Source organism: Pseudomonas sp. WS 5532 (assembly GCF_012985445.1).
Classification (GTDB): Bacteria; Pseudomonadota; Gammaproteobacteria; order Pseudomonadales; family Pseudomonadaceae; genus Aquipseudomonas; species Aquipseudomonas edaphica.
Genome location: NZ_JAAQWK010000013.1, coordinates 115,343 through 173,013 on the forward strand (window position 1 = coordinate 115,343; position 57,671 = coordinate 173,013).

At 61.9% G+C, this 57,671-nt stretch carries 42 protein-coding genes (2 of these 42 running past the window's edge); 18 read left to right on the forward strand and 24 right to left on the reverse strand.

Annotation, left to right across the window (positions count from 1 at the left end):
- Positions 1-3,897, reverse strand: the 5' portion of a protein-coding gene (locus tag HBO23_RS21595) for a non-ribosomal peptide synthetase (protein WP_170039682.1). The gene continues 3,885 nt to the left of window position 1, outside the view; 3,897 of the gene's 7,782 nt are visible here — the first part of the coding sequence; its start codon is at positions 3,895-3,897; its stop codon lies beyond the left edge, outside the window.
- A gap of 3 nt (positions 3,898-3,900) precedes the next feature.
- Positions 3,901-14,916: a non-ribosomal peptide synthetase gene (locus tag HBO23_RS21600; protein ID WP_170039684.1), complete on the reverse strand. Its 11,016-nt coding sequence runs from the start codon at positions 14,914-14,916 to the stop codon at positions 3,901-3,903.
- Between the two features lie 209 nt (positions 14,917-15,125).
- Here HBO23_RS21600 and HBO23_RS21605 point away from each other — a divergent pair, with 209 nt between their 5' ends.
- Together HBO23_RS21605 and HBO23_RS21610 are read left to right on the forward strand one after the other, a co-directional pair.
- Positions 15,126-15,389: a type II toxin-antitoxin system HicA family toxin gene (locus tag HBO23_RS21605; protein ID WP_017139593.1), complete on the forward strand. Its 264-nt coding sequence runs from the start codon at positions 15,126-15,128 to the stop codon at positions 15,387-15,389.
- Positions 15,374-15,739 carry a type II toxin-antitoxin system HicB family antitoxin gene (locus HBO23_RS21610; RefSeq protein ID WP_170039686.1) on the forward strand — a complete coding sequence of 122 codons (366 nt, stop codon included), beginning with the start codon at positions 15,374-15,376 and terminating at the stop codon, positions 15,737-15,739. The genes HBO23_RS21605 and HBO23_RS21610 overlap by 16 nt, the downstream gene beginning before the upstream one ends.
- On the opposite strand, the gene HBO23_RS21615 is transcribed toward HBO23_RS21610, so the two are convergent.
- Positions 15,706-16,911 (reverse strand): MFS transporter, encoded by a 1,206-nt coding sequence (locus HBO23_RS21615; protein WP_170039688.1) that lies wholly within the window; start codon positions 16,909-16,911, stop codon positions 15,706-15,708. The genes HBO23_RS21610 and HBO23_RS21615 overlap by 34 nt on opposite strands.
- A gap of 141 nt (positions 16,912-17,052) precedes the next feature.
- Between HBO23_RS21615 and HBO23_RS21620 the strand changes: the two genes are divergently transcribed.
- Complete coding sequence (locus HBO23_RS21620; protein ID WP_138451557.1) at positions 17,053-17,646, forward strand: TetR/AcrR family transcriptional regulator; 594 nt, start codon at positions 17,053-17,055, stop codon at positions 17,644-17,646.
- Here the strand turns inward: HBO23_RS21620 and HBO23_RS21625 are convergent.
- The 3 genes from HBO23_RS21625 to HBO23_RS21635 form a co-directional block, all read right to left on the reverse strand.
- The gene (locus HBO23_RS21625; protein ID WP_170039690.1) at positions 17,630-18,985 is read right to left on the reverse strand and encodes an MATE family efflux transporter; all 1,356 of its coding nucleotides are present in this window, start codon (positions 18,983-18,985) and stop codon (positions 17,630-17,632) included. The two genes, HBO23_RS21620 and HBO23_RS21625, sit on opposite strands and share 17 nt — an antisense overlap.
- 25 nt (positions 18,986-19,010) lie before the next feature.
- Positions 19,011-19,583, reverse strand: coding sequence for a DUF2239 family protein (locus tag HBO23_RS21630; RefSeq protein ID WP_170039692.1), 573 nt, complete (start codon positions 19,581-19,583; stop codon positions 19,011-19,013).
- Positions 19,584-19,831: 248 nt separating this feature from the next.
- Positions 19,832-20,662: an IclR family transcriptional regulator gene (locus HBO23_RS21635; RefSeq protein WP_170039694.1), complete on the reverse strand. Its 831-nt coding sequence runs from the start codon at positions 20,660-20,662 to the stop codon at positions 19,832-19,834.
- Between the two features lie 242 nt (positions 20,663-20,904).
- On the opposite strand from HBO23_RS21635, the gene HBO23_RS21640 reads away from it, so the two are divergent.
- Genes HBO23_RS21640 through HBO23_RS21670 form a run of 7 tightly spaced genes read left to right on the forward strand, consistent with a single transcriptional unit; the run spans position 20,905 to position 27,342 of the window.
- On the forward strand, positions 20,905-21,933 hold the full coding sequence (locus tag HBO23_RS21640) for an ABC transporter ATP-binding protein (protein WP_017139600.1): 1,029 nt from the start codon (positions 20,905-20,907) through the stop codon (positions 21,931-21,933).
- Positions 21,930-22,775 carry an ABC transporter permease gene (locus HBO23_RS21645; protein ID WP_017139601.1) on the forward strand — a complete coding sequence of 282 codons (846 nt, stop codon included), beginning with the start codon at positions 21,930-21,932 and terminating at the stop codon, positions 22,773-22,775. Before HBO23_RS21640 ends, HBO23_RS21645 begins: the two co-directional genes overlap by 4 nt.
- A gap of 4 nt (positions 22,776-22,779) precedes the next feature.
- Positions 22,780-23,574, forward strand: coding sequence for an ABC transporter permease (locus HBO23_RS21650; protein WP_017139602.1), 795 nt, complete (start codon positions 22,780-22,782; stop codon positions 23,572-23,574).
- A complete protein-coding gene (locus HBO23_RS21655) occupies positions 23,574-23,864 on the forward strand; it encodes a (2Fe-2S)-binding protein (RefSeq protein ID WP_017139603.1) in 291 nt (96 codons plus the stop codon). The genes HBO23_RS21650 and HBO23_RS21655 overlap by 1 nt, the downstream gene beginning before the upstream one ends.
- The gene (locus HBO23_RS21660) at positions 23,861-25,204 is read left to right on the forward strand and encodes an FAD/NAD(P)-binding oxidoreductase (RefSeq protein WP_170039696.1); all 1,344 of its coding nucleotides are present in this window, start codon (positions 23,861-23,863) and stop codon (positions 25,202-25,204) included. The genes HBO23_RS21655 and HBO23_RS21660 overlap by 4 nt, the downstream gene beginning before the upstream one ends.
- Positions 25,201-26,298 carry an FAD-dependent oxidoreductase gene (locus HBO23_RS21665; protein WP_170039698.1) on the forward strand — a complete coding sequence of 366 codons (1,098 nt, stop codon included), beginning with the start codon at positions 25,201-25,203 and terminating at the stop codon, positions 26,296-26,298. The genes HBO23_RS21660 and HBO23_RS21665 overlap by 4 nt, the downstream gene beginning before the upstream one ends.
- 12 nt (positions 26,299-26,310) lie before the next feature.
- Complete coding sequence (locus tag HBO23_RS21670; RefSeq protein WP_017139606.1) at positions 26,311-27,342, forward strand: ABC transporter substrate-binding protein; 1,032 nt, start codon at positions 26,311-26,313, stop codon at positions 27,340-27,342.
- A 39-nt stretch (positions 27,343-27,381) separates the two neighbouring features.
- On the opposite strand, the gene HBO23_RS21675 is transcribed toward HBO23_RS21670, so the two are convergent.
- From HBO23_RS21675 to HBO23_RS21690, 4 genes are all read right to left on the reverse strand, one after another.
- Positions 27,382-27,738 carry a hypothetical protein gene (locus tag HBO23_RS21675; RefSeq protein ID WP_169986377.1) on the reverse strand — a complete coding sequence of 119 codons (357 nt, stop codon included), beginning with the start codon at positions 27,736-27,738 and terminating at the stop codon, positions 27,382-27,384.
- A 212-nt stretch (positions 27,739-27,950) separates the two neighbouring features.
- Positions 27,951-28,598, reverse strand: coding sequence for a nicotinamidase (locus HBO23_RS21680; protein WP_170039700.1), 648 nt, complete (start codon positions 28,596-28,598; stop codon positions 27,951-27,953).
- Positions 28,599-28,808: 210 nt separating this feature from the next.
- On the reverse strand, positions 28,809-29,582 hold the full coding sequence (locus HBO23_RS21685; RefSeq protein WP_017139609.1) for an L-iditol 2-dehydrogenase: 774 nt from the start codon (positions 29,580-29,582) through the stop codon (positions 28,809-28,811).
- Positions 29,583-29,595: 13 nt separating this feature from the next.
- Positions 29,596-30,906, reverse strand: coding sequence for a sugar ABC transporter substrate-binding protein (locus HBO23_RS21690; protein ID WP_017139610.1), 1,311 nt, complete (start codon positions 30,904-30,906; stop codon positions 29,596-29,598).
- Between the two features lie 208 nt (positions 30,907-31,114).
- Between HBO23_RS21690 and HBO23_RS21695 the strand changes: the two genes are divergently transcribed.
- The 3 genes from HBO23_RS21695 (at position 31,115) to HBO23_RS21705 (ending at position 34,214) form a co-directional block, all read left to right on the forward strand.
- A complete protein-coding gene (locus tag HBO23_RS21695; RefSeq protein ID WP_170039702.1) occupies positions 31,115-32,053 on the forward strand; it encodes an AraC family transcriptional regulator in 939 nt (312 codons plus the stop codon).
- Positions 32,054-32,208: 155 nt separating this feature from the next.
- The gene (locus HBO23_RS21700; RefSeq protein ID WP_170039704.1) at positions 32,209-33,171 is read left to right on the forward strand and encodes a nucleoside-specific channel-forming protein Tsx; all 963 of its coding nucleotides are present in this window, start codon (positions 32,209-32,211) and stop codon (positions 33,169-33,171) included.
- A gap of 14 nt (positions 33,172-33,185) precedes the next feature.
- A complete protein-coding gene (locus HBO23_RS21705; RefSeq protein WP_017139613.1) occupies positions 33,186-34,214 on the forward strand; it encodes a purine nucleoside permease in 1,029 nt (342 codons plus the stop codon).
- Positions 34,215-34,543: 329 nt separating this feature from the next.
- On the opposite strand, the gene HBO23_RS21710 is transcribed toward HBO23_RS21705, so the two are convergent.
- The 7 genes from HBO23_RS21710 to HBO23_RS21740 form a co-directional block, all read right to left on the reverse strand.
- Complete coding sequence (locus tag HBO23_RS21710) at positions 34,544-34,879, reverse strand: DUF6124 family protein (protein ID WP_017139614.1); 336 nt, start codon at positions 34,877-34,879, stop codon at positions 34,544-34,546.
- Between the two features lie 434 nt (positions 34,880-35,313).
- Positions 35,314-36,273, reverse strand: a complete 960-nt coding sequence (locus tag HBO23_RS21715) for a zinc-binding alcohol dehydrogenase family protein (protein ID WP_099549270.1) — start codon at positions 36,271-36,273, stop codon at positions 35,314-35,316.
- 30 nt (positions 36,274-36,303) lie between these two features.
- A complete protein-coding gene (locus HBO23_RS21720; protein ID WP_017139616.1) occupies positions 36,304-36,477 on the reverse strand; it encodes a DUF1427 family protein in 174 nt (57 codons plus the stop codon).
- A 103-nt stretch (positions 36,478-36,580) separates the two neighbouring features.
- Positions 36,581-37,345, reverse strand: a complete 765-nt coding sequence (locus HBO23_RS21725; RefSeq protein WP_170039749.1) for a helix-turn-helix transcriptional regulator — start codon at positions 37,343-37,345, stop codon at positions 36,581-36,583.
- A 67-nt stretch (positions 37,346-37,412) separates the two neighbouring features.
- On the reverse strand, positions 37,413-37,583 hold the full coding sequence (locus HBO23_RS21730) for a metallothionein (RefSeq protein WP_017139618.1): 171 nt from the start codon (positions 37,581-37,583) through the stop codon (positions 37,413-37,415).
- A gap of 89 nt (positions 37,584-37,672) precedes the next feature.
- Positions 37,673-38,128, reverse strand: a complete 456-nt coding sequence (locus HBO23_RS21735) for a DMT family transporter (RefSeq protein WP_017139619.1) — start codon at positions 38,126-38,128, stop codon at positions 37,673-37,675.
- A 4-nt stretch (positions 38,129-38,132) separates the two neighbouring features.
- Positions 38,133-38,621, reverse strand: a complete 489-nt coding sequence (locus HBO23_RS21740; protein WP_017139620.1) for a DMT family transporter — start codon at positions 38,619-38,621, stop codon at positions 38,133-38,135.
- A 117-nt stretch (positions 38,622-38,738) separates the two neighbouring features.
- Here HBO23_RS21740 and HBO23_RS21745 point away from each other — a divergent pair, with 117 nt between their 5' ends.
- The 3 genes from HBO23_RS21745 to HBO23_RS21755 all read left to right on the forward strand — a co-directional run bounded on the left by HBO23_RS21745 (position 38,739) and on the right by HBO23_RS21755 (position 40,547).
- Positions 38,739-39,671 carry a LysR family transcriptional regulator gene (locus tag HBO23_RS21745; RefSeq protein ID WP_017139621.1) on the forward strand — a complete coding sequence of 311 codons (933 nt, stop codon included), beginning with the start codon at positions 38,739-38,741 and terminating at the stop codon, positions 39,669-39,671.
- 100 nt (positions 39,672-39,771) lie between these two features.
- Positions 39,772-40,173, forward strand: a complete 402-nt coding sequence (locus tag HBO23_RS33955; protein WP_236462374.1) for a type II toxin-antitoxin system Phd/YefM family antitoxin — start codon at positions 39,772-39,774, stop codon at positions 40,171-40,173.
- A complete protein-coding gene (locus HBO23_RS21755; RefSeq protein WP_099549266.1) occupies positions 40,170-40,547 on the forward strand; it encodes a type II toxin-antitoxin system VapC family toxin in 378 nt (125 codons plus the stop codon). Before HBO23_RS33955 ends, HBO23_RS21755 begins: the two co-directional genes overlap by 4 nt.
- Before the next feature lie 28 nt (positions 40,548-40,575).
- On the opposite strand, the gene HBO23_RS21760 is transcribed toward HBO23_RS21755, so the two are convergent.
- From HBO23_RS21760 to HBO23_RS21770, 3 genes are all read right to left on the reverse strand, one after another.
- Positions 40,576-41,895: an Nramp family divalent metal transporter gene (locus HBO23_RS21760; RefSeq protein WP_017139624.1), complete on the reverse strand. Its 1,320-nt coding sequence runs from the start codon at positions 41,893-41,895 to the stop codon at positions 40,576-40,578.
- A gap of 41 nt (positions 41,896-41,936) precedes the next feature.
- Positions 41,937-43,490 carry a DUF726 domain-containing protein gene (locus tag HBO23_RS21765; RefSeq protein WP_017139625.1) on the reverse strand — a complete coding sequence of 518 codons (1,554 nt, stop codon included), beginning with the start codon at positions 43,488-43,490 and terminating at the stop codon, positions 41,937-41,939.
- 87 nt (positions 43,491-43,577) lie between these two features.
- Positions 43,578-44,360: a helix-turn-helix transcriptional regulator gene (locus HBO23_RS21770; RefSeq protein ID WP_169986385.1), complete on the reverse strand. Its 783-nt coding sequence runs from the start codon at positions 44,358-44,360 to the stop codon at positions 43,578-43,580.
- A 99-nt stretch (positions 44,361-44,459) separates the two neighbouring features.
- Between HBO23_RS21770 and HBO23_RS21775 the strand changes: the two genes are divergently transcribed.
- Both HBO23_RS21775 and HBO23_RS21780 read left to right on the forward strand, forming a co-directional pair.
- Positions 44,460-45,332 (forward strand): amino acid metabolite efflux pump, encoded by an 873-nt coding sequence (locus tag HBO23_RS21775; RefSeq protein ID WP_017139627.1) that lies wholly within the window; start codon positions 44,460-44,462, stop codon positions 45,330-45,332.
- Positions 45,333-45,413: 81 nt separating this feature from the next.
- Positions 45,414-45,815 carry a RidA family protein gene (locus tag HBO23_RS21780; protein WP_170039707.1) on the forward strand — a complete coding sequence of 134 codons (402 nt, stop codon included), beginning with the start codon at positions 45,414-45,416 and terminating at the stop codon, positions 45,813-45,815.
- Here HBO23_RS21780 and HBO23_RS21785 read toward each other — a convergent pair.
- The 4 genes from HBO23_RS21785 to HBO23_RS21800 all read right to left on the reverse strand — a co-directional run.
- The gene (locus tag HBO23_RS21785; protein WP_170039709.1) at positions 45,805-46,701 is read right to left on the reverse strand and encodes a LysR family transcriptional regulator; all 897 of its coding nucleotides are present in this window, start codon (positions 46,699-46,701) and stop codon (positions 45,805-45,807) included. The two genes, HBO23_RS21780 and HBO23_RS21785, sit on opposite strands and share 11 nt — an antisense overlap.
- 19 nt (positions 46,702-46,720) lie before the next feature.
- Positions 46,721-47,026, reverse strand: a complete 306-nt coding sequence (locus HBO23_RS21790; RefSeq protein WP_017139630.1) for an XRE family transcriptional regulator — start codon at positions 47,024-47,026, stop codon at positions 46,721-46,723.
- Positions 47,019-47,384, reverse strand: coding sequence for a type II toxin-antitoxin system RelE/ParE family toxin (locus HBO23_RS21795; protein WP_080593813.1), 366 nt, complete (start codon positions 47,382-47,384; stop codon positions 47,019-47,021). The genes HBO23_RS21790 and HBO23_RS21795 overlap by 8 nt, the downstream gene beginning before the upstream one ends.
- Before the next feature lie 215 nt (positions 47,385-47,599).
- Positions 47,600-57,671, reverse strand: the 3' portion of a protein-coding gene (locus HBO23_RS21800; RefSeq protein ID WP_170039711.1) for an autotransporter-associated beta strand repeat-containing protein. The gene runs 1,307 nt beyond the window's last position; the window shows 10,072 of its 11,379 coding nt (coding positions 1,308-11,379); its start codon lies beyond the right edge, outside the window; its stop codon occupies positions 47,600-47,602.

Sequence of the window (57,671 nt, forward strand, 5' to 3'; positions counted from 1 at the left end):
GGCATCCAGTTGGCTGACCACAGTCTCAGCCAGTCGCCCGGGACGCGCGCCTTGCGGGTCACGGCACGGCAAGTCGGTGGCCGCACCTTGCAGCTGTTGCAGCCAAAAGGCTTGCTCGGACGCCATCGCAGCGCTACGGGCGTGGGCTTGCAAGCGCCCGGCCCAGGCTTTGAATGAAGAGGTCTTGGCCGGCAATTTTTGGTCGCGATACAGCGCTTGCAGGTCTTCAAGGAACACCCGCCAGGACACGCCGTCCACCACCAAGTGGTGCATCACCAGCAACAGGCGCTGGGAACCGTCTGCCAGCTCGACCAGTACCGCACGCAGCAATGGCCCCTGTTGCAGGTCGAGGCTGCGCTGGGCTTTTTCGCAGAGCGCGGTCAACTCGCTGGCATCTGCCACCTTGGCTTGCCACAGTACCTGTGTGCCAGCCGCAGCATGCTCGGCTTGCCAACCCTCAAGGTGCTGGCTGAAGCGCAAACGCAGCACATCGTGGTGAGCAATCTGGCCCTGCAACGCGGCTTCCAGACGATCGCCCTGAAGCGCTTGGCGTGGCGTCAGCAAGAAGGACTGGTTCCAGTGATGCGGGTCCGGCAGCTGCATCTCGAAGAACAACTGCTGGAACGGCAGCAACGGCGTCTCACCCTGCACCGAACCTTGGTCGATCACCCGCGCGGTTTGCAACTGCGCCACCCGCGCGAGGCTGCGCACGGTTTGATGCTGGAACAACGCCTTGGCGGTGAAATGAATACCGGCGGCACGTGCGCGACTGACCACCTGAATCGAGATGATCGAGTCACCGCCGCGCTCAAAGAAATTGTCATTCAACCCCACCTGCTCGATGCCCAGCACGTCGGCCCAGATGGCGGCGATCTGCTGCTCCAGCGCGCTTTGCGGGGCTTCATATTGCTGCGTGGCTTCGGGCTTTGGCAGCGCCTTGCGGTCAAGCTTGCCGTTGGGGCTCAGCGGCATCTGCTCCAGCAGCATCCATTGTGCGGGCACCATGTAATCCGGCAGTGTTTCGGCAAGATGAGCGCCGAGCACATCGCGCCAATCATCCGCTGCGTTTTGCAGCACCAGGTAGCCCACCAGGTATTGACTGTCCGGTGCCAACACGGCCGCTTCGCGGACGTAATCGTGTTCCAGTAAACGCGCTTCGATTTCGCCCAATTCGATACGTAGGCCACGCAACTTGACCTGATGATCGGCACGCCCGGCATATTCAATCACGCCGTCTGCGCGATACCGCGCCAGGTCGCCGCTGCGGTACAGACGCTCACCGCTGACAAAGGGATGGGCGATAAAACGCTCGGCGGTCAATGCCGGACGTCGGTGATAACCACGGGCCAGGCCGAGACCGCCCAGGTAAAGCTCGCCCAGCACGCCAATCGGTACCGGTTCGAAATGGCTGTCGAGGATGTAGCAGCCCAGATTGGCAATCGGGCGACCAATCGGCACGGCGTCACGCCCTTCATCGACACAGGTCCAGTGGGTCACGTCGATGGCGGCTTCGGTTGGACCGTAGAGGTTATAGAGCCCGGCTTGCGGCAGTTTGGCCATGACTTGCTGTTGCGCATCCACCGGCAGCGCCTCGCCGCTGCACACGATGCGCTGCACGCTGTGGCAGGTCGAAACCGCCGGGTCTTGCAGGAACGCCTGCAACATCGAGGGTACAAAGTGCAGCGTGGTGATCTGTTCGGCAGTGATCAGGCTGACCAACCGGGCCGGATCACGGTGATCGCCCGGTGCTGCAACGACCAGGCGCGCGCCGGTTATCAGTGGCCAGAAGAACTCCCACACCGACACGTCGAAGCTGAACGGGGTCTTTTGCAGCACGCTGTCGCTGGCGCCCAGGCCATAGGCCTCCTGCATCCATTGCAGGCGATTGAGCAGCGCTGAATGGCGGTTGCCGGCGCCTTTGGGTTGGCCGGTGGAGCCGGAGGTGTAGATCACGTAGGCGAGGTTTTCGCCGTCCAGCGCGATATCCGGGTTTGCGTCGCTGTAGCTGTCGAAGCCGGACTCACCCAGCACCAGGGTTTCCAATCCTTGTGGGATCGGCAACTGTTCGAGCAAATGCGCCTGAGTCAGCAGCAGCTTCACGCCGCTGTCTTCAAGCATGTAGGCCAGGCGCTCACGCGGGTATTCCGGGTCCAGCGGCACATACGCGCCACCGGCCTTGAGCACCGCCAATAGCCCCACCACCATCTCGATGGAGCGCTCCACCGCCAGCCCCACCAGCGCATCCGGGCCAACGCCGGCCTCGATCAAACGATGGGCCAGGCGATTGGCGCGGCGGTTCAGTTCGGCGTAACTCAGCGAAACGTCACCAAAACGCAATGCCGGTGCATCCTGTTGCGCCAGCACCTGCGCTTCAATCAACTGATGCACCCACTGGCCTTGCGGGTAGGCGCGCTCGGTGGCATTCCACTGGTAGAGGAGTTGTTGGCGCTCCGTGGCGTCCAGCGTCGCCAGGTCCTGCAAGGCCATTGCAGGGTTGGCCACGGCGGCGCGTAACAGGTTCAGCCAATGGCCCAGCATGCGCGAGGCGGTCGCCGTGTTGAACAAGTCGGTGGCATAGGTCAGGGAGGCCCAGAGGCCGTCGCCGGTTTCCTGGGTATCCAGGCTCAGGTCAAACTGGGCGCTTTGGGTTTCCAGTTCGAGGCTGGCCACACGCAGGCCCGGCAGTTGCTGCTCTGCGGATGGGGTCTTGGCCTGGTGATTGAACATCACCTGAAACAGCGGGTTATGGCTAAGGCTGCGTTCGGGTTGCAGCGCTTCGACCAGTTGCTCGAAGGGCAAATCCTGATGGGCCTGGGCTTCCAACGCGCGGCGCTTGGTGTGTTGCAGCAGCTGGGCGAAGGTCATCTGGCCGTCGAGATCGGCCTTGAGCACCTGCGTGTTGACGAAAAAGCCGATCAGCGATTCGGTCTCGACGCGGTTGCGATTGGCGATCGGCACGCCGACGCGAATGTCCGACTGCCCGCTGTAGCGATACAGAAATACCTGAAACGACGCCAACAGCAGCATGAATAGCGTCACCCCTTCGCGCTGCGCCAAAGCCTTGAGACCGGCGACCAGGGCGGGTTCCAGGGCAATGTCCTGGCGTGCGCCAAGGAAACTCTGCTGTGCCGGGCGCGGGTGATCGAGCGGCAGCTCCAGCACCGGCTGCGTGCCACTGAGCAGCTCACGCCAGTAATCCAGTTGACGGGCCTTCTCCCCCGCCTCCATCCAGCGGCGTTGCCACAACGCGTAATCGGCATACTGGATCGGCAGCGGTACCAACGTGCACTCCTGGCCCTGGCTGTAGGCGGCATAAAGCTGCATCAGCTCTTGCACCATCACGCCCATCGACCAACCGTCAGAGACGATATGGTGCTGCACCAGCACCAGCACATGCTCTTCTTCGCTTAGGCCGAACAAGCTGACCCGCAATAACGGACCTTGCTGCAAATCGAAAGGTCGGGCGATTTCAGCTTCGACGTTTGCTTTTAGCCCGGCCTCGTCGGCTGAGTGTTCAGCGATCTCGATCACAGCCTGGGCCAATACTTGCTGGGCACGCTGCTCGCCCTCCAGGTGCAAACGGGTGCGCAGGCTTTCATGGCGCGCCACCAGCGTGTCGAAGCTGCGCTGCAGCGCGGCCTTGTCCAGGCGCCCGCTCAGGCGCAAGGCGCCGGGGACGTGATAGGCCGCGCTGTCCGGGTCCAGTTGCCAGAGAAACCACTGGCGCTCCTGGGCATAAGACAGCGGTGCGTGTTGGCCCTCCTCGCGAATCGAGGCGATCGGCAGTTGCGCGAAACTCATGCCGCGGCTTTGCAGGCGTTGGTAAAACTGCTGACGCTGTTCCAGAGGCAGGCGAAGAAAGCGCGAAACCAGATCGATATTAGGGTTGGAAAGCATGGTTCAAATCGCCTCTAGTTCGCTCAAAAAGTCACGAAGGTCATCAAAATCTTCCGCGCTGCCGGCGCGGAAGGTGGCAGCGGCCTGGACATAGGCACGCAACGTTTCGGTCTGGAACACTTCCACCAGCGGCACTTCCAGCCCCAGTTCGGCCTGCACCCGCGAAGTGATCTGGATTGCCAGCAAGGAGTGGCCGCCCACTTCGAAGAAGTTGTCGTCCAGGCCCACGCGGGGCAGGTGCAGAATCTCGGCCCAGATTGCGGCGATCTGCTGCTCAAGCTCGGTTTGCGGGGCGACGTAGTGCTGCTGCATCAGGCTCGCATCCGGCTCGGGCAGGCCCTTGCGGTCGAGTTTGCCGTTGGGGGTCAATGGCATTTGGTCCAGGAACATGAAGTGCGTCGGCACCATGTAATCCGGTAGCCGGGTTTTCAGGGCCCGGCGCAGGCTGTCGCGGAACGCGGTGTGGTCGAGCTGCACGGTGGCAGGCACTACATAGGCGACCAATTGCTTACCGGCCTGGCCTTCCTGGGCCACGACGACGGTTTCGCCGACGCTGTCCTGCTCGCGCAGGCGTGCTTCGATCTCGCCCAACTCAATACGGAAACCACGAATTTTCACCTGATGGTCGACACGCCCGAGGTAATCCACCACGCCGTCCGCACGGCCACGGGTCAGGTCGCCGCTGCGGTAAACGCGGTTGCCGGGCTTGCCGAACGGGTCCGGCACAAAGCGTTCGGCGGTAAGCGCCGGGCGCTCCAGATAACCACGGGCCACGCCTTCGCCGCCGAGGTACAGCTCACCAGCCACGCCGATGGGTTGCAAGTTGAGTTGTGAGTCCAGCACGTAGCCGCTGCGGTTGCCCAACAGTGTGCCGATCGGCGCGTAGACGGCGCCGCAGGGATCGCCTCGGCGGGCTTTCCACAGCAATGGCGTGACCACGGTTTCGGTCGGGCCGTAGCCGTTGAACAGGTATGTTGGTTTCAGTGCGCGCCAAGCCAGGTCGTAACTGGCCTGCGCCACCGCATCACCGCCGAAGCAGTACACGCGCACATTGGGCGGGTTGCCATCGCGCTCGGCATGCTCGGCCAATTGTTGCAGGTACACCGGCGGGAACACGGCCATGGTCACGTTGTGACGGTGCATTTGCGCGTAGGTGTATTCCGGCAGCCACAGGCTGTCGTCGCGGATCAGTACGCTGGCGCCGTTGATCAGCGGGTGCATCCAGCCTTCGTGGGAGCCGTCGAAGGCAAAGGACATGAAATGCAATTCGCAGTCGGCGGGGCCGGTTTCGTAGCGTTCGCCCGTGGCGATGATGTGCGCCACCAGCGGGCCGTGGGAAACCGCCACGCCCTTGGGCATGCCGGTGGAGCCGGAGGTGTAGATCACGTAGGCGAGGTTGTCGCCGTCCAGATCGACCTGCGGCGCGGTATCGCTATAACCGGCCCAGTCTTCGGTGCGGTCAATGGCCAGGGTGTCCAGACCCTCGGCAAGCGGCAATTGCGGCAAGGCGCTGGTGTGGCTCAGCAGCAATTTCGCACGGCTGTCTTGCATCATGTACAGCAAGCGATCACGCGGGTATTCGATGTCCAGCGGCACATACACGCCACCGGCTTTCATCACCGCGAGGAACGCCACCATGATTTCCGCGCTGCGCGGCATGGCAATCGCCACACGCACTTCCGGGCCGACGCCACGGGCGATCAGCGCATGGGCCAGGCGGTTGGCCTGGCGGTTCAGCTCGCCATAAGTCAGGGTTTGCGTATCGAATTTGACCGCCACCGCATCCGGGTTTTCCCGGGCGCGATTGGCAAACATTTCATGCACCAGATGCTCGGCCGAGAAGCCGGCGTCGGCCTGGTTCCACAGCTGCAGGATGTGCTGTTGCTCATCCTGGCTGAGCAGGTTCAACTGGCTGATGGGCTGCTGCTGGTCGGCAACCATCGCCTGCAACAGGTTGTGCCAGTGACGGGCCATGCGTTCAATGGTCGAGGCTTCGAACAGGTCGGTCGCATAGCTCAAGGACGCACTCAACTGGTCACGGGACTCCTCGATGTCCAGGGTAAGGTCGAAATGCGCAGCCGTTTCATCCCAGCTCACCGGGCTCATGTCCAACTGCGCCAGGCGCTGTAAATGCTCGCTGGCCTGACTGATGTGATGGTTGAACGCCACTTGGAACAACGGGCTCAAACTCAGGCTGCGCTCAGGTTGCAGGGCCTCGACCAGTTGCTCGAACGGCAGGTCCTGATGGGCCTGGGCTTCCAGCGCGCGCTGCTTGACCTGCTGCAGCAACTGGGCAACGGTGGTTTGCGCGTCGATCTCGGCCTTGAGCACCTGGGTGTTGACGAAGAAGCCGATCAGCCGTTCGGTTTCTACGCGGTTGCGGTTGGCGATTGGCACGCCGACACGGATGTCCCGCTGGCCGCTGTAGCGATGCAACAGCGCGTGGTAGGAGGCCAGCAACAGCATGAACAGCGTCACACCTTCGCGCTGGGCCAACGATTTGAGGCCATCGAGCAACGGGGCCGGCAGCGCAATATACAGACGTGCGCCGCGATGGGACGGTACCGCAGGGCGCTGGTGATCAAAAGGCAACTCCAGCACCGGTTGCTCGCCGCCGAGCAGTTCACGCCAGTAGTCGAGCTGGCGCGCCTTTTCACCGGCTTCCATCCAGTCGCGCTGCCATTTTGCGTAGTCGGCGTACTGGATCGGCATTGCCGGCAATTGCAGGGCCTGGCCTTGGCTGTAGGCCGTATACAACTGCACCAGTTCGTCGACCATCACTTGCATCGACCAGCCGTCGGAGATGATGTGATGTTGCACCAGGACCAGCACATGCTCGTCTTCAGCCAGGCGCAAGAGGCTCACACGCATCAGCGGCCCCTGGCGCAGATCGAACGGTTGCGCCACCAGCGCTTGCACCCTGGATTTGAGCTGCGCTTGGTCGGTGAGCGCGAATGCGAGTTCGATCCGCGCCTGTGGGCTGACCACTTGCACCGTGCGGTCGGTTTCTTGCTGAAAATGCGTGCGCAGGCTGTCGTGACGCGCTACCAGGGTATCGAAGGCACGTTGCAGGGCGCAGCGGTCGAGCGAACCTTTCAGGCGCAGCGCACTCGGCACGTGATAGGCCGAACTGTGTGGGTCCAGTTGCCAGAGGAACCACTGCCGTTCCTGGGCGTAGGACAGCAACAATTGCTGATCGCTGTCCGCCGCCACCATCGCCGGCGCCGAAGCGCTGACCGCGGCCAGAGTGTTGACCCCAGCCAGAGTGTTAACAAAGTCGCCCAGCACGGGCTGCTCAAACAGCGTGCGCAGTGCAACTTCGAGCCCCAGGCCATGGCGCAAGCGGGACACCACTTGCGTGGCGAGCAACGAATGCCCGCCCATCTCGAAGAAGTGATCGTTGAGCCCTACCCGTACGGCGCCCAGCACCTGGGCCCAGATGGCCGCGACACGTTGCTGGGTCTCGGTGACCGGTGCAACCCAATCGACCAGAGCTTGGCTGGTATCCGGCTTGGGCAGCGCGGCACGGTCGAGCTTGCCGTTGGGGCTCAGCGGCAGGCGCTCCAGCACCAGCAGATGCGCCGGCACCATGTAGTCCGGCAGCTCTTGGCGCAACGCGGCCTTGAGCTGCGTGCGCAACTGGGCCTGCTCGGTGTCGGACAATGACTGGCTGGCCACGATATAGCCGACCAACTGGTTGTCCGCCGCGATCACCAGCGCCTCGCGCACACTGGCCTGGGCCAGCAGGCGCGCTTCGATTTCACCCAACTCGATACGGAAACCTCGCACCTTGACCTGATGGTCGATTCGCCCCACGTACTCGATCATCCCATCGGCGCGATAGCGCGCCAGGTCACCGGTGCGGTACAAACGGCCGACGCCGTCAGCACAGAAAGGATCGGGAATGAAGCGGTGGGCCGTCAGGTCCGCACGCTTGAAATAACCCCGCGCCAGCAGCGGCCCGCCGATCACCAACTCGCCGGCGACACCTACCGGCACCGGGTTGAGGTTGGCATCCAGCAGGTAAATGGCACGGCCATCCAGCACGCGGCCAATCGGCATCATCGACGGCAAGGCTTCACGGCCCTCGACATACGCGGCGCAGTCCAGGGCAGTGGCGGTCACGGTGGCTTCGGTAGGCCCGTAGGTATTGAGCAGCCGCACATGCTGCAAGCCTGCTGCGCGCCAGGCATTCAGCCCTTCAGGCGGCATGGCTTCGCCGCCAATGTGCAGTTGGCGCAGGCGCCCGTAATCACGTGGGCCTAGGTCTGCAAAGTCGCGCACCAGAGACAGCCAATAGGCCGTGGTCAGGTCGACCACGGAAATATCGTGTTCAATCAGTTGCTGGTAGAAGGTGTCGCTGTCCCACAGTTCGCCACCGCGTACCACCACCGCCGCACCGCAGCACAGCGCCGGGTAGAGCTGCTCGACAAAACCGTCGAAGTTGAAGGTGCCAAATTGCAGCACGCGGTCATGGGCCTGCAGCGCAAACAGTTCGGTGAATACTTCCACATGCCGGGCCAGGGACGCCAGGTCGATGCCCACGCCTTTTGGCCTGCCGGTCGAGCCGGAAGTGAACATCACGTAGGCCAGGTTGGCCGGCTGCGCCCTCGACACGGGGTTTTCAGCACTGTAATCGGCCAACCAGTCTGCGCCGGACTCCAGGCACACAAGCGTCAGGTTCGCGCTGATCGGCAGATGCGCCACCAACGGCTGCTGAGTCAGCAGTAATTGCAGACCGCTGTCCTCGATCATGCATTGCAGGCGTTCGGCCGGGTATTTCGGGTCCAGCGGCACATAAGCGCCACCGGACTTGAGCACCGCCAGCAAGCCAACGATCATTTCCAGGGAACGGTCCACCGCCACGCCCACCAGGGTGTCGGCGCTGACGCCCAACGCGATCAGACGATGGGCCAGGCGATTGGCGCGCAGGTTGAGGTCGGCGTAGGTCATACGCTGCTGGTCCAGGATCAGCGCGATGTTTTGCGGGTGCCGCGCGGCTTGTTGTTCGAAGCGCTGCAATACGCTTGCCTTGGCCGTTTGAGCAACACTGCGCGGGTTCCAGTCTTGCAGTACGCGGGTGTATTCAGGGTCCAACAGCAAGGGGATGGCGCCCACGGCTTGCTCCGGCGCCTGGATAAATTGCTGCAGCAAGCCCTGCAAGTAGGTGCCGATGTGCTGCACAGTGTCGGTGTCGAACTGCGCACGCAGGTATTCCAGGTGCAGGCTCAGGCGCTCGCCGCCGTGCACGGTCAGTGTCAACGGGTAGTTGGTGCGCTCCTGATGACTGACGCCACTGAAACGCAAACCGCCCTCGCCCGACTGTTCCAGCGTCTTGGCCACCGGGAAGTTTTCGAACACCACCAGCGTGTCGAATAATGCCTCACCGGCCGAACCGGCCCAGCGCTGGATATCAAACAGCGGCGTGTGTTCATGCTCGCGCATTTCCAGGTTCAGTGCCTGTACGCATCGCACCCAATCGCTGACGCTTTGCGCCGGGCTGGCGGCGGCAATCAGCGGCAAGGTGTTGATGAACAGGCCGACTTGCTGCTCGACATCCGCCAATTGCGCCGGGCGCCCGGAAACCGTCACCCCACAGGCGACGCTGGACTGGCCGGTGTAGCGTTGCAGCAGCAACAGCCACGCCGATTGCACCAGGGTATTGAGGGTCACTTGGTGTGCACGGGCGAAGACCGCCAGGCGCTGCGTCTGGATAGCATCCCACTCACAAAGCACTTCACCGTATTCACCCGCACTCTGCGCTGGGCTCTTGGCCACACTGCGCGCCAGGTGCGTCGGCTCGTCCAACTGCGCCAGGCGCTGGCGCCAAAAGGCCTCGCCCAACGCCGGATCCTGCTGCTGCAACCAGGCGATGTGCTGGGAAAACCCCGCGCCCACCGGCGCCAGTGCCTGGCCCTTGCAGGCCTGCAGCACTTCATTGAGCACCAGTGCGTTACTCCAGCCATCCATCAGGATGTGATGGCTGGTGTAGATCAAGTGCCAGCAGTCTTCAGCCGTACGTACCAACGCTACTCGCAGCAACGGCGGACGCGCCAGCTCGAAGCCCTCGCGATGGTGCTCGGCAGCCAGGCTGTCCAGGGCGGCGGGAAGTTCCTGACGCCCACGCCAGTCGAATTCGGTAAACGGCAAGCTGACCTGTCGATACACCACTTGCAGGGCCTGGCCCTGGTCGTCCTGCCAGACAAACCCGGTGCGCAACATGTCATGCCGTGCCAGCACTTGCGCCCAGGCGCGCTGGAAGACTGCCACGTCCAGGCCGTGCACATCGGCGCGCAGCTGGCTGACGTAAATATCATCCTCGCCCTGTTGGTAGAGGCTGTGAAACAGCATGCCCTGTTGCATCGGCGACAGCGGGTACAGGTCCTGCACGTCCCTTGCCGGCAGTGCCAACTCGTCGAGCTGGGGTTGGGTCAATTGCGCCAGGGTCACGTCGGCCGGTGTCAGGCCGCCCTGTTTAGGGTCGACGCAATGCGCGATCAGTGCCAGCAGTTCCTGCTGGTAATCATCCGCCAGCTGCTGGACAGTCGCGACCTCGAACATTTCACGGCTGAACCCCCACTGCAGGGCCAATTCACCGCCGTACACCTGCCCCTCCACCGTCAGCCAGTTAGCCAGCGGCGCCTCCGGGTCTTGAGCCTGCCCACTGCCCTGGGTGGCGGGAACGAACAGCGCCGACTCGTTGAACTGGCGGTCGAACTGCCCCAGGTAGTTGAACGTGATGCGTGGCGCGGCCAGGTTCGAGAGCGCTTCACGGGCGTCAGGCGTGCCGAGGTAGCGCAGCAGGCCGTAGCCAATGCCTTTGTGCGGCACGGCGCGCAGTTGTTCCTTCACCGATTTGATCGCCGCCGACAGCTCGCCATCAGCTTGCAGGCGCACCGGGAACAGGCTGGTGAACCAGCCCACGGTGCGGCTCAAGTCAAGCGTGTCGAACAGGTCTTCACGGCCATGGCCTTCCAGCTGGATCAGCGCGGCAGGCTGCCCGCTCCAGCGACTGACCACGCGCGCCAGCGCGGTTAGCAGCAAGTCATTGACCTGGGTGCGGTAGGCCGCCGGGGCGTCTTGCAGCAGTTGACGGGTGTGTTCGGCGCTCAAGCGGATTTCGAGCTTGCTGCCCAGGCGATTCTGCAGGCCGCCCTGGGGGTTGTCGCAGGGCAGATCGGCGCTCGCGGTCTGGGCCTGCCAGTACGGCAGCTGGTTGCCCAGCGTCAGCGCATGGGCCTGCAACTGCTGCGCCCAGTCTTGGTAGGCACTGGTCTTGGCCGGCAGCGCAGCGTTGCGGTAAGCCTGCTGCAGGTCTTCGAGCAGGATGCGCCACGACACGCCATCGACCACCAGGTGATGCACCACCAGCAGCAGGCGCTGGGCGCCGTCTGCCATCGAGACCAGTACCGCGCGCAGCAGCGGACCCTGTTCAAGGTTGAGGCTGCCGTGTGCCTTGTCGCAAAGTGCGGCCAGCTCAGCCTCGTCAGCGACTTGGGCCTGCCACACTGAAGCACTTGCAACCGGCTCGGCGTGGGCCTGCTGCCAACCGTCTGCCTGGCGCACAAAACGCAGGCGCAGGGCGTCATGGTGGTTAATCAAACGGGTCAAGGCCGCGTCAATGCGCGCGGGCTCCAGGGCTTCACGCGGGGCCAACAGCAGCGACTGGTTCCAATGCTGGCGCGCCGGGATCACCTGCTCGAAAAAGCTGTGTTGCACGGGCGTGAGGATCACCTCGCCGCTGACTGGCCCCTGATCGATAACCGCCGCCTGTTCAAAGCTCGCCACCAGCGCCAGGCTGCGCACGCTCTGGTACTGGAACAGGTCACGCGGGCTGAGGCGAATCCCCGCCTGACGGGCGCGGCTGACCACTTGGATGGAGATAATCGAATCGCCACCCAGCTCGAAGAAGTTGTCGTCCAGACCGACTTGCGCGGCGCCGAGCACATCACTCCAGATTGCCGCCAGGGCTTTTTGCAGGGCGTTTTCAGGCGCGATAAAGGCTTGCTGCGGCGCAGCATCCGGCAACGGCAGCGCCTTGCGGTCGAGCTTGCCGTTGGCAGTGACCGGCAGTTTGGCCAGGGTGACGAAGTGCGTGGGCACCATGTATTCCGGCAGGCTGCTGAGCAACCAGGCCTTGAGGTCGCTCGGCGCTTCACCCTCGTTAACCAGGTAGGCAACCAGCTGTTTGCCGCCCTGCACCAGCACCACCGCTTCGCGCACCTGCGGGTGTTGCATCAGCCGGGTTTCGATTTCGCCCAGCTCGATACGCAAACCGCGCAGCTTGACCTGATGGTCGAGGCGGCCGAGGTACTCGATCACGCCATCGGCACGCTGGCGCACGCGGTCGCCGGTGCGATAGAGGCGCTCGCCGTCAACAAAAGGGCTCGGCACAAAGCGTTCGGCGGTCAAGCCCGGGCGGCGGTGATAGCTGCGCGCCAGGCCGACGCCGCCCAGGTACAACTCGCCAGAGACACCGGCGGGCACCGGGTTGAGCTGGGCGTCGAGGACATAGGTGGCCAGGTTGGCAATCGGACGACCGATGGGCACGCTGTCGGCGCCTTCGTCGACGCATGTCCAGTGGGTGACGTCGATGGCGGCTTCGGTGGGGCCGTAGAGGTTGAACAAACCCGTCGCTGGCAGTTTGGCGAACACCTGCAACTGCGCGTCCAACGGCAAGGCTTCGCCGCTGCACACGATGCGTTTGAGGCTCGTACAAGCCTGCACGCCCGCCTCATGGATAAACGCCTGGAGCATCGACGGCACGAAGTGCAAGGTGGTAATGGCGTGACGGCCGATGGTCTGGATCAGTCGCGCCGGCTCGCGATGTTCGCCAGGAGCGGCGACCACCAGCCGAGCGCCGGTCATCAATGGCCAGAAAAATTCCCACACCGACACATCAAAGCTGAACGGGGTTTTCTGCAAGACCGCATCGCTGGCGTCCAGGCCGTAAGCCTGCTGCATCCAGCACAAGCGGTTGACCAGCGCGCGATGGCTGTTGCCGGCGCCCTTGGGTTTGCCGGTGGAACCGGAGGTGTAAATCACGTAGGCCAGGTTGAGCGCCTGGATGGCCACGGCCGGTGATTCGCGGCTATAGCCGTCAAGCCAACCCGGCGCCTGGTCCAGAACGATCACTTGCACGCCATTAATCGGCAACAAAGCCTGCAGGCTCTGCTGGCTGAGCAACAGCTTGATGCCGCTGTCTTCGATCATGTAGGCGAGGCGTTCCTGGGGGTATTCGGGGTCCAACGGCACATAGGCACCGCCGGCCTTGAGGATCGCCAACAGGCCCACCACCATCTCGACCGAGCGCTCCACACAGATACCCACCAGCACGTCAGGGCCGACGCCCTGCTCGCGCAAGGCATGGGCCAACTGGTTGGCGCGGGCGTCGAGCTGGGCATAGCTCAACGTGGTCGCACCAAACACCAGCGCCGGAGCATCCGGGGTGCGCTGTACCTGCTCTTCAATGAGCCGATGCACTCCTTGCGCGGTCGGGTACGCCTGGGCCGTCTGGTTCCATGCCTGGACCAGCACCTGCTGCTCATCGGCGGCCAGCATCGGCAACTCACCGATGCGGTGTTCGTCGCCGGAAACCATGGCCTGCAGCAGGCTGATCCAGTGCTGGGCCATACGCGTAATAGAAGGCGCGTCAAACAGGTCGTTGGCGTAGGTCAACGCAGCCTGCAAGGTGCCGGACTTTTCATAGGTATCCAGGGTCAGGTCGAACTGGGTGGTACGGCCTTGCCACTCCACCAGCGCCAGTTCCAGGCCGGAGGCGGTGCTCACCGAGGCAATGTCCGCTACCACCGGCTGGTGGTTGTACATCACCTGAAACAGCGGCGTATGGCTCAGGCTGCGCTCGACCTTGAGGGCTTCCACCAGACGCTCGAACGGCAGCTCCTGATGGGCCTGGGCGCCGAGGGCGTGCTCCTTGATGCCCTGCAACAGTTCGGCGACACGGGTTTGCCCGGTTAACTCGGTACGCAGAACCTGAGTGTTGACGAAAAAACCGATCAGCCCTTCGACCTCACTGCGATTACGATTGGCGATCGGCACACCGACGCGGATATCGCCCTGCCCCGTGTAGCGATGCAACAACACGTTGAAAGCGCCCAGCAGCAACATGAACAGGGTGACGTTGTGCTTTTGCGCGCAACTACGCAGCTGCGCGGCGAGGCCTGAATCGATGGCGAAATTATGCCGGGTGCCCTGGTAGCTGGGCATGGCCGGACGCGGGCGATCGGTGGGCAGTTCCAGCACCGGATGCTCATCACCCAGACGTGCCTGCCAGTATTCAAGCTGGCGTGCCTGCTCCCCCGCTTCCAGCCAACGGCGCTGCCACAGGGCGTAGTCGCTGTACTGGATCGGCAGCGCCGGCAATTGCGGCGTCTCGTGGCGTTCGTGGGCGTCGTAGCAGCGAATGAACTCGTCGATCAGCACATTCATCGACCAGCCATCGGAGACGATGTGGTGCAGGGTCAGCAGCAGCACATGCTCTTGCGCATCGAGCTTGAGCAATTGCACGCGCAGCAGTGGGCCGTTTTCCAGATCGAACGGCAGCAGTGATTGACGGGGCGCCGCCTGATTGACGGCCTGCTCGCGTTCGTCAAAGCCCAGCGCACTGAAGTCCAGAGGCTCGACGGCAACCGACGGCTCGATGGCAACTTGCAGCAAACGATCGTCGGCCTGGCGCCGGAACACCGTGCGCAGGGTTTCATGACGTGCCACCAGGCTTGCGAATGCCTGCTCCAGTGCGCGCAGGCTGAGGGCGCCTTTTAACCGCACCGCGCCGGGTAGGTTATAGGCACCACTGGCCGGGTCCAGTTGCCACAGAAACCACATGCGCTGCTGCGCGTAGGACAGCGCCTGGCGATCCTCCACGTCCACGCCCGCCGGAATCGGAAACCGGGAAAAATCCACGCCTTCTTTCTGCAGGGCTTGCAGGAATACCTGGCGCTTTTCCAGGGGCAACCCGATAAACCGGCGAGCAAGTTTCAAGGAGTCTTCAGCATTCATTTCTTGGAGTCCGGAACAATAGGCAGGAAGCACAAAGGCACGTCGTCCCTATAAAACGAACCGGACAAGGAAAAATTAGCGGGGCGTAAGCGGCGTGAAGCGCGGTGTCATCAAGGGTTACATCAATCTCAGCCAAGGCTCGCAAACTCAGGCTAGCATTGACGAACACCACTTTTTGCAACTACATTTAGTTACACGCAGGGAACGCCGTGTCCAAAAATGAAAAGCTGCTCGCCAAACTGCTCAATGAGCACATGGCTTTTACCTGGCCTGAGCTGGTAACGCTGCTGCACCAGCTCGGCTACAGACAGATTGAAGGGGCTGGAAGCCGCGTAAAATTCGATATCGGCAACCCCAGTGCAATGATCACCTTGCACAGGCCCCATCCCGGCAACGAACTGAAACACTACATTCGGCGCCAGATCATCGAACAATTGAAATCAGGAGAACTGATTCAGTGGACAACCAACTGAAACACCAAGGCTACATCGGCTCTATCGAAGCCAGCCTCGAAGACAACTGCCTGTTCGGCAAGGTGCTGTTCATCAAGGCACTGGTGAGCTACGAAGGCAAAACCGTCGCCGAACTGGACGCGGCGTTCCGTGAGGCCGTGGATGACTACCTCGTAACCTGCCAGGCGCTGGGGCAAACCCCGGAGAAACCTTGCAAGGGTTCATTCAACGTGCGAGTTGGGCATGACCTGCATTTGGCAGCGGCCCTGGCAGCGACGCGCAAGAAAGTGACGCTCAATGACCTGACGCGGCAGGCGCTGAATGAGTTTCTGCAACATCACTGCGTAGAACCACTCCCGGCGGTAGGCTGACGCCCCAACCGCCGATACCCAAACGCGGCTGAACCCAACACCACCGCCCCGGCCGCCAATGCCACCCAGAACCCGCTGGCAGCGCCAAAGTGGTCGATCATCCAACCGGAGCTGGCGGCACCAATGGCCACGCCGATGCTCAGGCCGGTGATCAGCCAGGTCATGCCTTCAGTCAGGCGGCTGGGCGGCACCACCTGCTCCACCAGGGCCATGGAGACGATCAACGTTGGGGCAAAGAACAGCCCGGAGATAAAAATCGCCGCCGCCAGACCGGGGATATTGGTCACCAGCAGTAGCGGTAATGTGGTCAACGCAGTGGCTACGCCGCAAAACAGAAACTGCCGAGGCAACGGCGCCTTGAGCTTGAGCATGCCAAAGGCCAAGCCCGCCAGGCACGAGCCGATGGCATACACCGACAGCACGATACTGGCCGCCGCCGGTTGGCCCTGGTGTTGGGCAAAGGCTACGCTGACCACGTCCACCACACCCACGATCACGCCCATGGCGAGCAGCAGGATCATCAGGATCAGTACCGACGGTGAAGCGATCAACCAGCGCCCGTGGTGGTCTTGCGGCGCATGCACCGGCGGTTCTGTCGCGCGCTGCAGCACAAACGTGGTGACGCCAACCGCCAACAGCACCGCTGCCACCAATGGACCCGCTTCTGGGAACAGCACCACGCACAGCCCCACCGAAATCGGCGGGCCAATAATAAAACACACCTCATCAAGCACCGACTCCAGAGCAAACGCGGTTTGCAGCCTGGGCTGGCCGCGGTACAGCTCGGTCCAGCGCGCCCGTACCATGGCCGACATGTTCGGCATGCAACCAGCCAGTGCGGCGAACACAAACAGCGTCCAGGCTGGCGCCTGCAAGCGTGTGCACAGCAACAGCAGCAACAACGCTCCGCCGCCGATCAGCGCCGCAACCGGCAGCACCCGACCCTGGCCATAGCGGTCCACCAGGCGGGACACCTGCGGCGCGCAGAATGCCGTCGCCAGGGCAAACACTGCCGCCACCGAGCCTGCCAGGCCATAGCCGCCATGCACTTGCGAGAGCATGGTGATCAGGCCGATGCCGGTCATCGAAATCGGCATGCGCGCAAGCATGCCCGCCAGTACAAACGCCCGGCTGCCTGGGGCCTGGAATAACTCGGCGTAGGGATTTGCCATCCTGCTTAACCTCTTCCTCAACTCTTGAAACTTGCGATTTGCAGGTATCAAGGCAAAATACATACGGTGCGTATGTGACAAATCATGCGTAACATACGCAGCGTATGTCAATCACTCACTGAGATAACGCGAGCCTTACCCATGAGCCGAGTCCGTACCGAAATGATCGACGCCACCCGTGCCCGGCTGATCGCCAGCGCTCGCCAAGCCTTCGCTACCCAAGGCTACGCCAACACTTCGATGGATGATTTTACCGCGCGCGCCGGCCTCACCCGCGGTGCGTTGTACCATCACTTCGGCGACAAGAAAGGTTTATTGGCGGCGGTGGTCGCCGAGATCGACGCGGAGATGGACGCGCGCCTGCAAGGCATCAGCGACCAGGCGCAGGAGCCCTGGAGCGGCTTTTGTGAGCGCTGCCGCGCCTATTTGCGCATGGCCCAGGATGGCGAGATTCAACGCATCGTATTGCAGGATGCGCCTGCCGTACTCGGTGATACCGGCTCCCAGCAACAATGCGTGGAATCCCTGCGCCAGTTGCTGGAGGCGATGATGCAGGCCGGTGTCATCCAGCAAGCCCCCAGCGTCGCGCTGGCCCAGTTGATCAATGGCAGCCTGGTCAACACGGCCCTGTGGATCGCCCGTGACGAACACCCACACGTGCGTCTGCAAGAAGGTTTGCAGGGCCTGGAGCTGTTACTGCAAGGCCTGAAGCAACCTGTCACACCAGCCGTTTGATCTGCTTGTGGCGCCACACCAAGCGGTAATAGGCGGTCTGCAACACCAGCATCGCCAGGTAGGTCACCGGAAACGCCATCCACACGCCTTCCAGGCCGAAGTGCGCGTTGAACAGATACGCCATTGGCAACTCGACACACAGCACACAGAAGATCGAAATCGCCACCGGCATCAACACCACGCCGCTGGCGCGCATGATCCCGCCGATCACCGCCTGGAACCCGAATACCAGGATGCTCCACAGCATGATATGCAGCAGGTGCTCGGCATTGAGCCGCGCCGCGTCGTCCGTGATGAACAAACCCAGCAACCAGTGGGACAACAAGTAACCCAACAGGATCAAGCCACCGGTGAGACACAGATTGATCACAAGCCCGGTGCGCAGGATCGGCCCGATACGCTCCAGGCGCCCGGCACCAATCGCCTGGGCACCGAGGATCGAGGCCGTGATCGCAATCGACAGCGCCGGGAACTGCACATAGTTGACGATCTGCGTCACCGCGCCATAGGCCGCCGTAGCTTGTGAGCCGTGACCGTTGACCAGCGCCAGAATCACCAGCTCCGACAGCGACAACACCACCATCTGCAAGCCGGTTGGCAAGCCGATGCGCAGGACCTTGCCGAGGATGGCCCGGTCCAGGCGCAAGGCCACGAGCAGTTCACGGTCCGGCGCCATCACATGGCTTTTATGCCGCAGGCGCAAAATCAGAAACAGCATGGCCGCCGCGTTGCCCACCAAGCCTGCATACACCGCACTCTGAATCCCCATGGGTGGCAAGCCGATCCAGCCACGGATCAGCGCCGGGGTCAGCAGCAGGCCGACCAGGGTCGAGACCATCAACGCCAGCAACGGCGAAACCGTATCGCTCACACCCCGTAACAGCTGGGTGTAGAGGATAAACACCAGCAGCAGCGGCATGATCAACATCATCATCTGGGCATAACCCACTGCGTCGTCGAGCACATCGATTGGCGTACCCAACGCCTGCAACGCCGGGCGCGCGAACAGGCTGCCCAGCACTGCCGCGATCAAGCCCACCAGCGCGCCAAGTGTCAGGGTGGCGCCGGTAATCACCTTGACCATCGCAGTTTCCTGGGCGCCCCAGGCTTGCCCTATCAACACTGAAGCGCCCGCCCCCAGGCCGATCACCAACGCAATAAAGAAAAATACGATGGGGAACATCCCCGACACCGCCGCCAGCGCCTGGGTGCCGAGCATCTGCCCGACATAGATGCCGTTGAGGGTGCCGGAAAAGCTTTGCAGGAAGTTGGACAGCACCATGGGTGCCAAAAACATCAGGTAGATCTGCCACAACGGCCGCTTTGGGGTGACGTCCATGCTGGTTTGAATCCTTGAATTATTGTTATGCGGTAAAGGCATTGCGTGATAGCCAGGCCAGGTACGTCTGCACGTCTACCGGCCAATGCGCGATCTTATGGGAAAAGTCAGCACCATCATGGGCAAACAGCGCCCGTGACGCGTCTTCAAACCCTGGCAGGTCACCGCCGAGGGCGCTCATGAAACGATAGCTGGCTTCTTTGGCCTGGCGCATTTGATCATGGGCTGCGTGAACAGTGCGCGCTTCATCCACCAACCGGCGTAACGCCGCCGACGCGCCGCCACGTTGTTGGCCCAGCCATTCCCAGTGGCGCGGCAGCAGAGTGACTTCCCGCGCAACCACGCCCAACTTGGGACGGCCGACCGAAGGCACTGCAGGCTGCTCTTCATCGACTTGGGCCGGTGCCGCTTGGACAGGCGCATAATCCGCAGGCCACGGATAATCGACCTGGGTGCCGGTGGCATCGTCGAAGACCAGGAAACTGCCGGTGGGCAGGTCAAGGCCCGCCAGCGCTTCGGCCACCTGGGAATAGGCGCCGGCTGCCACGCGTTGGTGACGGACAAAGGCAGTGCAGACTGCTGTATTTTGAATAGGCATTGATTATTACCCGGGCGATATTTATTTTACCCGGATTATATTAACTATATTTCAATAATCCGCAAACCGATGCGGTAAAAACCGTCGGCGCGGCCACACACTTGTCGCGTTAGCTGCAACCTGAACCTGTGGGAGCTGGCTTGCCTGCGATTGCGATTTGGCAGCTTGCATCTTCGGCGACTGGTGTACCGCCATCGCAGGCAAGCCATCTCCCACACAAAAGCGGATCTTCATTGCGTTGAGATGAGCTAGCCACCAAAGGTCTGGGACGGCCGACGCAACGTCGGATCAAACGGGTTGATCCGTGGCCCGATCGCCGCCGCTTCGCGCTTGAGCAACTCCACCACCATCGGCAACCGGCTCGGCCCCAAGCGGTCACTGATGGTCGCCACACTCAGCGCCGCCACCGCGTGCCCGTCGCGATTCAGAATCGGCACCGCCAACCCGGCCATGCCTTCGAGCACGCCGGTGTTACGCGCCGCATAACCCAGACGCCGCACATTCTCGACCTCGGAGCGCAACAACACCTCGTCATACAGGTGAAAATCCTTGAGGCGTGGCAGGTTGTAGCGAATCATCGTCTCACGCTCCTCCTCCGGCAAGAACGCCAGAATCGCCAGGCTGCCCTGCCCCACGCCTAGCGCCACGCGCCCGCCGATATCGCCAGTGAAGGTGCGAATCGGATACGGCCCTTCGCTGCGGTCCAGGCAGATCGCATCAAAGCCGCTGCGCGCCAGCAAAAACAGCGAATCGCCCAATGAAGCACTCAGGCGCAACATGCTCGGGCGCACCAGATCGCGCAAATTACCAGTCTTACCCGCGTTGGCCGCCAGGGCGAAGAACTCCAGGCTCAGGCGATAGCGCTTACTGCGCGCATCCTGCTCAACCATGCCCTCCTCCATCAGGCTGCGTAGCAGCCGGTGCGTGGTGGGTTGCGACAGCCCGACTTGCTGCGCGAGCTGAGTCACGCGCTCACCGCCTTCGGGCACTTCGCCCAACGTGCGCAATAACGCAAACAGCCGAGAGACGCTCCCCGCGCCGACTTCCTTACCGTTTTCATTCCGCTCAGTGGAATCCATAACACTTAATCTCGGTATACATTCTGGTGAATGAATAAAATTGAAAATAATAGTCCGTTCAGTGAAATTCCATCTTCCGCCCATCCTAGTCTTCGTCCTAATCTGCGTCCACAGGGGCGAAATGAACAACAACGAGCAGCCGACGTGAGATCGAGCGCCAACGCACCCGCAACACTCTTTTCGCATCTGCCCAAAACAAAAAAGCGCGTTTCGACGCGTCTCAAAAAAGGTGGAACGCAGACATGGCTTTTCTCCAACTCAACGCCTTGAGCAAACGCTACGGCGCCGTCGACGCTGTGGTCGCCACCGACCTTGCGGTGGAAAAAGGCGAGTTCGTTTCCCTGCTCGGCCCTTCGGGCTGCGGCAAAACCACCACGCTGCAAATGATCGCCGGTTTTGTGGACGTGAGCGGCGGGCAGATCCTGCTCGACGGCCGCGACATCACCCACGCCAAACCCGCCAGCCGTGGCTTGGGCGTGGTATTCCAGAGCTATGCGTTGTTCCCGCACATGAGCGTGCGTGACAACGTGGCCTTCGGCCTGAAGATGCGCAAAGTGCCGGCCGCCGAAATCGCCAGCAAAGTCAAAACCGTGTTGGAACTGGTGCGCCTGGCCCCGCACGCCGAGCGCTACCCGCGTGAATTGTCCGGCGGCCAGCGCCAACGTGTGGCCCTGGCGCGTGCGCTGGTGATCGAGCCGCCCGTGCTGCTGCTCGATGAGCCACTGTCCAACCTCGATGCCAACCTGCGCGAAGAAATGCAGTTTGAAATCCGCCGCATCCAGTGCGCCGTGGGCATCACCACCTTGATGGTCACCCACGATCAGGCCGAAGCGCTGTCGATCAGCGACCGCGTGGTGGTGATGCAGGCCGGGCGCGTGACCCAGATCGACGCGCCCTACAAGCTCTACGAACACCCACGTACGCGGTTTATCTCGGACTTTGTCGGCAAGGCCAACCTGCTGGCCGGTGACTATGACGAATTCGGCACTGCGCAAGTGCGTCTTGTCGGCGGCAAAGGCGAACTGGTCCTGAGCCTGCGCCCGGAAAAAATCCAGCTGGTGGATGCCGGCGCAGGCCGCCTGCAGGGCAAGGTACTCGACAGTTATTTCTTCGGCAGCCAATGGCTCTACCGCATCCAAACGTCTCTGGGCGAAATTACCGTGGTACGCAGCAATGACGGCAGCGCGCCGCTCGGCTGCGGCGCGCCGGTGGGCCTGGACTGGCACGCCGAATTGCTGCGTGTGCTGGCGGCCGATGAGGTGCGCGCATGAGCCGCGGTTATCTGTTATCGCTGCCGGCGCTGCTGCTGTTCAGCGGCCTGCTGATCCTGCCGCTGTTCATGACCCTGGTGCTGTCGTTCAACGTGTTCGACTACCAGGTGGGCGTGAAGGCTGGTGAGTGGACCTTTGCCCACTACCTGTCGCTGTTCAGCGATGCGTACTTCTACGAGATCTTCTGGCGCACCTTCTGGATCAGCGCCCTGGTGACCCTGCTGTGCGTGGTGATCGGCGTACCCGAAGCCTACATCCTCAGCCGTATGGGCACGCCGTGGCGCTCAATCTTTTTGATTTTGATCCTCACGCCGCTGCTGATTTCGGTGGTGGTGCGCGCCTTCGGCTGGAGCTTGTTGCTCGGCGCCGATGGGCTGGTCAACCAAGTCATCCAATTCCTCGGCGGGCGCCCGGTGAAGCTGCTGTACACGCCGTTCGCCGTGGTGATTGCACTGGTGCACGTGATGCTGCCGTTCATGATCATCCCGGTATGGACCTCGCTGCAAAAGCTCGACCCGTCGGCGGAACAGGCGGCGTTGTCGCTGGGCGCAAGCCAGGCCACGGTGATGCGTAAGATCGTATTGCCGCAAGTGATGCCGGGTGTGCTGTCCGGCACCTTGATCGTGTTCGGCTTGGCCGCCAGTTCGTTTGCGATCCCCGGCCTGCTCGGCGGACGCCGCCTGAAAATGGTCGCCACCGTGGTGTACGACCAGTACCTCTCGGAACTCAACTGGCCCATGGGCGCGACCATTGCGGTGGTGCTGCTGTTGGTCAATTTGCTGATCATGCTGAGCTGGAACCGCATGGTCGAAGGCCGCTACAAAAAGTCCCTGGGGGTTTAAGCGCATGTCCAGAAACGGTCCTTTGGCCCTCGGTTTTCATGGTGTGGTGGTGCTGTTCATGATGGCGCCGCTGGTGGTGGTGTGCCTGGTGGCCTTCACCCCGGAAAACACCTTGAGCCTGCCCACCTCGGGCTTCTCGCTGCGCTGGTTTCGCGCGGTGTTCGAGCGTGCCGACTTTATCCAGGCGTTCTACAACAGCCTGATCCTGGCGTTTACCGCCGCCACATTGGCCACGTTGATTGCAGTGCCCGCCGCCTTGGCGATCAGCCGCTATCAGTTCCCGGGGCGCAACTTTTTCAGTGCGTTGTTCCTCTCGCCTATCATCATTCCGCACCTGGTGCTGGGCGTGGCGATGCTGCGCCTGTTTGCGCTGATGGGCGTCAATGGCAGCTTCACCTGGCTGATGCTGGCGCACGTGGTGATCATCACGCCGTATGTGCTGCGCCTGGTGCTGGCGGCGGCCATCGGGATTGATCGCAGTGCCGAGCAAGCCGCCGAATCGCTGGGTGCCGGGCGCTTCACGCTGTTCCGTCAAATCACCTTACCGATGATTCTGCCGGGCGTGGCCGGCGGCTGGTTGCTGGCGTTCATCAACAGTTTCGATGAAGTGACGCTGTCTATTTTTGTCAGCTCGCCAGCCACGCAAACCCTGCCGGTGCGCATGTACGTGTACGCCACCGAGTCCATCGACCCGATGATGGCGGCGGTCTCGGCGCTGGTCATTGCACTCACCGCAGCCACCATGATCCTGCTCGACCGGGTGTATGGCCTGGACCGCGTACTGGTGGGGAAACATTGATGGCCTTGTTCAAACGCTTGGCCGAAACCCGGCGCCCTGCCCTGGCCTTCACCCTCGACGGGCAACCGGCCACCGGTTTGCTGGGCGACACGTTGCTCACCGCCATATTGACCTGCGCCGAGCACCTGCGCGGCAGCGATTTCAGCGCCGAACGCCGCGCCGGTTTCTGCCTGATGGGCGCGTGCCAGGACTGCTGGGTGCGGCTGGAGGATGGGCGCCGTGTGCGGGCTTGCTCGACGCTGCTGCAAGAGGGCCAGGCGATCAGCCGCGATCCGGGGCGTCAGGCATGAAACCGATCGTGATTGTGGGCGCAGGCCCGGCGGGCATCAGCGCGGCGCGCACCTTACTCGACCATGGCGTCAAGCCTTGCCTGGTGGATGAAAGCCTGCGCGGCGGCGGGCAGATTTACCGGCGCCAACCGGCTAATTTTCAGCGCTCGGCCAAGCAGCTGTATGGCTTTGAGGCGGGCAAGGCTACGGCCGTACACCGCACACTGGATGAGTTGGCGCCGCTGATCGACTACCGGCCCGAAACCCTGGTGTGGAATGCCGAGGACGGTCGCCTGGATATGCTGACTAACGGCTACGCCGAAAGCGTGGAGTACGCGCAGATTATCGTCGCCACCGGCGCCACCGACCGCATTCTGCCGGTGCCCGGCTGGACCTTGCCTGGTGTCTACAGCCTTGGCGCTGCGCAAATCGCGTTGAAATATCAGGGCTGCGCCATCGGAGAGCGCGTGGCGTTGTGTGGCAGCGGGCCGTTGCTGTATCTGGTCGCGTACCAATACGCCAAGGCCGGGGCCAAGGTGGTGGCGATGCTCGACAGCGCGCCGTTCAGTGCCCAGTGCCGTGCTTTGCCGGCGCTGCTGGGGCAACCGGCGACCCTGGCCAAAGGCATTTATTACCGTGCCTGGCTCACTGCCCATGGGGTTCCCGTGTATCAGGGCGCGACGCTCCAGCAAATCGACGGCGAGCAACGGGTGCGTGGCATCCGCTGGGATAAGCACGTAGTGGAATGCGATGCCGTGGCGTTCGCCCATGCGCTGCGCAGCGAGACGCAACTGGCGGATTTGCTCGGCTGTGAATTTGCCTGGAACAGCTTGAATCGCGCCTGGCTGCCACAGCGCGACAGTGCCGGGCGCAGCAGCGTCAGCAGCGTGTACCTGGCCGGTGACGGGGCCGAGATCATGGGCGCCGATGCCGCGCAGATGGCCGGTGAACGTGCGGCGTTGGCGGTCCTGGAAGATTCAGGCATTGCCATCGATCCGCTTCGCCCAACGCTGCTTGAGCAGCAACTGGCGGGTATCCAGCGCTTTCGCCATGGGCTGGAAACTGCGTTCCCTTTCCCCGAGCAATGGGCTGCACAGGCGCCGGATGAGTTAATCCTGTGCCGCTGCGAAGAAGTCAGCGTCGGCGACGTACGCGCCGTCGTCGATGAAGGCCACTGGGAAATCAACCGGGTCAAAGCCCATTGCCGGGTCGGCATGGGCCGCTGCCAGGGCCGCATGTGTGGGCTGGCGGCAGCAGAGGTTGTGGCCGAACGCAGCGGTCGCGCCATACAAGACGTTGGCCGCCTGCGCGGTCAGGCGCCGATCAAGCCGCTGCCGTTTGGTGTGCAGGTGCAGCCATGATCGACGTGATCGTGTTGGGTGGCGGCATCGTCGGCGCCTCGGCGGCGTTGATGCTCGCGCAAAAAGGCCAGCGTGTGGCCTTGGTGGAGCGAGACTTTTGTGGCTCGCACTCCAGCGGCGTGAATTACGGCGGTGTGCGCCGCCAGGGCCGCCCCTTGCATCAACTGCCACTGTCACAACGCGCCCATGAACTGTGGGCCGACCTGCCGGGGTTGATCGGCATCGACGGCGAGTATGTGCGGTCCGGGCATTTGAAACTGGCGCGCAGCCATGCGGATTTCGCCGCGCTGCAAGCCTATGCCGAACAGACCCGTGGCTTTGGCCTGGGCTTGCAGTTGTTGGATTACACCGAACTGCGCGCTCGCTTCCCTTGGGTCGGGGATATCGCGGTGGGCGCCTCGCTGTGCCCTGAAGACGGGCATGCCAACCCGCGCCTGGTGTCGCCCGCTTTCGCCCGTGCGGCGCAGCGCCTTGGCGCGGCGGTGCACGAGCAGGCCGAAGTGACTCAGATCGAACATGACGGCCAGTGCTTCCAGGTGCGCTGCGCCAATGGCCTGCACCTGCACGCGCCGTGGTTGCTGAACTGCGCGGGCGCCTGGGCCGGTACGGTTGCCGCGCAATTTGGCGAGCCGGTGCCGATTACCTCGGCACACCCGGCGATGCTGGTGACCGAGCCGCTGCCAGTGGTGATGAACGTGAGCACCGGCGTTGAAGGCGGCGGGATTTATGCGCGCCAGGTCACCCGTGGCAATTGCATCCTCGGCGGCGGCCGTGGTTTTGCCCTTGGCCCGCTGACGGCGCGCCCTGGGCAAGCGGCAGTTTTGGAGATTCTGCGCAATGCCGGCGAACTGTACCCGTTTCTCAAGGGTGCCCAGGCGATTCGTACCTGGAGCGGCACCGAAGGTTACTTACCCGATCATGAACCGGTGATCGGCCCCAGCAGCACCCAACCTGGCCTGCTCCACGGTTTCGGCTTTGCCGGCGCCGGGTTCCAGCTCGGCCCCGCCGTCGGTGAAGCCTTGGCAGAGATCGTCTGCACAGGCGCCAGCCGCCAACCCATCGAAGCGTTTTCCATTCGTCGTTTCCAAGCCTGAGAGGAAAAACCCATGAACCCACGTATCGCGCTGTCCTGCTTGCCCCTCGCCTTGCTCACCGCCACCGCCCATGCCGCGCCGACGCTGTACCTGGGCATGAACGGCGGCACCATGGAACGGGTGTACGCCGACAAGGTGCTGCCCGCGTTCGAGAAGGCCAATAACGTCAAGGTGGTGATTGTGCCCGGCACCTCGTCGGACATCCTCGCCAAGGTCCAGGCCAACAAAGACAATCCGCAGATGCACGTGATGTTCCTCGACGACGGCATCATGTACCGCGCCATTTCCATGGGCCTGTGCGACAAACTCACACCCAACCCGACCCTGGACCAGATCCCGGCCAAGGCCAAAATCAAGGATGAAGCGGTTGCCGTGACCCTGGGCGTCACGGGCCTGGGCTACAACGCCAAGATGTTCAAGGAAAAAGGCTGGGCCGCGCCCACCTCATGGATGGACCTGGCCGATCCGCGATTCAAGGACAAGGTGGTGTTCCAGTCCCTGGCCTCCTCCACCTTCGGCCTGCACGGCTTCTTGATGTTCAACCGCATCCAGGGCGGCTCCGAGACCAACGTGGAGCCGGGCTTCAAGGCCTGGCCAAAAACCATCGGCCCCAACGTGCTGGAGTACATCGCCAGTTCCGCGAAGATTTCCGAGATGGTACAGACCGACGAAGCGGCGATCTTCCCGCTCACCCCGACTCAAGTGACCACGCAGCAATTGCTCGGCATCCCGATGGAATACGCCCAGCCCAAGGAAGGCGCAGTGGTGCTCAACGTGGCCGAGTGTGTCATTGCGCGTAATGACCAGCCGGAACTGGCACAGAAACTTGCGGCCTTCTTGCTGACCGCCCAAGCCCAGGCGCCGGCGCTGGAAGAAGGTGACCAGATCCCGTCGAATCCGACTACGCCGACCACCGACAAAACCCGCGCGCGGGTGGAGGCCATGCAAGGTTACTTGCAGACAGCGATTTCGATTGATTGGGACCAGGTGAACCAGGCGCGGCCGGAGTGGAATGCGCGGTGGAGCCGCTCGATCGAGCGGTAGCGGGCAGGCCTGGTGTGCTCCCGCGTGACTGCGCGGGAGCTACGGGCAGCGAATGTTTGCCAGTTTCAGTCGCATGTCGTGATAGCGGTAAGTGTTTAGCAGAAGTATTCCCAGCAGTGGAAACACAACCCCCAACAGATAAGCCAGCGCGTGGGGCCGGTATTGAATGGTCGGTGTCACCACTATCAAGCAGAGGACAAAATAGCCCGTCTGCCATCCAGAGGACGCAACGCGCCCGCGTGCCAGCATCCAATGGCCAAGGCCAGATAAAATCATCAAGCCCAGCAACAGCGCAACGGTACATCCGGTTTGCATCGCCGGGCCAAGGCGGCGCAAATAGGTGGTGCTCGCCAGAAAGGTAGCGGCCCCGCCTGAAAGCAGGCTTACAACGACCATAAGCATAAATTCCGGCAGGAACCGGGCAACACGGTTTGCAGTTGACTCCCTCACGCGATAGCGCCCCCCGGCCAGACAAGGCCGCTTGTGCAAAAGCGTAGAGGGTAATCAGTAACTCCCAGCGAGTGATGTAGGACGCGTCTCATTTTTTAACGCGCAGAACTACCGCTCTAGCCGCGAAACACCGGCACAGCACGTTACCGGGCCTGCAGTTAGCGCGTGGCCATCGCGCTCAGCTCTTCGCGACTACGGCTGATGACTGCACCGGCATTGAGCAACTCCTCTACCGCCGCCGCACCACCCGCCTCGCTGATGCCTCGGCACGCCGGCAGGTGCAGAACCACTTCCAAGCCAGCCTTGAGCAGTTGCAAGGCGGTGGTCTTGACGCAGAAGTCCAGGGCCAGGCCACCCACGATCACGCGACGCACGCCCTGGGCCTTGAGGTACTCGATAACCCCCGTGGACAGCTTGTCGTGCAGGTCGTGGTAACAGGCGCCATAGGGATGCAGGTCGGGTTCAACGCCCTTCCAGATGAAGTAGTCGTAGTCATACGGGGTGGGTAATTCGTCGAGCAAGGTGAAGCCTTCAGTGCCCGGCACACAATGACTGAGCCAGGTAAGGTCGGCATGCTCAAGGCCGGTGGGTTTGAGCATGTCGCCAGGTTGCGTGACCACCCACGGTGCTTGCGGGGTATGTGCGTCTTTGCTGCCGACACGGTAACCGGCAAGACTGGCCATGTAGTTGAGTTCGGCACCGATCTGGTCGCCACCGGCCACCGGCAGTTCATTGGGGCACAGCGGCGTGAAACTCTTTTGAGGGTCGACGTCGAATGAGGCAATGGCAGTTTTCGCAAGGGTCATGGCGGCACTCCTGTGAGGTGCAGGTAAAAGTAGACATGAGGGACGGCTACCTCCACAAACACTTTGTTTACTTTTTTGAGCACAGTGTTGCCGTCCAAGAAGCTCAAAGATCAAAGGTGGGAGCTGGCTTGCCTGCGAAAGCGGTGGGTCAGGCAGCAAGACTGCAACTGATAAACCGCTTTCGCAGGCAAGCCAGCTCCCACACTTGACCTAGTTCATCCAGTTGCCGCCGTCGACATTGTAGGTCTGGGCCACGATGTAATCGGCGTCTTTAGAGGCCAGGAAGATCGCCATGCCGGTCAAATCCTCAGCCGTGCCCATGCGCCCGAACGGCACTTCGGCCCCAACCCGTTGTTTCTTCTCGCCAGGCGCCAGCCCTTCATGCCTGGCAAACAGCGCATCCACGCCATCCCAGTGCTCGCCATCCACCACGCCCGGCGCGATGGCATTGACGTTGATACCCTGCTTGATCAGGTTCAAGCCCGCTGACTGCGTGAGGCTGATCACCGCCGCCTTGGTCGCACAATACACCGCCACCAATGCCTCGCCGCGCCGCCCCGCCTGGCTGGCCATGTTGATGATCTTGCCGCCGTGGCCCTGGCGGATCATCTGGCGGGCCGCGGCCTGCAAGGTGAACAACGTGCCGCCGACGTTGATCGAAAACAGCCGGTCAAAGCTGTCGCGAGTGATATCGACGATGGGCGCCAAGTCGAACAGTGCGGCGTTGTTGATCAGGATATCGAGTTTGCCGGCATGGGCCACCACGGTGGCAATCGCGCCGTCGATGGAGGCTTGATCCGTGACGTCCATCGCGACCGCGTAAGCCAGTGGCCCCAGTTCGGCGGCTGTGGCCTGCGCGCGTTGCAGGTTGATATCGGCAATGGCAACCGTTGCGCCTTCAGCGATATAAGCCTGGGCAAAGACGCGGCCAATACCGCGCGCCGATCCGGTGATCAGCGCGCTTTTACCTTCGAGTCGTTTCATAAGGAAGTCCTGTTTACTTAGGGTAACCGGCGCGTTTCATTTCGCGTTCGGTGGTGGACTGAGCCTCAAGCAGCGCCTGGTCAACCGTCATGCCGCCGGTAAGCGCCGCCGAGAACAGCTTGCCCACCGAGGTGCCGATGGCCTGGAACTCCGGGATGGTCACGTACTGAATGCCCACATACGGCACCGGCTGGGCCGACGGGTGCGCAGGGTCGGCGTGTTTCATCATTTCCAGCGTCACCTGGGCAAACGGCGCGGCCTTCAGGTAAGCCTCGCTGTAGGTGGACTGGCGAGTGCCCGGTGGTACGTTGGTGATGCCTTCTTTGTCGGCGACCAGTTGGATGTAGTCCTTGGAGGTGGCCCAGGCAATAAAGGCCTTGGCGGCGTCCTTGTGTTTGGACGTGGCCGGGATGGCAAGGGACCAGGCATAGAGCCAGGAGGAGCCTTTGTCGGTGACTTCGGTCGGCGCGGCGGCAAACCCTACACTGTCGGCCACTTTGCTCTGGGTTTTGTCGGTGGTGAACGAGCCGGCGACGCTGGCATCCACCCAGATCGCGCACTTGCCGCTGTTGAACAGCGCCAGGGTTTCGTTGAAGCCGTTGCTGGAGACGCCTGGCGGGCCGTAGTTTTTCAGGGTGTTGACGTAATAGTTGGCGGCGGCCGTCCATTCAGGGCTGGTCAGCTGCGGCTTCCACTGTTCGTCGAACCAGCGTGCGCCAAAAGCGTTGGCCATGGTGCTCAACAAGGCGATGTTCTCGCCCCAACCCGCTTTGCCACGCAGGCACATGCCGTATTGGTCTTTATCTTTTACCGTGAGTTTGGCGGCAAACTCACCGAGCTGAGTCCAGGTCGGGTGCGCAGGCATGCTCAGCCCCGCTTGCTTGAACAAGTCGGTGCGGTAGTAGGTGACCGTGCTTTCACCATAAAACGGCAACGCGTACAGGGTGTTGTTGACCGACAAGCCTTGGCGCACCGAAGGGAAAATATCCTCGGCGTCATAGTTGGCAGGCAGTTCGGTCAGCGGTTCCAGCCAGTGTTTGGCGCCCCACAATGGCGTCTCGTAGGTGCCGATGGTCAGCACATCGAATTGCCCGCCCTGGGTGGCGATATCGGTGGTGAGGCGTTGGCGCAGCACGTTTTCTTCGAGCACCACCCAATTGAGCTTGATGTCCGGGTGCTGCTGCTCGAACACCTTGGACAGGCGCTGCATGCGGATCATGTCACTGTTGTTGACTGTGGCGATGGTCACGGTGTCGGCGGCGTAGCTGGGCATGGCCAGCGCCAGGCCAGTCAGCAGGAACAGCGCGTGTGGGAGCTTGAGCATGGCGGTATCCACCTGTTGTTTTTGTTGTTGAGTTGCGATTACAGCAGCTTGGTCAAGGCCTCACAAACGAATGGCGAATGCGCTGCTGATACTTTTTTAACCCGTACTTGAAAGTCAAAAAAGTATCAGTGCCGGGCAAAATCGGGGGTAGCGCACTGATTGCCGCTACGCGTATTTTGGCGTTATCCAATGTATAAGAGGCATCACCGTGCCCGTCAGCCGCGACAAACTATTCGAACATCGCCCCGCCGAACTCGAAGTGATCCTGCCCGAGCCGGACCACTGTTTTCGCTGGTTCGAACATGACTACCCGTATGACCTGGCGCGCTGGAACCACCACCCCGAGTTTGAGATCCACCTGATCCGCCAAGGCAGTGGCAAGTTGGTAGCGGGCGACTATATCGGTGCGTTCAGCGCCGGGCATGTGGCGCTGATCGGCCCCGACCTGCCCCACGACTGGATCGGCGACCTGGCCCCTGGCGAATACCTGACTGGCCGCGACGTGGTGCTGCAATTCGACGGCGCCGCCCTGCTCGCGCTGCGCAAAACCCTGCCGGAACTCGGCGACTTGCAACCGCTGTTCGAACAGGCCCGACGCGGCCTGGAATTCACGGGTGAGACCGCTGTACAGGCAGCCGGGTTGATGGAAGCCATCGGCAACGCCCAAGGCCTGCAACGGTTGATCCTGTTCCTGCAACTGCTCGACACGCTTAAAAATGCACCGCAAGCACAGGTAGAGGCACTGGCCAGCCCCTGCTACGCGCCCACCCTGGATGCACGCAGCGCCGAACGCATCAACAAAGCCTTCGATTACCTGATGCGCGAGCTGACCGGCGACTTGCGCCTCTCGGTCATCGCCCAGCAACTGCAGATGAGCGAACCCGGCTTCTCACGCTTCTTCAAACGCAACACCGGCCACGGGTTTATAGACCTGATGCGCAAGTTCCGCGTGCAACGCGCCTGCCGCCTGTTGCTGCAAAGCGACATGTCAGTGGCGGACATCTGCTTTGAAGTGGGCTACGCCAACCTGTCCAACTTCAACCGGCACTTTCGCATCGAGATGCACCAGACGCCGAGCGAGTATCGACGCGAAACCGCGATGCATTTATTCAACCGCATCGAGAAATTGACACCCAGCCAATTTTGACCAAAAGGTCGACTAATCCCTGTTTTCTCCATACTGCTCAACCCTTTGAGCAAAGTTGGTACGCCACGTGCAAACGTTTGCGGAACGAACTTGGCCGCCAAGTTCACCACTACCCGCAGAAACGGGTTCCAACCGCGTAAGAATAGGGATTTTCAATGCACCTCACCTCAAGGCGTCCCGCTTGTTTTGGTGTTTCCTTGCTACTGGCCGCCGTTACGGGAGTACTCAGCGCACCCATTTTGGCGCAGCAAAAACCCACCGATGACTCAGCACAGGGCGAAACCCTCAGTCCTGAAACCAAAAACCCGGAAGCCAGCCCGGTAAAAAAAGGCGTGTACATGTCGGACTGGTTCAACCAGGACCTGACCCTGATCGGCAGCAAAGACATCAGCTTCGGCCCCAAGCCGCAGGATGATGTGTACCTGGAATACGAGTATTTCGGCCGCAAAGGCCCGTTCGAGCTGTATGGCTATATCGACGTGCCGAAAATCCTCGGCATCGGTAACAGTAATGACAAAGGCGCGTGGGACCATGGTTCGCCGGTATTTATGGAGCATGAGCCGCGTATCTCCATCGACTACCTGGCCGGCCGCAGTTTGGCCATCGGTCCGTTCAAGGAATGGTATGTAGCCTTTGACTGGATCTACGACCACGGCAGTAACAAGTCCAACCGCGCCAACACCTTGTACAGCGGCCTGGGCACCGACATCGACACTCATTCGCGGGTCAACCTGTCGGCCAACTTCTATGGGCGTTACCAATGGGAAAACTACGGCGCGAGCAACGAATACTCGTGGGACGGCTATCGTGCGCAAATGAAATACATCGTGCCCATCAGCAGCTTCGATAACGGTGCCTCGCTGACCTACATCGGCTTTACCAACTACGATTTCGGCTCGGACTTGCACAAGGACAACCCGGCGCGCACCGCCAATTCATTGGTGGCCACCAACGTGCTGTTGTATTCGTTCACCCACCTGCGCTTCACCCTGGTCGGTCGTTACTTCCACAACGGCGGCAACTGGGAGGATGGCAGCGAGCTGAATTTTGGCGAAGGCAACTTCCGCGCCCGCTCGGATGGCTGGGGCTACTACGCCGGTGTCGGTTACCAATTCTGATCAAGGAGCTATAGATGAACATGCTTACCCGTCTCTCGATGGCCATCGGCCTGGCCTTTTTGCCCCACGTGGTGCTGGCCGATGCTGCGGCGCCGATCAAACCCAAAGTGATGCTGATCACCATGTTCGCCCCCGAGGCGCAAACCTGGATCGACCGCCTGGAACTCAAGCAGGAAGTCCGTGTGCCAGGCCTGTCGGCCGAATACCCGGTGATCCGCTGCAACACCCAGGACGTGTGCCTGCTGGTGACCGGCATGGGCCAGACCAACGCCGCCGCGTCCACACTGGCCCTGGCGTTGTCGCCCAAGTTCGACCTGCGCCAGAGCTACTTCCTGATTGCCGGGATCGCCGGCATCAGCCCTAAACACGGAACCATCGGCACCGCCGCCTGGGCGCATTACCTGGTGGAGTTCGGCACCCAATGGGAGCTGGATTCGCGCGATGCGCCTAAAGACTGGCCAACCGGTTACATCGGCATCAACACCAAAGGCCCCAACGAAAAACCACCGTTGGACTACAAGACCGAAGTATTCGAGCTGAACCCGAAGTTGCAGGCCAAGGCGTTTGCCTTGTCGCAAAAGGTAGAGCTGAGCGAAAGCAAGGAATCCAGCGCCTGGCGTAAACACTACCCGGCCGCGCCGGCCAACCAGCCGCCGCAAGTCACACGCTGCGACACTTTGGCGGGCAACACCTGGTTCTCCGGCACACGCCTGAGCGAACGCGCCGAGGTCTGGACCAAGTTGCTCACCGACAACAAAGGCGAGTACTGCACCACCCAGCAGGAAGACAACTCCACCTATGAAGCCTTGCTGCGCGCCAGCCGTGAAGGGTTGGTGGATATTCAGCGCTTGGCCGTGGTACGCGCCGGTTCCGATTTCGACCGGCCGTATCCGGGCTACAGCGAGGTGGACAACTTGCTGAAGTATGCGGACCAGGGTGGGTTTGTACCGGCGTTGGAGAACCTGTACCGCACGGGCAATCCGCTGGTACAGGCGATCCTGAAGAACTGGTCGGCCTGGGAAAAAGGCGTCCCTGAAGCCTAGTAAAAATCAAAATGTGGGAGCTGGCTTGCCTGCGATAGCGATGGGTCAGTCAATAACTCTCTGACTGACAGACCGCCATCGCAGGCAAGCCAGCTCCCACACTTTTAAGTCACGGGGTGGGCTACATTCAGCGCCTTGTCGACCAGCAGTTGCACACCTTCCAGCATCCGACAGATACCCAGCGCGACCTTGTGTTGAGATCGTTCCCACGCTCCGCGTGGGAATGCCGCCCCGGACGCTCCGCGTCCCGCCATAGAGGATGCAAGGTGACGCGGAGCGTCACTGGATGCATTCCCACGCAGAGCGTGGGAACGATCTTAGCCCCCCATTCAAGCTACGGGGTGGGCTACATTCAGCGCCTTGTCGACTAGCAGTTGCACACCTTCCAGCATTCGGCAGATACCCAGCGCGACATTGCGTTGCGAACCCTCGATTTCAAACGCGAGGTGGTTGGCGATATCACTGATGGAAGCCAGATCCTGGGAAGCATTGACCAGCAAGGTTTCCGTACCCAAGTCTGCGCGCACGGTGAAGATGCCTTCGCTGGGTTCAGGAATGGGTTTGCCGGGGTTGAGATAGTGGTTGATCGCGCGGTAGGCGACTTCGTGCAGGGTGCTGGTGTCGTAGTCTTGATGGACTGGGGGGTTGGGGCTGTCTTTGATCATGGTGGAACTCCTGGTAGTGGAGCTGTCATCACTTGCGGTCAAACAAAGTGGGGTGGCAGCTGAACGCGGGTTGACCGACCGGAACCAGGGATCCGGCATACCCGAAGGTATCCCGCGCACAGCTGCCGCGACACGATACATCAAGCGTAAAAAAAACGCCTGATATAGGTCTTGGGTGCTCTTGCGTACTGGTTAAGTCGGACGGTCAAATCCGATCGCTGAATTTTCAGCGACGCCAGTGAGGTTAGTCAGCCCGCTTCCGAGCGACAACCTGAAACCTTTGTGGGAAACGTCCGATCAAAAACAGTCCTCAAACCCAGTGAAGATCAAAATGTGGGAGCTGGCTTGCCTGCGATAGCGGTGGGTCAGTCGATAGTTCTCTGACTGACAGACCGCCATCGCAGGCAAGCCAGCTCCCACACTTTTTAACCGCATTAAGGCAGGAAGATGACCTTGTCCGCGCTGCCTTTGTTGACTTCCTCGTAGCACTGCACCCCATCTGCCAACGCCACCTCACGCAACCCTGTCGGCAACGGTAGCGAACCCTCATCAAAAAACCGCCCAAACTGCTCCAGCATCACCGCACATTGCTCGCAGTTGTAGAGCAATGAATTGATGCCCACCACCGAGCCGCCCTTGCGGTACAACGCCAGCGCCGGCAGCTGCACATGCCCATCAACCGGCGCCGCGATGATCGCTATGCGACCGAACGGGGCCAACCCTGCGACAGCCGCCGGCAGCCAGAAACCGGTGGTGTCGAAGATCACATCGGCGCCGCCCTTGAACACCGCATTCACCTGCCCGCCCAATGCGTCCGGTTGGCCCAGGGCAATCGCGTCGAAGCCCTGCGCCTGCAACGCCTCGACCTGATCCGCTTTGCGCACCGCCGCCAGCACCTGCGCACCGCGAATTTTCGCCAGCGCCAACGCCGCGCTGCCTACAGCACCATTGGCACCAATCACCAGCAGCCGCGTGCCTTTGCCGACACCGCTGCGCTCCAGCGCATCCCAGGCGGTGGTGTACGGCACACCGAGGCTGGCAGCCTGGGCAAAGCTTAGATGCGTCGGTTTATGCGCCACGCCTTTCGCCGACACCGTGAGGTACTGCGCGTGGGAGCCATCGGCAAAAAAGCCGAGGTCACGGCCGGTGCCCCACACTGCCTGGCCAACCAGTTGCTGCGGGCCTTCCACCACCACACCGGCAAAGTCCCGGCCGGGAATACGCGGCAACGTCGTGTAGGGAAACCGGCCAAGTACGTTTTTAACGTCGCTGGGGTTCAAACCCGCCGCTTTAACCTGGACCAACACTTCACCGGCAGCCGGCAGCGGCTTGTCGACTTCAACGAAACTGAGGGCGGCGAGGTCGCCGGTGGCGGAAAATTGCAGTGCTTTCATGGCCAATATCCATCGAAGTGAAAAAAGAAATCAGGACAACCAACCGCTGACCAGCTCACGGCCCATGGGCCAGAGCTTCTCGCCGATCAACATCCCCATCAGCCCCACCAGGGCAATGGCAGGCGGCGCGGGTGAGCGAAAGTCCAGGGCACCATAGATCACGCCGACAAACAGGCCGATGGCGAGGGAAATGAGATAGTTCATAGGGGATAGTTCATAGGGTTTACGCCGGGTGGGTTGATGCGCTCAGTGTAGTGAGCCCCCCCCCGAAGCATCGGCCAAGTGCTTCAGGATTTCGGCCAAAGCCTCAACCGACGTATTGCGACGGTGCCACACCCAGTTCACGGCGGAACATGTCGCTGAAGCTGCTCGGCGAATAGCCCAAAGAACGGGCAATGCCGCTCACCGACTGGCCCTGGATCAGTTCCGCCACCGCCGTGGCTAGCTGCACCTGACGGCGCCATTCGGCAAAGCCCATACCGAGGTTGTTCTGGAACAACCGCGCCAGGGTGCGCACGCTGGCACCCGCCGCTTCGGCATGTTGCTCAAAGGGGATTTCCAGCGAGGGCGCCGCCATCACTGCCTGGCAGGCATTGATCAACCGGCGGTCCGCCCCCAGTGGCATGGCAATGCGGATCTGGGAGCGGCGCGCGCGTTGCAACTCCAACAGCGCCAGACCGACTACGGCGTCGTAATAGGCGGTATCACCGTTATCGCCTTGATCAACCAGCGTGACGATCAGCTCACGCAGCAGCCCGCCGACTTCAATCACCTGCACCTGGCTGTCCAGCGTCGCCGCCAAGGCTGGGCGCAGGTAGATATTGCGCATCTGCAAGTCCGAGACCACGCGAATCCCGTGCTCCACACCCGGTGGCAACCACACGGCGCGCTGCGGCGGTACTACCAGGGCTTCGCGCGGTGTTTCAACCCACATCACCCCGCTCATGGCGTAGAGCAACTGGCCCCAGTCGTGGCTGTGTGGCTCCACATACAACCCACGGGGGTAGGTGCGCGCCAGTGGTTGCACGGGGACGGCATGATCAGTGAGGTCGGGAGGCGCGGCCAGGGCCATGAAGCACACATCAATCAAGGGTGAGCGGCCATGGTAATGACCGCCACCCGATAAGCCGAGCGGATTTTTAGCCGTGGGCAGACTTGGCGCACTCGCAACCGGTCGACGAGGCACACGGTTCGCCATGCGCATGGTGCTCGGCGCAGCCTTGGCAGCAGTAGCCCTTGCCGTCTTTCATCACCGCGTTGGTGCCCAGTACGCATTTGCAGTGTGGGCAGGCACAGGTTTTATCAGCCATGTTCAGACTCCTTTTGCATGGTCGTCCAGGTGCAACGGGCGCTGCACCTTAAGCAGTGACTACCGGCAAGGTTTCAAGGTTCACCGCCGTTAATCGGCCAGTCGGCTGTTGCTGCGGTACATGAACACCAGCGCCACTGCCAACAGCAGCATTGCCACGATACGGCTGCCCGACAGCTCGATGGCCGGGTTGCCCAGCCAGCCGAAGTTATCGATCAGCATGCCCATGCCCAACTGCCCGACGATCACCGCCACCGTGGCCACTGCCGTCCCCACCACGGGCACTGCGCCGACCATGACCATCATGTACACCACGCCAAACAACGCGCCGGTCAACTGCCATTTGGGCACGTCCAGCAAGCTCACGGCCTGTGCGGGTTCGAAGAAGAAAATCAACAACGCCGTGCTGATTGCGCCCACCGCAAAGGTCAATAAACTGCTGCGCAACACGCCGACCGTCTGGCCCAGGCGGCCGTTGATCGCGGCTTGCACACTCAGCACCGCACCGGCGGCAATCACCAGTACCAACAACAGAATCAGATTCATCGCTTTAACCCCGTGCAATCAGAACAAGTGCCGCCACAATCAACGCCAGGGCAATCCAGCGTTCGCCATTGACCCGTTTACGCGCGGTGCCGAACCAGCCGAAATGGTCGATCAGCACGCTCTTGCCGACCTGGCCCGAGAGGATCGCGACCATGGTCATGGCGATGCCGATATGCGGCGTGGCCAAAGTCAGCACCACCACGTACATCGGCCCCAAAAAGCCGCCGATCAACTGCCAGCGCGGCAGGTCGGTGAGTGCCGGGCCTTTTTGCGCGCCGCTGAACAGCAGCAGCAAAAACAGAATCGCCGTACCGACGCCAAAGATGCTCAACGTTGCCCACAAATGCCCGACCTGTACACCCAATGGCCCGAGCAAGCCGGCCTCAACCGACAGGCCCATGCCCGCCAGAATCACCAGCGGCAACAGCAGCAATCGCAAAAGGTTTTTTTTCGGCCTGGCCTGCGCCACGCCTTCGATGGAACTTGCCTGCATACATCACCTGCGCGTCAAGAAACGAAACATGGCGCGCATTATCCGGTGGCCGTCTTGTGCGATAAATGGGAGCATGCAAACAACACCTTTGCGCATTACGCACAGCACGGAGCCACGATGCAGGGTTTGAATGAACTGAGTTTCAAGGCATTGCGCCTGTTTGTAGCCGTGCTGGATCACGGCAGCTTTTCCGAAGTGGCACGTCGCGAAGGGCTGGCGCCCTCCTCCATCTCACGGCAAATCCAATTGATGGAACAGGCGCTCGGCCAGCAATTGCTCTACCGCCATACGCGTGCGGTCAGCCCCACCGAAGCCGGGCGGCTACTGGGGCGTCATGCGCGCCTGATGCTGGAACAGTTGGAGGCCGCCGGCCAGGCCCTGCAAGAGCAGGAAAGCGAACCCAGCGGGCTGGTGCGCATCAACGCGCCGATGGTATTCGGCCAACGCCACCTGTCACCGTGGCTGGGCGAGTTGTGCCGTCGCTACCCCAAGCTACAGTTGGATATCCAGCAAACCGACACCTACGTCGACCCGTTGCAAGACGGCACCGACCTGCTGTTTCGCATCGGCGTGCTTAACGACTCCAGCATGCAGGCGCGCATCTTCGCACCCCAGCGTTTTCGCCTCGCCGCCAGCCCCGCCTACCTGGCCCGGCATGGCACGCCGCGCCACCCCGAAGAACTGGCCAACCATCAATGCCTGGCCTACAAAGGCATCACCGGCCAGCAGCGCTGGTTCTTCCGCCGCGGCCAGGGCGACTGGACGCCTTACAGCGTCAAAGGCCCGATCACCGGCAACCACGCCGACACCCTCACCCACGCGGCGGAGCAAGGCCTTGGGCTGGTGGTGTTTCCGTCCTGGCTGATCGGCGAAGGCTTGCGCGCCGGCACCTTGCAGGCGGTACTCACGGAGTACGACGTGGCCACCACCCTTGAACCGCAACAGATTGCGGCGTTGTGGCCAGGCAGCCGGCGGCTGTCGCTGAAGGTGCGCACGGTGATTGATTATTTTGTGGAGTGTTTTGGAGCGGTGCCGTATTGGGATCGGTGAGGCTCCTCCCTCTCACTGGAAAAGCATTGGAAGGTAAAAATTCCTCGTGGGAAAAGTAGGCTCGTTCTGATTTTTCGGGCCACTATTTCAGACACGGCATATGGCAGGCAGACTTTGGCTCAATCTTTTTTTGGAGAGGTGCCATGGGTTCGTTTATCAAAAACAATCGCGCTCTGAACGCGCGGCTAAAGCCGGTCGTCATGCCGTCTTTGATAGCTCAGCTGATTTTGGCTATATTTGGCCAAAATATGGAGATCGCCACATGATTACCGTACCGCTGGGTGAAGCAAAAAATAATCTGTCAAAGCTGGTCGATGAGGCTGCTGCTGGCAAAGTGATCACCATCGCCAAGCATGGGCGTGCGATGGCACAGCTCGTCCCCGTAGGAAAGGCCAAAGGCCGCCGGATTGGCGCAATGAAAGGCAAGCTCATTATCCCCGAAGACTTTGATGCGCCTTTACCCGATGACCTGCTGGATGCGTTTGAGGTCAACCCTTTATGAGGGTGCTATTGGATACCCATATTCTGCTGTGGACACTGAGTGATGACCCCAGGCTATCCAATAAAGCCAAAAAATTGATTGAAGACGCTGCTGAGATTTACGTCAGCGCTGCAACCTTCTGGGAAATGGCGATCAAGGTAGGCTTGGGAAAGCTCGAGGTGCAGCTGGATGAAATCCGTGAATACTGCCTGGAGAGCGGTTTCACCGAATTGCCGATCACCCCAGAACACGCGATTGCAGTGAAGGATCTTGAGCACCACCATAAAGACCCGTTCGACCGGCTTATCATTGCGGCAGCCATGAGCGAGCCGATGAAACTGCTGACGGCCGATCCGCAGGTTGCCCAGTACACATCCTTGGCAATTCTGGTGTAGACCGCGTTGGAGCGATCACACGTTTAAGTCAAAACAACCACTGCCCAATCAACCACGCATTCGCCCCACTGATCAGCGCAAACAGAAACCACGCCAGTAACCGCGTGGGCAAGCGGTTAACGAAGGGCCCCATCAGTTGCTTGTCGTCAGTCATGCGGATCAGCGGGTACAACGCGAAAGGCAGCTGCAGGCTGAGCACCACCTGGCTCAGAATCAGCAGTTTGCCGATGGCATCGTCGCCCATCAGCCACACCCCCAGGAACGCTGGGATCAGCGCCAGCCCGCGCGTGATCAGGCGCCGCTGCCAGCACGGGATGCGCAGGTTGAGGTAACCCTCCATGATCACTTGCCCGGCGATGGTGCCGGTAAAGGTCGAACTCTGCCCCGAAGCCAACAAGGCGATGCCGAACAGGATGCTGGCGAAGGCGCCTCCCACCAATGGGTCAAGCAGGTGATAGGCGTCCTGGATCTCGACCACTTCGGTGTGGCCGGTCTTGTAAAACGCGGCGGCGGCCAACACCAGGATCGCGGCGTTGACCAGCAACGCCAGGGCCAGGGAGCCGATGGTGTCGATACGCGCCAGCTTGACCGCGTCCTGTTTGCTGGCGAGGTCTTTGCCAATCAGGCGGGTCTGCACAATCGAGGTGTGCAAATAGAGGTTATGCGGCATCACCGTGGCGCCAAGGATACCGATAGCCAAATACAACGGCGCTGCATCGCTGATGGCCGCCAGTGACGGGGTAAAGCCACTGAGTACGTCCGGCCAGTAAGGTTTGATCAGCACCAGTTCGATAAAGAAACACACGCCAATGGTTGCAACCAGCGCCAGCATGATCGCTTCCAGGCGGCGGAAACCGCGATTTTGCAGGGCCAGGATCAATAGTGTGTCGAACGCGGTGATCACGATACCGGTCGTCAGCGATACGCCGAGCAACAAGTGAAACGCCAAGGCGCAACCGAGGACTTCAGCCAGGTCGGTAGCGATAATGGAGATTTCCGCCAACACCCATTGCGTGCGCGCGGAGCGTTTGCTGTAGCGCTCACGGCACAGTTGCGCGAGGTCTTTGCCGGTGGCGATGCCCAGGCGCGAACACAGGCACTGCACCGCCATCCCGGCCAGGCTGGCCAGCAGCACCACGAATAGCAGGCTGTAGCCGTAACGAGAACCGGCTTCGATGGCGGTAGCCCAATTGCCGGGGTCCATGTAGCCGATGGAGATCAGCAGGCCGGGGCCGGCAAACATCAGCGCCCGTTTGAAAAACGAGGCCTTGGGGTCGACGATAACGGAGCCGGCCACTTCCGGCGGGCAGAACGGGGCAGTGGCGATTTTCGGCAGGCTGAATTTCACGCGGTATCCCAGGCAAACACACAAGTCAGGGCCGCAGCTTATCAGTCCGACGCGACCGTGCGCATCACCGTCTCCCGGGGCAAGTCGAACGCTTCGACGACTTGCACCACCAGGTCCATCTCCTGGTTCAACGCTTCGCGCTCCATGCGCTGGCGAATCACGCCAATCACCAAGACCGCCAAGGTGGTGATCGAATAGGCCGGGCCGGAAAACGCACGCACGCCCGTTACCAGCAACATCGCCGCCGCCAGCGCCTGGCCCACCACCGGAATTGCGGTGGCCGCGCCGCGCCGCAAGATAAACCCGGTGAGCCCCGCCAACGCCGTGCCGCTCAGGGCGGTGGTGGCCGAGCGGCCGATATCGATACGATTGAACAGGCCCTGCTCTTTTTGCGCGGCCGCCTTAAGCTCGGCGTCGAAGGCCTGGCGGTCGGCGCGACTGAGTTTGTCCTTGTACTGCTCGATGAGCTTTTCCGCGACCTGTGCCTCGATATCTGCCAGCACCACGGTTTCAAGCGGCCCATCGAACTTGATGCCCAGCCGCTGTGCGACATCTTCGGCGATCTGGCGATAACTCACGCCATGGCCACGGGCGATGTTCATAAAGCTGTCACCGCCCATGCGTTGCAGCTCGATGGCCAGTTTCAGCGGTTCACGTACATCGGCATCGATCGAGGCACTGCGTTTTTGTGCCATTAACTCAGCCAGAAACTTAAGCTCCTCCGGCCGCGCCTGCACCAGCGCGGGGAACAGTTCCACGTCCTCCTCGGCAAAACGCACTTCGCTGCTGCGCAGGTCAGCGCGGATCAGGCCACGCCGTTCCTGCAGCAGGTCGGTGTACTGCACCACCGTTTTCAGCTGCGGCCAGTAGGCAGCATGGTCGAAGGTGGCCAGGTGAACATTGGTGACCTTGGCCTTGAGCGAGGGCGTGACGTCGATCGCATACCGGCCTATGCAGCGCTCGGTGTCCGGCTTGATGGCAAGCGCCCAGTCCTTGCTGGAGTAGCAGTTGATCACGCGCCCTTTGAGCGGCGCCGACACTTCATCCCAGGGGCTGGACGTACTGATCGCGCCACCCATCAGCAACACATTGTTAAGCGGCAATTGGCGGGCGACCTCGGGGCTGGCCAGCAGACTCTTGACCAGGATACGCGCGCCCAGGGAATGCCCGATCAGGTTGATGCGCCGCACGGGCAGCGCTTCGCCGTGCAGGTAATGGGCAAGCTCAGGCAATAGCGTCTTGGCCACTTCATCGACACGCGCCTCGACACTTTTGTAATGGTCAAGAAAGTAGGCAATCGCACGGCCCACACCCACGGTTGCCGCGCCCAGGCCGCCACCGCCAAGCATTGCGGTAATCACATCTTTAAAGGGAGCAAAAAGGTTTTCCAGAAAGTGACCCGCCGGCCAGAACAGCATCAGGTTGGTCGAGCCTTCGATGCTTGCCAGTTGTTGCGTGAAATTGCCCAGTTGCTGGCGGTTGAAGAACGCCGAATAACCGTGAACATAGAGATTGAGCACATCCCCCTGAGGCTCGCCACACAACAGAAACGTGGGCTTGCGGGTGCGGTGCATTTCATCCCACTGGTGTTGCATGGGCCGGTGACTCCTGATGACGGTGGGCGGCGATAGTAACAAAGCAGGACCGCCTGCAAGGTGAATCCTGACCAGCGTGTGAGCTTTTTAGAACAACGACACGGCCTTGGACTTGGCCAGGTAGCGCGCCGGGGAATCGCCCAGGTGACGGCGGAACAGCGCGGTGAAGGCGCTGGGGCTGCTGAAGCCCAATGCAAATGCGACCTCGGTGATCGAGGCGCCGTGGCTGAGTTGCGCGGTGGCCTCCAGCAGGCAGACTTGCTGGCGCCACGCCACGAAGGTCATGCCGGTGCTTTCCAGGAAGTGACGAGTAAAGGTCCGCCGGCTCATGCTCGACCAACTCGCCATTTGATCGAGGGACACGGTTTGCGCAGGCGCGTCCAGAAAGCGCTGGCAAGCCCTCGCCAAACGCGGTTCAGAGGGCAGCGGCGCACTGAGGGGCAAGGCCGACAGCGTACTGATTTCGTCGATCAGCAGCGTCAATACACAGTGCCGCCGCACCTCGGACGTTGCCGATGCCCCGCACGTCAATGCCGCTTCCAGAAGATGCCTGAGCAGTGGCGACACCTCGAAAACCTGGCAGTGTCCCTGCAGCCCTGCGCGCTCGGCGGCTTGAGCATCGAGGTAGGTATTGAGCATCACCACATCGCCGCGCATGTGCATTTCATGGGCAATGCCACCGGGCACCCAGACGGCCCGCTGCGGCGGCACCACCCAGTTGCCCAGGTCGGTGAACATTCTTAAGGCACCGGTGGAAGCATAGGCAAACTGGCCGCGCGGGTGCGTATGCCGGGCAAACACACTGCCGCACGGGTATTCACGCAGGGTCACAAGCGCTTCGGGGTCGTTGTCGTCAAAGGTCGGAATCATGGCCCGATCTTGTCAAAGTATGACCTGGCATAGCAAGCGGGCCATACGCCCGAGCTCTAACCTTCACCCCTTTGAAGCAACCGGTTCGAAGGAACGTCCATGCACAAGAAACACCTGGCACTTGCCCTGTTGGTCACGCTGGCCTGGGGGCTGAATTTTCCCATTACCAAACTGGGCCTGCGGGCCATCGACCCTTTTTTACTCACCGGCCTGCGCTTCGCCCTCGCCGCCTTGCCCCTGGTGTTCGTCATCAAGCGCCCCGCCGTGCCATTCGGTTATGTAGCGGCCTATGGCGTGATCTTCGGGCTGGGCATGTGGGGTGTGATCAACTATGGCATCCAGCTTGGGGTGAGCCCGGGGATTGCCTCATTGCTCATCCAGCTCAGCGTGTTTTTCACCCTGGGTTGGGGCTGCGTGCTATTCAAGGAGAAAATTCGCGGCGCGCAGTGGGCCGGGGCCTTTCTCGCGTTGATCGGACTAACCGGGATCATCGCCAACCAGCAAGGCGAACACGCTGCGCTCGGCGTGCTGATGATCGTGTTCAGCGCACTGGCGTGGAGCATCGGCAACGTCATCATCAAGACGTCGGGGGTTAAAGAAATCTTTTCGTTCATGGTCTGGGCCAGCCTGTTTCCGCCAATCCCGCTGTTCCTGATGGCCTGGTGGGTGCACGGCGACGGTGCGTTCGTAAGCCTCCCCGCCAACCTCGACCTCACCGCCGTGTGGTCGCTGCTGTTTCAGGTTTACCTGGCCACGCACTTTGCTTACTGGGGCTGGAACACGTTGCTCAAGGCGTACCCCGTGTCCACGGTAGCGCCGCTGTCGCTATTGATCCCGGTGTTCGGGATTGCCAGTTCGATGTTGATACTGGGCGAGCGTGTTTCCACAGCCAATCTGGTCTTTATCGCAGTGATTATCAGCGGCTTGGCAGTCGGGCTTTATCGCAAACCGATTGTGCATACCGGTAGATAGTCATGGCAGGAACTCGGGATTTTGTTCGAGTATTCGCTCTATTAGCATCCATCGGGTCTTGTACTCAACCGAGGAAATACCATGAGCACGCCCGAATTTTTTGTCACCCCAGGCTACGGCGATACCATGCGCGAACACCTGCACTATTCCCAAGCAGTGAAAATCGGTAACCGCGTGGAAACGTCAGGCCAGGGCGGCTGGGACGATGAGTTCCAGATCCCCGCCGACCTCAGTGAAGAAATCGCCCAGGCGTTTCACAACCTGGACCGAACCCTGGCCACCGCCGGCGCGGGTTGGGAGCATGTGATTCACATAAACTCCTACCACGTCGGTGGGTTTGCACCTGAGGTCAACGAAGCGATGGTCCAGCAATACCGGCGCTACATGCCCCACCATGCGCCGATCTGGACGCAAGTCGGCGTCGAGGCCCTGGGACTGCCAACCATGCGCGTGGAGATACGCGTAACCGCGATTATTCCCTGACCCCAAACGTGCGGATCACCCACTCGGTAAAGACCTTGAGCCGCGCACTCTGATGACGGTTAGGTGGGTAGAGGATATGCAATGGCGTGGCCGGGCGCGACCAACCCGGCAGCACCTCAACCAACTGGCCGGTATCGAGGTAGTGCTGCACGATCGACTTAAAGTGCTGACCCACACCAAGGCCCGCGAGCAGCATTTCCTTGAGGCCGTTGCCTTCGTTAGTCGAAAAAGCGCAGTCGTTGACCTCGATACGTTGCTGGCCCTGCTCAAAAATCAGCGGCTCCGGCTTGCCCGACCCAGCAAAAAAATACCCGGCCCTGAGGTGGTTGTTTACAAGGTCTTCGGGCGAAACCGGCAAACCCCGGCGCGCCACGTAACTGGGTGCCGCACAGGTCAGGTATTCAAGGTCCGCCACCTTGCGCCCGATCATCGCCATGTCTTCCAGCTTGCCAGCACGGATCACGCAATCGGCGCCCTCCCCGACAATATTCACCGCACGGTCGCTGATGCCCAAGGCGATGGTGATATCGGGGTACTCACGATGAAAGTCCACCAACGCCGGAATCAACAGGCAATTGGCAAACGAGGCCGGTGCATCCACGCGCAGGTGCCCGCCGGGCTTGAGGATCTGCCCGCGTGCGGCGCTGTCCACTTCATCCAGCTCAGCCACCAGCCGTCGCGCATGGCGGTAATACTCCAGCCCTTCAAGCGTGGGCGCCAGGGCGCGGGTGGTTCGGTGCATCAGCTGGGTACCCAGGTGTCTTTCCAGGTCAGTGATGAGTTTGCTGACGGTAGAGCATGGCAGCGCCAACTGGTCGGATGCACGGCTGAATGAACCGGTATCGACAACACGGACGAAGGCGCGCATGGCCAGGAGCTGATTCATCGGGGTGGTCCACTGTGACTTAGTGAGCGAAGTTGTCGATCTTGACCTGGCCATCCGGGAAGGTCGCGATGATTTCCAACTCGCCGCCCATTGCCCGGATGTAGTCACGCAGCGTGCTGATGTACATGTCGGTACGCCGCTCCATCTTGGAAACCGCTGCCTGGTTGATATTCAACGCCTTGGCCAGGCTTTCCTGGCTCAGTTGCTGGGCCTTGCGCAGCTCATGCAGGGGCATTTCCTTGAGGTGCTGGCGGAACAGCTGCTCGGCTTCGGCACGCGACTGCGGGGTCATGCGCGCTTGAAGTTCAGCGAATTTTTTAGCCATGGTGACGGGCCTCTTTACGCAATGTTTGCAAATGGATGTCGTACACATTTTCGGCCAAGGGCACATGCACCTCGTACCACCTGGGGTGTGCGGCTTTATCGCCGCCGATCAGCAGGACAGCGCAGCGCCGGGGATCAAATGCATACAGCACTCGATAGGGCCGGCCGGCGTGCCGGACCCGCAGTTCCCGCAGGTTGCCATGCCGGGAACCCTTGATATCACTGGTATGGGGGAAGCCCAGGCCAGGCCCGAAAAGCCCCAGCAGATCTACGCTGGCGGACACGGAGACTTGCTCCTTTGCGCCCAGTTCATCCCACCATTCTGCGAATTCATCCGTGTATTCAACGTCCCAATCCATGCGAATATGCCACCTAAGGAATATAAACTCAAGGGCATACTTTAGATTCAGAAAAGACTGCATTACCAGCCGGGTTCCAGGGGAAATTGTTTGTACATCCTTCTGACCAGACGCTGAGCAACAACCCTGCCCTATTGGCAAACCATCGAATAGCGTTAAGAAATATTTCCAAAAAAAAACCGCCCTTTCGGGCGGTTAAAAATACTCGGCTTTGATCAGAAACCGAGGGAGAAGCTGATCGTCATCGCATGGTCTTTATCGTTGCGCGACAGTTGGCCGGAATAGCCCAGGCCCAACTTGCCATTCTGACTGATCTGGTAGTCCACGCCCGCCTCCACCACCGCGCTGTCCTTGGCGATCGGCACACCTTGGGTGCTGAACGATGCACCGCCGTTGATAAAGCTCAGGTCGGCATCCGGCTTGGTGTCGCCAAAGGCATGACGCCAGCCGATGCTGCCCCGTGGGGTGATTTTCGAGCCGTTACCCAAGGTGATGGTCTGGCCGATGCGCACGCCCAGGGTCGAGAAGGTCACGTCCTGATCGGCATCACCGCGCAGGGCCGCCGAACCGCCTTTCTCCTTGATCGTGTCGCTGTCGTAGTTGACGTAAGCCAGGCCGGCGAACGGTTCTACTACCACTTTGCCGGTTTCAATGGTGTAGCCCACTTCACCGAACACTTGCGCGCTGCGCGCTTTGTAGTCGGCTTTGAGGCGTTGCCCCACGCCGCCTACGGCCACATCGCGTTTGCTTTCGATGTCGTGCCAGCTGTATGCCACGCCCATGCGAGCGGCGAAGGCTTCCTGCTGGTACGCGGTGTAGGCCATCAAGTGGTAGCTGTCGACGTCGGCGCTGGAGCTGCGGCGCTTGGCGTCCAGGTCGCTGCGGGTGTAGCCGGCGGCCACACCGACGCGCCAGGCGTCATCCACTTGTTTGTCGGTGCCGAGCAGGAAGCCGCCGAGGTTGCGGTCCAGCTTGGCGGTGTTGCTGTCGCCGCCCATGTGGCCCCAGGTGCCCAACACACGCATCCAGCCGACCATCTCGCCGTGGCAACCGGCGCTGCTCAGGCGGTTTTCGCTGGGTGCCAGGCTGTTGCGTGGGTCATCTTCGCGGTAGCAGCCGGGCTGACGCAGGCGCTCGTTGACTGCGTCACGCACGTAACGCGAATCTTCGAGCATGGCGCTGGCGGTGCTGGCATGAATCTCCCCGGACAAGCTGTCGAACGCGGCGCGCGCCCCGGCAACATTGGAGTTGAGCAGCGCGTTCTGCACCGTTGCGCCACCCACCGCGGCACCGCTGTCCAACGCGGCGGCCACGCCACGTTGGTTACCAGTGGCTGCCACGCTGGCGTAGCTGACGTTGTTGCGGCTAACCGCCAGCGCCACCTGAGTAGGGCTGTAGTTCAACGCGGTATTGAGGAATGCCAGGTTCTCCAGATTGGTGGTGCCGAAGGTGCCGTTCACTGCACCCGCCGTGAGCAGCGTGTAGGTGGCCGGGCCGGCGTACGGCGCCAGGTTGACCACATTCAACGTGCCGCCCAGGTTCGCAGTACCCCCAACGGCCAGGGAGCCGGTCGACGATGGGGTGATGAGCAGGTTCAACGCGCCGGTACTGCCATTAGTGAAGTTACCGGCCACCGTCAGCTTACCGTTATCAGGTGTGACGCTGCCGTTGTTGACCAACGCGCCGACGCTGCCGTTGCCGGTCAGGCCTGCACCGTTGGCGACGGTCACCTGCCCACCAAACACCGCGCCTGGGTTGGCCGCGTTGCCGACTTGCAGTACGCCCTGGTCCACCGCCACCGTGCCGCTGAATGGCTGGTTGCCGGTCAGCAACAGCGCGCCGGCGCCTTGTTTGGTAATGCTGCCGGTTCCGCTCAATACACCATTAAAGGTGCCGTTAGTGGGTTGGACAAACAACAGTTGCGCATTGTTGAGGATGCGACCCTGCAAGCTCAGCGTGTTACCGGCCAGCGTACCGCCACTGACGGTCGTGCCACCGGAATAGGTGTTGGCGCCGGTCAACAGCAAGGTGCCGGCGTCAAGTTTGTTGATCGACCCGGCCCCCACGATTGGCGCAGCCACTTCGGTAGTGACGCCCGAATTGACACGCACCACTGCGGCACCGGTTGGCGACAAGGTCCCACCTGCGCCTGCCGTCAGCGTGTAACCAGGGTCAAGGAATTGCAGGCCAGTAAAGCCTTGGTTACCGACCACGGTGACCGTACCGCCCTGCCCGCCGAACACGGCAAACTGGTTATTTGACGCCTGGCCCTGGGTACCGGTTGGATCGGTCCAGTTGGTGCCTGGGCCCCAGGTACCACTGCCGCCGGTGATAGTGCCGTCAGGGTTGGTGGTGCCACCGTTCCAGAACTGGATTTGCCCCGGCGTGGTTTGCACCAGCAGGTTCAGTTGGTTGGCCAGCGCCGTTTGCAGGCTCAGATTACCCACGCCGACCGGCAGCGAGCCGAGGGTCAGGCCGTTGTCGGTCAACGCGCCGCCGTAGCGGAACAGTTGATAAACGCCGAGGCCGAAGCCCCCGGCATCGGTAACGTTGAGCGTGCCATCAAGGGTCAGGTTGCCCGCCACATTCACCGCCGTGGTGGATGCGCCAGGCGCGCCGAGGGCGAAGTCCAGGGCAGTGCCCGACGACAACGCCAGCGAACCCACCGACAGCGGCGTCGCCGCCCCGGCCTTGAGGGTCGAGCCATCGGCCATCGTCACAGCACCGCCCAGGCTGCCGCTGCCGCCAAGGGTCGCGCCGCTGGCTACCTGCACCGCTGCGCTGTTCAAGGTGCCGTTGACCAGCAAGCTGCCGGCGTTGACGTTGGTGTTGCCGGTCAAGGTGTTGTTGCCAGTCAACAGCAACGCGCCGGTGCCGGTTTTATTCAGCACGCCTGCGCCGGTAAGGTTGCCGGTGTAGGTGCCATCGGTGCCTTGCTCGAAGGTCAGGGCCGCATTGTTGGCAATCGCGCCTTGCAAGCTGTTGGTGTTGCCGGTGGTGGTGCCGCCGTTAAGGGTGGTGCCACCGCTGTAGGTGTTGGCGCCGGTCAACAGCAGCGCACCGTTGCCGTTTTTCACCAGGCTGCCGGTGCCGCTGACCACGCCGTTAAGCGCTAGTGCATTGCTGCCGACCAGGGTCAGCGGCCCACTCAGGCTGATGGCGTTGGCCAGTTGCAGGTCGGTGCTGCCATCCAGCGCCGCAGCGCCGCCGACGGTGAGCGCGCCGCTGCCCAATGCGGCGTTATTGCCCAGGGTCAGTTGCCCGGCGTTCAGGCCGGTGCCGCCACTGTAGGTGTTGGCGCCGTTGAGCGTCAGGGTTGCCGCGCCTTTTTTCAGCAGGCTGCCATTGCCGCTGATACTGCCGTTAAGCGTCAGCGCATTGCTGCCGCCGATGGCCAGTGCACCATTGAGTACCGCAGCGTTGCCGAGTGTGACGGCCGCGTTGCTGTCCAGGGTGGTGCCGTCGGCCGCCGTCAGTGCGCCACTGCCCAGCGCGCTGTTATTGCCGACCACCAGCGTGCCGCCATTGAGCGCAGTGCCGCCGGTGTAGGTATTGGTGCCGTTAAGCACCAAGGTGCCAGTGTCGAGTTTGGCCAGGGTGCCAGCACCACCGAGCGTGACGCCCAACGTTGCGGTGGCGTTCGGGTCGACACGGATCGCCGTGTTGCCGGTGCCGCCATTCACCAGGTTGAGCACGCCCGCCGTGCCGGAGGCCAGGTTGTAGCCATCGGTGACGAACTGCATGCCGGTGAGGTTTTGCGTGCCCTCCACGGTCACGTTACCCGCCGCGCCCTGGAACACTGCAAAGCTGTTGTTCCAGTTCTGGTTGAGGGTGCCGTCAACGTTGGTCCAGTTGGTGGTGCCAGTGCCCCAGGTGCCGTTGCCGCCGTCGATGGCGCCGTTGCCGATCAGGTTGGCGCCGTCCCAGAACTGCACGGTGGTATTGGGCGCAGTCACCAGCAGGTTGACCTTGTTGCTGATGGCCGTCTGCACTTGCACATCGCCCGGAATCACACTGCCCGGCAAACTGCCAAGGGCCAGGCCATTATTGGTGAGTGCCCCGCCGTAGTTGATGATGTTGTAGACGCCGCTGCCAAAGCCGCCGATATCGGTGACGTTGAGTTTGCCGCCCAAGGTCAGATCGCCGCCGACATTCAGCAGCCCGCTGCCACCGCCCACCACCGGCACGCCGAGGCCGACGTCCAGGTTGGCGTTATTACCCAGCACCAACGAGCCCACCGACAGCGTGCTGCCGGCGTTCAGGCCGATGTGCCCGCCATCAGCCACCGTCACCGCACCCGCTAATGAGCCAGTACCGGCCAGCGTCGCGCCGTTGTTCACCGCCACCGTGCCACTGGCCAGTGAGCCGCTCACATTTAAAGTGCCGCCATTGACGTTGGCCGCGCCGCTGATCCCATTGGTGCCGCTCAGGTTGAGCACGCCGGTGCCGTTTTTATCCAGGTTACCGGCACCGTTGAGCGTGCCTGCGAAGGTGTTGTCGAGGTTGCTGCCACCCACCGCCAGCGTGCTGCCGCCCGCCACTTGAATCGCGCCGGTACCGGTCAGGGTATTGAGGCTGGCATTGCCACCCAGGTTGAGGCTGGCACCGCTGCCGACGTTGACGCCGGAGGTGTTGCCCAAGGCCGCGTTACCTGTAGTGGTCACACTGCCGCCGAGCACATTGAGTGGACCGGTGAAGGTGTTGTTACCACTGAGCAGCAAGTCCGCCGCGCCATTTTTGATCAGCGCCGCATTGCCGGCCAACACACCCGCCAGGGTCAGGTTGTTGTTACCGGCCACACTGAGGTCGGCATTCAAGTTGACGGCGTTCGCCAGTACCAGCGGCACGCTGTTGTCCAACGTACTTGCTCCATTGACGGTCAAGGCGCCGGAACCCAAGCCCGTGGCATTGCCGACAGTCAGCGTACCGGCCGCGAGGGTGGTGCCGCCGCTGTAGGTATTGGCGCCGTTGAGGGTCAGGTTGGCAGTGCCGTTCTTGATCAGCGATCCGGTGCCATCAACCACACCGCCAAGCGCCAGGTCGTTGCTGCCAACCACGGTCAGCGCAGCATTGAGCGTGGTGTTATTGGCCAGCGCCACTGCGGCACTGGTATCCAGCGTCGCTGCGCCGTTGACGGCCAGGCTGCCGGTGCCAAGTGCCGAACCATTGCCCAGTACCAAGCCACCTGCGTTCAACTGCGTACCGCCGAGGTAAGCATTGTTGCCGTTGAGTGTCAGGTTGCCCGCCCCACTTTTAGCCAGGCTGCCAGCCCCGGTGACCAGCCCATCAAGGGTCAGGTCGGCGCTGCCGAGAATGCCCAGGTTGCCCGCCAGGTTCACGGCATTTGCCAGGGTGACTGCACTGCTGGTATCGAGCGTGGTGCCTGCCGCCGCATTCAGCGCGCCGGTGCCCAGCGCAGTGTTAGAGGCCAGGATCAACCCGCCGGCGTTCAATGCAGTCGGCCCTGCATAGGTGTTGTTGCCACTCAAGGTCAGGCTGGCGATGCCGTTTTTGATCAGGCTACCGGTGCCGGCCACGGTGCCGGCCAGGGTCAGCGCGTTGCTGCCGCCGACTGTCAGCGTGCCGTTGACGTTCACATCATTGGCCAGGCTGACAGCGGCATTGCTGTCCAGGGTGGTGCCATTGGACGCGGTCAACGCACCGCTGCCCAACGCACTGTTATTGCCGACCACCAACGTACCGCCATTGAGCGCGGTGCCGCCGGTGTAGGTATTGGCGCCATTGAGCACCAAGGTGCCCGCATCCAGCTTGGCCAGAGTACCGCCGCCATTGAGGGTGACGCCCAGGGTCGCGGTGGCATTCGGGTCAACGCGCACGGCAGTGTTGCCGCCGGTGCCGTTGAACAAGGTCAAGGCCCCCGCCGTGCCGCCGACCACGTTGTAGCCGTCGGTGACAAATTGCAGACCGGTAATCGCTTGGGCGCCGTCCACGCTGACAGTACCCGCCGCGCCCTGGAAGACCGCAAAGCTGTTTGGCGCCCAGGCGGCGTTGAACGAACCGTTGACGCCTGTCCAGTTGGTGGCGCCACTTGTCCAGGTACCGCTGCCGCCCTCGATGCTGCCATTACCGGTGGTTTGGCTACCGTCCCAGAACTGCACGGTGGTGTTGCCGTTGACCAGCAGGTTGATCTGGTTGCCGATTGCTGTTTGCAGGTCCAGGTCGGTGGCCGGGATATTCACCGGCAGGCTGCCCAGCTGCAGGCCGTTATTGGTCAGGCCGCCGGTGTAGTCGATCAACCGGTAGATACCGGGGCCGAAGCCACCGATATCGCTGACATTCAGCGTGCCATCCAGGGTCAGGTTACCGCCCACATGAATCAGCGCCGTGCCGCCGGTAGACGGGGCACCGAGCCCGGCATCGAGGTTGGAGTTGGTATTGAGCACCAACGAGCCGACTGTCAGGGTGTTGCCCGAGTTGACGGCCAGGTGGCCACCGTCGGCAATGTTGACGGCCCCCACCAGGGTGCCGGTGCCGCCGAGGGTGGCGCCATTAGCCACGTTCACGTTGGTACTGGCCAGCGCGCCGTTGACCAGCAGGCTGCCGGCGTTGACCTGGGTGTCACCGGTCAACACGCTGAGGCCGCCGAGGGTCAAGGCACCGCTGCCGATTTTGTTGAGACCGCCCAACCCGGCGAGTACGCCGCCGAACGTGCTGTCGAGGTTATTGCTGCCGACACTCAAGGTGCTGCCGGTGCCAACAACGGCCACGCCGTTGCCGGTGAGTTCACCCAGGCTGGCCGAGCCACCCAGGTTCAATTGCGTACCACTGCCCAGGTTGACCCCGGCGCCTGCGCCCAGCGCGCCATTACCCACGGTGGTAAGGCTGCCTGCTTGCACATCGAGCAGGCCGGAGAAGGTGTTGTTGCCAGTCAGGGCCAGGTCGCCAGTGCCGGTTTTGATCAGATTGGCGCTCCCCCCCACCACACCCGCCAGCGTCAGGTTGTTATTCAGGCTGCCCACCGTCAGGTTGGCATTGACGTTGACCGCATTGGCCAGCACCAGTGGCGTGCCATTGTTTAGGTTGGCCGCGCCGCCCACCGTCAAGGCGCCCGTCCCGAGGGCTGTCGCGGTGCCCAGGGTCAAGGTACCCGCATTGACGGTCGTTCCACCGCTGTAGGCATTGAGGCCATTGAGGGTCAGGTTGGCCGCGCCATCCTTGACCAGCGCGCCGGTGCCCGTGAGCAGGCCTCCCAGGGTCAGGTCATTGTTGCCAGCCACCGTCAACGCAGCGTTCAGCACAGCACCATTGCCGATGCTCAGCGCGCTGCTGTTATCGAGCGTCGATGCACCCCCCACCGTCAGGTTGCCCAGGCCCAGCGCGAGGTTATTGCCCAGGGTCAATGTGCCCGCGTTCAGCGTCATGCCGCCGAGGTAGGTATTAGCACCATTGAGGATCAGGTTGGCTGCGCCATTTTTCGTCAGGCTGCCAGCACCATTGATTGCACCGCCCAAGGTCAGGTCAGCCGTGCCGCCTATACCCAGGTTGCCTGCCAGGTTGATCGCGTTATTGGCAGTGACCGCCGCACTGGCATCCAGTGTCGTGCCGCCAGCCGCATTCAACGCGCCAGCGCCCAAGGCATTGTTGGCGGCCAGGATCAGCCCACCCGCGTTCAAGGCCACAGGCCCGAGGAAAGTGTTACTTGCGCCCAGGGTCAAAGTGGCCGCGCCGTTTTTGATCAGGCCGCCAACGCCGCTGATCCCGCCATTAAGGGTCAGCGCGTTGCCGCCCGCGACAGTGGTGTCGCCGTTCAAGAGCACCGTGTTGCCCAAGGTGATGGCAGCATTACTGTCCAGTGTCGTCCCGGCCGCTGTCGTCAACAGGCCGCCGCCCAGTGCAGTGTTGCTACCGACGATAAGCGCGCCGCCATTGAGCAAGGTGCCACCGGTATAGGTGTTGGCGCCGTTGAGCACCAGGGTGCCGGTGTCGAGCTTGTTCAAGGTGCCGGCGCCATCGATATTGACCCCGACGGTCGCGGTTGCGCCCGGATCTACACGCATCGATACATTGCCACTGCCGCCATTGATCGCAGTCAATTGCCCGCCTGCGCCGCTGACCAGGCTGTAGCCGTCGGTGACAAACTGCAGGCCGGTAAAGGCTTGCGGGCCTTGCACGGTGACCGTACCGGCAGCACCGGTGAACACCGCAAAGCCACTGGACCAAGGAGAGTTGGTCAAGCCGTCGGCGGACGTCCAGTTGGTACCGCCGGCGGTCCAGGCGCCCGTGCCGCCATCCACCACGCCGTTGGCGATAGCTTGGCTGCCGTCCCAGAAGCGGATATTGGGCGCCGACACCACCAGGTTGACCTGGTTGCCGACCGAGGTTTGTACCAGCAGATCGCCGAGGCCATAACCCACGGGAACACCGGCTACCGTCAGGCCACCGGTCAGGCCGCCGGTGTAGTTGATCAGGCGATAAGTGCCCGCGCCAAAACCACCGGCATCGGTGACGTTCAGGTTGCCGGCGAGCGCCACGTTACCGCCGACATTGAGCAAGGAAGTGAGGGATGGCGCACCGAGGGCAACATCCAGGTTGCCACCCGCGACCATGTTCAGTGCACCGGCTGACAAGGTATTGCCGCTGCTCAAGGCCAAATGGCCGCCGTTATTGACGTTCAACGCGCCCAATAACGAACCGGTACCGGTCAGCGTACCGCCGTTGTTGACATTGACCTGGGCGCTGGCCAGGGAACCACTGAGGTTCAAGGTGCCTGCATTGATCGCCGTGTTGCCAGTGACGCCATTGATGCCGGTAAGGTTGAGAGTGCCGGTGCCGACCTTGATCAGCCCGCCAGCGCCACTCAAATCACCATCAAACGTACTGGTGGTGTTGACCCCGCCAACGGTCAAGTTGTTGGCGCCACTCAGTTGCACGCTACCGCTGCCGCTCAAGCCGGCCAGGCTGACGTCGGTGGCCAGGTTGACCCCGGCGCCCGCACTCACGTTAACCCCGGAAGTGCTGCCCAAGGCATTGGCATTGAGCAACGTCAGGCTGCCGGAGACCACGTTCACGGCGCCGGTGAAGGTGTTGTTGCCGGCCAGGGTCAGGTCGGACAAGCCATTTTTGATCAGGTTGCCAGCGCCGCTGACCACGCCGTTCAGGCTCAGGTCGTTGTTGCCGGCGACCGTAAGGTCAGCATTCAGCGCAATGGCATTGCCGATGCCAAAGGACGCGCTGGTGTCCAGGGTCGCCGCACCGCCGACGGTCAAGGCGCCGCTGCCCAGGCCATTGGCGTTGCCCAGGGTCAAGGTCCCTGCATTGAGGTTGGTGCCGCCGCTGAAGGTGTTGTTGCCGTTGAGGGTCAGGTTGGCCAGGCCACTTTTGGTCAGCGGCCCTGCCCCACTGAGCACACCCGCCAGGGTCAGGTTATTGGTACCGCCGGCCGTCAACCCGGCGTTGAGCACAACGTTGTTGCCTAGGCTGAATGCCCCGCTGCTGTCCAGCGTCGACGCGCCGCCAACGGTCAAGTTACCCAGACCCAGGGCTGAGTTGGAGCCCGCCGTCAGGGTGCCCGAATTGAGCGTGGTGCCGCCCAGGAAGTTGTTGACGCCGTTGAGCACTAGATTGGCGGCGCCGTTTTTGGTCAGGCTGCCAGCGCCATTGATCGTACCGGCCAGCGTCAGGTCGGCGGTGCCGCCAATGCCCAGGTTGCCGGCCAGGTTGACCGCGTTGGCGAGGGTCACCGCCGTCGTGGCGTCCAGCGAAGTGCCCGCAGCCGTATTCAGCGCGCCCGTCCCCAGGGCGGTGTTGGTGCTGAGCAACAAGCCGCCGGCATTCAGCGACGTTACACCGCTGCGGGTGTTGTTACCGGCCAGGGTCAGCAGGCCCGCGCCGGTTTTGGTCAGGCCGCCGACGCCGGACATCACGCCGCTCAGGGTCAGTGGGTTGGCGTTGAGCAGGCTGAGATCGCCGGTCAAGACGACATTGTTGTTCAGTAATGAGGCGCCACTGGTGTCCAGGTTGGCAGTACCTGTCACATTCAGGTTGCCGCTGCCCAGGGCATTGTTATTGCCCAGCACCAGGGTGCCGGCGCCCAGGTTGGTGGCGCCGCTGAAGCCGGTGTTGACGCCATTGAGCGTCAGGCTGCCCGCGCCGCTCTGGGTAAGCCCACCGTTGCCGGTAATGGCGCCGTTCAGGCTCAGCGTACCGGCCACATCGGTCGTCAGGTTGTCGTTAAGCGTGAACGTGTTGGCAAGGCTGACTGTGCCAGGCGCCTGCAAAGTCGATGCGGCCGTGACGGTGACAGCGCCGCTGCTCAGCGCCAGGTCA

Excerpts from the sequence above, each read along its gene's own strand:
- HBO23_RS21600 (WP_170039684.1), bottom strand. The coding sequence starts at position 14,916 with ATGAATGCTGAAGACTCCTTGAAACTTGCTCGCCGGTTTATCGGGTTG.
- HBO23_RS21615 (WP_170039688.1), bottom strand. The coding sequence starts at position 16,911 with ATGGCAAATCCCTACGCCGAGTTATTCCAGGCCCCAGGCAGCCGGGCG.
- HBO23_RS21620 (WP_138451557.1), top strand. The coding sequence starts at position 17,053 with ATGAGCCGAGTCCGTACCGAAATGATCGACGCCACCCGTGCCCGGCTG.
- HBO23_RS21625 (WP_170039690.1), bottom strand. The coding sequence starts at position 18,985 with ATGGACGTCACCCCAAAGCGGCCGTTGTGGCAGATCTACCTGATGTTT.
- HBO23_RS21630 (WP_170039692.1), bottom strand. The coding sequence starts at position 19,583 with ATGCCTATTCAAAATACAGCAGTCTGCACTGCCTTTGTCCGTCACCAA.
- HBO23_RS21635 (WP_170039694.1), bottom strand. The coding sequence starts at position 20,662 with ATGGATTCCACTGAGCGGAATGAAAACGGTAAGGAAGTCGGCGCGGGG.
- HBO23_RS21640 (WP_017139600.1), top strand. The coding sequence starts at position 20,905 with ATGGCTTTTCTCCAACTCAACGCCTTGAGCAAACGCTACGGCGCCGTC.
- HBO23_RS21645 (WP_017139601.1), top strand. The coding sequence starts at position 21,930 with ATGAGCCGCGGTTATCTGTTATCGCTGCCGGCGCTGCTGCTGTTCAGC.
- HBO23_RS21650 (WP_017139602.1), top strand. The coding sequence starts at position 22,780 with ATGTCCAGAAACGGTCCTTTGGCCCTCGGTTTTCATGGTGTGGTGGTG.
- HBO23_RS21655 (WP_017139603.1), top strand. The coding sequence starts at position 23,574 with ATGGCCTTGTTCAAACGCTTGGCCGAAACCCGGCGCCCTGCCCTGGCC.
- HBO23_RS21660 (WP_170039696.1), top strand. The coding sequence starts at position 23,861 with ATGAAACCGATCGTGATTGTGGGCGCAGGCCCGGCGGGCATCAGCGCG.
- HBO23_RS21665 (WP_170039698.1), top strand. The coding sequence starts at position 25,201 with ATGATCGACGTGATCGTGTTGGGTGGCGGCATCGTCGGCGCCTCGGCG.
- HBO23_RS21670 (WP_017139606.1), top strand. The coding sequence starts at position 26,311 with ATGAACCCACGTATCGCGCTGTCCTGCTTGCCCCTCGCCTTGCTCACC.
- HBO23_RS21675 (WP_169986377.1), bottom strand. The coding sequence starts at position 27,738 with ATGGTCGTTGTAAGCCTGCTTTCAGGCGGGGCCGCTACCTTTCTGGCG.
- HBO23_RS21680 (WP_170039700.1), bottom strand. The coding sequence starts at position 28,598 with ATGACCCTTGCGAAAACTGCCATTGCCTCATTCGACGTCGACCCTCAA.
- HBO23_RS21685 (WP_017139609.1), bottom strand. The coding sequence starts at position 29,582 with ATGAAACGACTCGAAGGTAAAAGCGCGCTGATCACCGGATCGGCGCGC.
- HBO23_RS21690 (WP_017139610.1), bottom strand. The coding sequence starts at position 30,906 with ATGCTCAAGCTCCCACACGCGCTGTTCCTGCTGACTGGCCTGGCGCTG.
- HBO23_RS21700 (WP_170039704.1), top strand. The coding sequence starts at position 32,209 with ATGCACCTCACCTCAAGGCGTCCCGCTTGTTTTGGTGTTTCCTTGCTA.
- HBO23_RS21705 (WP_017139613.1), top strand. The coding sequence starts at position 33,186 with ATGAACATGCTTACCCGTCTCTCGATGGCCATCGGCCTGGCCTTTTTG.
- HBO23_RS21710 (WP_017139614.1), bottom strand. The coding sequence starts at position 34,879 with ATGATCAAAGACAGCCCCAACCCCCCAGTCCATCAAGACTACGACACC.
- HBO23_RS21715 (WP_099549270.1), bottom strand. The coding sequence starts at position 36,273 with ATGAAAGCACTGCAATTTTCCGCCACCGGCGACCTCGCCGCCCTCAGT.
- HBO23_RS21720 (WP_017139616.1), bottom strand. The coding sequence starts at position 36,477 with ATGAACTATCTCATTTCCCTCGCCATCGGCCTGTTTGTCGGCGTGATC.
- HBO23_RS21725 (WP_170039749.1), bottom strand. The coding sequence starts at position 37,345 with ATGGCCCTGGCCGCGCCTCCCGACCTCACTGATCATGCCGTCCCCGTG.
- HBO23_RS21730 (WP_017139618.1), bottom strand. The coding sequence starts at position 37,583 with ATGGCTGATAAAACCTGTGCCTGCCCACACTGCAAATGCGTACTGGGC.
- HBO23_RS21735 (WP_017139619.1), bottom strand. The coding sequence starts at position 38,128 with ATGAATCTGATTCTGTTGTTGGTACTGGTGATTGCCGCCGGTGCGGTG.
- HBO23_RS21740 (WP_017139620.1), bottom strand. The coding sequence starts at position 38,621 with ATGCAGGCAAGTTCCATCGAAGGCGTGGCGCAGGCCAGGCCGAAAAAA.
- HBO23_RS21745 (WP_017139621.1), top strand. The coding sequence starts at position 38,739 with ATGCAGGGTTTGAATGAACTGAGTTTCAAGGCATTGCGCCTGTTTGTA.
- HBO23_RS33955 (WP_236462374.1), top strand. The coding sequence starts at position 39,772 with ATGGCAGGCAGACTTTGGCTCAATCTTTTTTTGGAGAGGTGCCATGGG.
- HBO23_RS21755 (WP_099549266.1), top strand. The coding sequence starts at position 40,170 with ATGAGGGTGCTATTGGATACCCATATTCTGCTGTGGACACTGAGTGAT.
- HBO23_RS21765 (WP_017139625.1), bottom strand. The coding sequence starts at position 43,490 with ATGCAACACCAGTGGGATGAAATGCACCGCACCCGCAAGCCCACGTTT.
- HBO23_RS21770 (WP_169986385.1), bottom strand. The coding sequence starts at position 44,360 with ATGATTCCGACCTTTGACGACAACGACCCCGAAGCGCTTGTGACCCTG.
- HBO23_RS21775 (WP_017139627.1), top strand. The coding sequence starts at position 44,460 with ATGCACAAGAAACACCTGGCACTTGCCCTGTTGGTCACGCTGGCCTGG.
- HBO23_RS21780 (WP_170039707.1), top strand. The coding sequence starts at position 45,414 with ATGAGCACGCCCGAATTTTTTGTCACCCCAGGCTACGGCGATACCATG.
- HBO23_RS21785 (WP_170039709.1), bottom strand. The coding sequence starts at position 46,701 with ATGAATCAGCTCCTGGCCATGCGCGCCTTCGTCCGTGTTGTCGATACC.
- HBO23_RS21790 (WP_017139630.1), bottom strand. The coding sequence starts at position 47,026 with ATGGCTAAAAAATTCGCTGAACTTCAAGCGCGCATGACCCCGCAGTCG.
- HBO23_RS21795 (WP_080593813.1), bottom strand. The coding sequence starts at position 47,384 with ATGGATTGGGACGTTGAATACACGGATGAATTCGCAGAATGGTGGGAT.